Source organism: Rhizobium sp. PAMB 3182 (assembly GCF_052908355.1).
The window spans coordinates 2,288,015-2,343,178 of sequence record NZ_CM128607.1 but is presented as its reverse complement, the minus strand read 5'-3'; the positions used below and the strand labels follow the sequence as shown (position 1 = coordinate 2,343,178).

The following is a 55,164-nucleotide window of genomic DNA, read 5'->3' as shown; positions in this document are numbered from 1 at the left end:
GGTCGCAGCATCCCCGGGCCTCATGACTGTCTCCGTGTCACCCTCCAGCAGCACCACCTCGCCTTCCAGCATATAGACGAATTCATCTTCGCACTCATGCCAATGCTGGTGGGAGGATTTCGAACCCGGCGGCAGCACCTCGAGAAAGGCGCCGAACTGGGTGAGGCCCCCAGTGTCGCTGAAGAGCGCCGCCCAATAGGTGCCAAGCTCCGGATCGGAATTGGATGGGTCGGGACGCTCAACTATGGCGTCGGCCAGTCGGATGACGGGCATGGCAGCTCCTCTGTATTCTCGTGGGAACATGACTTCCCGTCGAGGCTCGCCTATCCAGCTCAGGTACGCAAGGGAGTGCGTGCCTTGGCGATCGATATTCACTCTCGCCACGCTCACCCCAAAGTGAATTCCTGTTGAAGCGCGCCTTCACTATGTTCAGGATAATCACTCGGATAGAAGAGGCGGCGCCATGCCCGCCTCACAGGGAATGAACATGAAAACGATCATGACTGCACTGACAGCGCTGCTGCTGTCGGGCGGACTGGCAAATGCCGACGGCACGCCGAAAGGCGTCGTGGAACTCTTCACCTCTCAAGGGTGCTCCTCCTGTCCGCCTGCCGACGCGGCGCTCGGCAAGCTGATCCAGCAGGGGGACATTGTCGGCCTGTCCTACCATGTCGACTACTGGAATTCGCTCGGCTGGCCCGACACGATGAGCGCACCGGCCTTTACGGCTCGCCAGTACGGCTACGCGAAGACGCTCGGCCGCAGCGGCGTCTACACGCCGCAGGCGGTCCTCAACGGACGCGACCACATCATCGGCTCCGACGTTGCCGGCATCAACGCGCGATTGACGAAGCAGCAAGCCGATGGCGACGGCATGACGGTTCCCGTCCGCGCGGCTATGAACGGCAACGAACTCGATATCGAGATCGGCAAGGGCACCGGCAAGGCCGACGTCGTGGTGGTCTACTTCAACGACAAGCGCACAGTCGACATCAAGGCCGGTGAAAACAACGGCCGGACGGTGACCTACTGGCACAGCGTGACGGACGTGCAGACCGTCGGCATGTGGAATGGCAGCGACCTGAAGATCAGCCTGCCCAAGAGCGTCTTCAAGAACGTCAAGGGCAATGGCTGCGCAGTGTTGCTGCAGGAATATGCCGAGGACGGCACGCCGAAAGCCATACGCGGCGCGACCACCGTGATGGCGAAGAACTGACCTGTCATGTCTTTGGAAAGGTTGCCACCGGTCTCCGGAAAGGAAGTGGTCCGGCCTTGGCTCATTTTGGGGCTGGGGTTGGGGGCAATGAACCAGGACCGGACCATGATTGGCGCTAGGGCGCCAGGCAACGATCACACTGTCACCCGGAAATGCGGCTGAGTTTTGACTGAAATGCGGCGCGTGCGGGATTAATGGCCCGCAACCGGCGCTACCCGGCGGAACCATCGCTCCCCTTGCATTTTGCGACATCTGGGGCAAACTGACATGACGTTGTCATGTTCATGCTGCGGGAGAGATATGACTGATTCGACAGAAAGGCCTTACCGCTCGGAGAACGTGTCGGGCACTTCGCCGATCGTTGTCGATCTCCAGGAGTACCGCAAGGCCAAGGATTCGCTGCCTGTCACGTTCCACCGCCGAGAACTCGATCTCATCCTCAGGATCTACGGCCGCATGGTCGGCGAGGGCGAATGGCGCGACTACGCGATCGATCACCTGAAGGATCGCGCGGTCTTCTCCATCTTCAAGCGATCCGGCGAAATGCCGCTTTACCGCGTCGAGAAGAACCCCAAGCTTGCAACAAAACAGGGCGCATATTCGGTGATCAACACCGACGGCCGCATCCTCAAACGCGGCCATGAATTGCAGCAGGTCCTCAAGGTGTTCGACAAGGTCCTGAAGCTCGTGGACAAGTAGCCGCCGTCTCCGGCAGATCAGAACGTCGCGGTCACCGGATCGGGCCCGATCCGCGCGGAAGCCGAATCGAGACCGTCCAGCGTCGCCATGTCGTCGGCATCCAGCGAGAAGTCGAAGACCCGGAAGTTTTCCGCGATTCGATCCGGATTGACCGACTTGGGGATGACGACCAGTCCGTTCTCGATATGCCAGCGGATGATGATCTGCGCCGGCGTACGGCCGTGCTTCTTGGCGATGCCGGCGATCGTGTCGTTCGACAGCAGCTTGCCCTGACCCAGCGGGCTCCAGGATTCGGTCGCTATACCGAGGGCGGAGTGCACATTGCGCAGCGCACGCTGCTGGAAATCCGGGTGCAGCTCGACCTGGTTCAGCACCGGGGTGACACCGGTTTCCGAAATGATCTGCTTCAGATGCTCGGCACCGAAATTGGAAACGCCGATCGAACGGACGCGGCCTTCCTCCTTCAGCTTGACGAAGGCCTTCCAGCTGTCACCGAAGAGACCGCGATGCGGCGACGGCCAGTGGATGAGATAAAGGTCGACATAGTCCGTCCCGAGCCGCTTCAGGCTTTCGTCGAAGGCCTTCATAGTCGAATCATAGCCCTGGCGGTCGTTCCAGAGCTTGGTCGTCAGGAAGATCTCGGAACGGTCAACGCCCGAAGTCCGGATGCCCTCGCCGACGCCGCGCTCGTTCTCATAGACCGCCGCCGTATCGACATGGCGATAACCCGCCCCTATCGCCGCACGAACCGCAGGCGCCGCGGTCTCGTCCGGTGTCTGCCAGACGCCGAGGCCCACCTGCGGAATGGAATTGCCATCGTTGAGCGCGATTGTTGGTTGACTGCTCATGCTGATCCTCCAGATTGTCTCTTGAGTTTTCCACCGGATCGGCGGCACCGGCAGTCGGAATGACGCCGGCAAGGAATTCAAGTCGACCCTATACCTAGGGCAAGACATGAATTTGATAACCCCTGCCGCACATCCTTCGGGCCGAGCCCAAGAGAGAGGTATGATATGCCACGTCTGATGCTGTTGCGACACGCCAAGTCCGCCTGGCCGGATGGGGTGGACGATCACGACCGGCCACTGGCCCCCCGTGGCCAAAAGGCGGCGCCCGCAATGGGCGCATATATGGCAAGGGAAGGCCTGGTACCGGACCGGGTTATCGTCTCGACGGCTCTGCGCACGCGCCAGACCTGGTCGCGGGTTCAGGCCCATGTGGCGAAAGATGCGGACGCCGGGTATCTCGGCGACATTTACGAAGCGCCGGCCGAACGCATTGCAGACGTCATCCGAAGCCAGACATCAAGGTGCACCACTCTTCTGGTGATCGGGCACAATCCGGGACTTCAGGATCTGGCGCTGGCGCTCCTTCGCGACGGCGAGGACACGGGTAACCTCGCTCGCAAGTTCCCGACCGCTGGCCTAGCCGTCATCGACTTCTCCGAGGCGGACTGGTCGGGCCTCACCCCGAAGAGCGGCCGGCTGGAGCGGTTCGTCACGCCCCGCAGCCTCTCCTAGGCGTCGCTCAAAGGACCTTCACGATGGTTCCATAGCGGGCAATGGACAATAGCTTACGCATGTCCGTGAGGCTGACCGCCACGCAACCCTCCGTCGGACGATATCCGGGGCGGGCGAGATGCAGGAAAATCGCCGATCCCCCGCCACGCCGGCGTGAGCGAACGTTCCAGTCCATCACCAGGCAGACGTCATAGAGGTGATCCTCCCGCATCAACGTTTCGTGGCTCGCCGGAAACGGAGCATTGACGAGACGGTTATAGGCGGGATGGTTCGGCGCATCGCACCACAGCATGCCCGGTTTCAGCGCAATCAGCGGGAGGCGCGTCGCGGGCCGCATGATCCGGTCGGCCCGGTAGAAGCCGTACAGAAGCCGCATCGCCGCCCGCGGCGTCTTGCCGTCGCCTTCCCGCTTGCCACTTCCGATCCCGGACCGCCCAAGCGCGGTCGGGATGGTCAAATGCTCCAGTCGCAGGAGGCCGCGCCGCTCGTCCAGCGGGCTCCGCCGAACGGCGATCACGCTGTTTTGTCTTGGCTTTATCATTCCGCCGGCTGTATTGACCCGTTTGTTCACAGACTTTCGCCCTTGCTGGCTCTCCAATCGGGACAGGCATTTTGCCTTATCCCGGAAAAACCGGTACACCATTCCCTGATTTGCCAGAACGATTTTTCGTCCGGCGGTCAGCCATTGCTCGAGAAAAGGCACACGCATGACAGCCCGTACCATCTTGCTGGTCGATGACGATGACGATCTCAGGGAGACGCTGACGGAACAGCTCTCGCTCTATGACGAATTCAACATTCTTCAGGAAGCGACGGCAACCAAGTGTATCCAGACCGCGCGCGCCAACCCGGTCGATCTTCTGGTCATGGATGTCGGCCTGCCGGACATGGACGGCCGCGAGGCGGTGAAGCTCCTGCGCAAGGGCGGCTTCAAGGCGCCGATCATCATGCTGACGGGCCACGACACCGATGCCGACACGATCCTGGGCCTGGAAGCTGGCGCCAACGACTACGTCACCAAGCCGTTCCGTTTCGCCGTGCTGCTTGCCCGCATCCGTGCGCAGCTTCGCCAGCACGAGCAGAGCGAGGACGCGACCTTCAACATCGGACCCTATCTGTTCAAGCCGAGCCAGAAGCTTTTGACGGACGAAGCCGGCAAGAAGATCCGGCTGACGGAAAAGGAAGCCGCGATCATCCGCTTCCTCTATAGGGCCGAGCAGAAGGTCGTCACCCGCGATGTGCTGCTGGAGGAGGTCTGGGGCTACAATTCCGGCGTGACAACCCACACTTTGGAAACCCACGTCTACCGCCTGCGCCAGAAGATCGAACGCGATCCGTCCAATGCGGAAATTCTCGTAACCGAAAACGGCGGTTACAAGATCGTACCGTAGGATCCCCGCTGAATGGCGCTCAACACCGATATCAACATTCTGTCGAAAGTGCCGCTGTTCAAGGGACTGAACGGCGATCAACTGCGGCTGATCGCATTCGGCGCCGAACATCTGCACTTGAGCGCCGGAGGCGTTCTCTTCCGCCAGAACGAACCAGCCGACTGCGCCTATGTGATCGTCCATGGCAGCCTGCAGATGCTTTCCGTCGACCGCGCCGGAACCCAGGAGGAACAGGCGATCGCCCTGCCGGGATCGCTGATTTCGGAACTGGCGCTGATTTCCGCCGTCAGCCGCAAGCTGACCGCCGTGGCACGTGAGGACTGCGAGCTCCTGAAGATATCCCGCGCGCTCTTCTATCGGCTGGTCGAGGAATATCCCGACATCGGCGGCATCGTCGAGGAACGCCTCCGGGAAAACTTCAGCGCCCTCATCAGCCGCATCGCCTCGATGCGGCATCGCTTCCAGTAACGGCTTATCTGCTCAGATATCGAAATGTGCCGTAACTGGAACGTGGTCCGAAGGCCGCTCCCAGCCGCGCGCTTCCTTCAGCACATCGACCCGCGTCAGCGCTGGCGCCAGATCCGCCGACGACCAGATATGGTCGAGGCGGCGACCACGATTGGCGGCTTCCCAGTCCTTGGCGCGGTAGCTCCACCAGGTGTAGAGCTTTTCCGTCATCGGCACGTGCTGGCGCATCAGATCGACCCAGGCGCCCTTCTGCATGACCTCCAAAAGCCCCTCGGTCTCCACCGGCGTGTGGCTGACGATCTTCAGAAGCTGCTTGTGCGACCAGACGTCTTCCTCATAAGGCGCGATGTTGAGATCGCCGACGAGAATAGACGACACGCCTGCATCGGCTTCGGCATGCAGCAGCTTCATCTCCTCGACGAAATCAAGCTTGTGGCCGAACTTGGGATTGATCGCCCGGTCCGGCTCGTCGCCGCCGGCCGGCACATAGAAATTGTGCAGCCGGATCTTGCGGTTGGCCTTCTCGAAGACGACCGAAACGTGCCGGGCGTCACCCACCTGGCAATAGTCGCGGCTGGCAATCTCCGTGATCGGGATGCGCGAGGCGATCGCCACGCCGTGATAGCCCTTCTGGCCATGGATCGCCAGATGCTCGTAGCCGAGCGCCTTCAGCGGCTTTGAAGGGAACTGGTCGTTGGAGCACTTCGTCTCCTGCAGGCAGATGATATCCGGCTGCTGGGCCTTCAGGAACTGCTCCACGATCGGCATGCGCAGCCGCACGGAATTGATGTTCCAGGTGGTGATCGAAAGTGTCATGGCGGGCCTCGTCGGATTGTCCCAACGGTTTAGGCAAATTTGCCGGCCTTGAACAGGAAAGGCGGTGCAGCCTTTCGGCGCACCGCCTCTTATCCACAGGGCGTCGACGAGACGCCTTGAAGTCAGCGTCCGCGACGGACCTCGTCATAGGGGATCTCGAACACCCGGCGACCGAAATCGACGCCGGTCTGGACGTTGAGGATCATCACCGTCGTGTCCTTGCCCTGCGCGTCGCGGATGGTCCACTGGCGCAGGTCGAAGGTCTTCGGATCGAACATCATGGTGATGGTGGAATCGCCAAAGATGGTCTTGTTGCCCATGACGATGGTGGTGAGATCCTGCTCCGTCTTGACGCCGCGGACCATGTCGTCGGACAGGTCGATGTGGTCGGCCAGCAGCAGGCTGAGCGGCGTCTTCGACAGCGGATAAAGCTCCCATGTTCCGAGCTTCATGTTGCCGATGACGACGGCCTTGCCGTCCGAAATGACTCGCATCGGCGACGGATCGGCATAATTGAACCTGAGCTTGCCGGGGCGTTCGATATAGAACTTGCCGCCGGTCTGATCGCCACGGGGGCCGAACTGCACAAATTCGCCCATCATGGTTTTGACCGAGGAGAAATGATCGGCGATCTTCTGGGCGGACGCGCCTTCAGCCGTCGCCGCAAAGGTCGGACGGACGGACGCAAAGAGGGCGGCAGCGGCCAGGCTTCCTGCGAACTGACGCCGTGTAAGACTATAAGCCGGAAGACTTTTTGTGTTTTTCATATCGTTTTCCTTGCACAGACCCACCGTTTGCCAATCAAACTAGGCTTCTTCGTGACATCGGCAAGGCGCTGACCTCACCTTTTCGTGTCCCCGATCAGTTGTGGCCTTCGATGATGTCCCGCTCCGTCGGCACCAGGATTTCACGCTTTCCGGCGTGGTTGGCCGGGCCGATGATACCCTCCTGCTCCATCCGCTCGATGAGCGAAGCGGCGCGGTTGTAGCCGATGCCCAACCGACGCTGGACGTAGGATGTCGAGGCCTTGCCGTCGCGAAGCACGATGGCGACCGCCTGGTCGTAGGGATCGTCCGAATCGGCAAGATTGGAGGTCCCGGACGGCCCGCCGCCCTGATCGTCATCCTCGTCGTCATCCGCTGTGATCGCGTCCAGATATTCCGGCGCGCCCTGCGTCTTCAAGTAGCTGACGATCTCCTCGACTTCATTGTCGGAGACGAAGGGACCGTGGACACGCTGGATGCGCCCGCCACCGGCCATGTAGAGCATGTCGCCCATGCCGAGCAGCTGTTCGGCGCCCTGCTCTCCGAGAATGGTGCGGCTGTCGATCTTCGACGTCACCTGGAAGGAGATGCGGGTCGGGAAGTTCGCCTTGATGGTACCGGTGATGACGTCGACCGACGGACGCTGCGTCGCCATGACGACGTGAATGCCGGCGGCACGCGCCATCTGCGCCAGACGCTGGACCGCGCCTTCGATGTCCTTGCCGGCGACCATCATCAGGTCGGCCATTTCGTCGATGATGACGACGATATAGGGCATGGCCTGCAGGTCGAATTCTTCTGTCTCGTAGATCGCCTCTCCCGTCTCGCGGTCGAATCCGGTCTGCACTGTGCGGGTGATCTGCTCGCCCTTGGCCAGCGCCTGCTCGACGCGGCTGTTGAAGCCGTCGATATTGCGCACGCCGATCTTGGACATCTTCTTGTAGCGGTCTTCCATCTCGCGCACGGTCCATTTCAGCGCGACAACGGCCTTCTTCGGATCGGTCACGACCGGCGACAGCAGATGCGGGATGCCGTCATAGACGGAGAGTTCCAGCATTTTCGGGTCGATCATGATCAGCCGGCATTGTTCCGGCGACATGCGGTAGAGCAGAGACAGGATCATGGTGTTGATGGCGACCGACTTACCGGAGCCGGTGGTACCGGCGACCAGCAGATGCGGCATCTTGGCCAGATCGGCGATGACGCTCTCGCCGCCGATCGTCTTGCCGAGCGCCATGGCGAGTTTCGCCTTGCTGGTCTCGAAGTCGCGGCTGGCGACCAGTTCGCGCAGATAGACCGTCTCGCGCTTCTGGTTCGGCAATTCGATGCCGATCGCGTTGCGGCCGGGAACGACGGCGACACGCGCCGAGATCGCGCTCATCGAGCGGGCGATATCGTCGGCGAGGCCGATGACGCGGGACGACTTGATGCCGGGTGCCGGTTCCAGCTCGTAAAGGGTGACGACCGGGCCGGGACGCACATGGATGATCTCGCCCTTGACGCCGAAGTCTTCCAGCACACCTTCCAGCATGCGGGCATTCTGCTCGAGCGCTTCGGGGGACAGAGTCACATCGCGCGCTATGCTCTTCGGCTCGGCCAGCAGGTGGACGCTCGGCAGTTGGAAGCCGTCCGGATCGATGAACGAGCGCTGCGCCTCGCGTACAAGCCGATTGCCGGGCTTGGGTGCTGCGGCCGGAGCGACGATGCGGGCGCCAGAAGGAGCAGCAGAGGAAGGAGCAGCAGCGGCAGGTGCCGCGGGGGCGATCCGGGCAGGCGAAGGGACCGGCTGCGGCTGGACACGCGGCGCGACCCGCTGCGGCTCCACATCGAACGGCGGATCGTCGTCGTATTCGTCCTCGTCACCGACCGAGATCGAGGGCGCGGAGACCACATGGCGCGTTGCGGGGGCGTAGCCCGCATCGAGTTCCGGTTCGCGGCGATCGAAACCGCCACGCACTTCCGGTTCCACGACCGGCGGTGCGTTCAGCGTCACGAATTCCTCGTCGTTGAAATCATAGGGTTCGCCCGGATCGAATGTCGACCTGCCACTGCTGAACTTCAGGCCCAGGCGTCGCGAGAACCAGGCACGGACGGTGTAAGCGTAGTGCGCCAGCGCGCCAAGTGCGAGTAGCCCCGTGCCTTCGCGCTCGTCGTCTTCATCCTCTTCGTCGTCGCGGCTGCTTTCGGCGATCGTGCGTGCCTGTGGCTTGGAACCCGGCATCTCGATACGCTCTTCGCGCACCGGCGCTTCCTTGCCGACGAAGCCCGCCGCGAATGCATAGAGCCAGAGCGCCGGCACCGCGAAGATGGTGGCAAGCACCATGGCGAAGGTACCGGTCGGATAGGCCCCGACGAAAAGCGCCGGAAACCGCAGGATCATGTCGCCGAGGAAACCGCCGGTCCCGTTCGGAATGGGCCAGGTCACCGGCGCCGGAAAGCAGCCGACGACGGCCGCAACAAGAATGGAGCCGACGATCCAGGCGATGATTCGGGCCGGAACGCGGTTGACAGGACGGCCGGCAATCAGCGCCAGCGACCAGGAGAGCACGGGCAGCAGCGCAAATACGCTGGCAAGGCCGAGGGACTGCATCACGAGATCGGCGAACACCGCCCCCGCGGAGCCAAGGATGTTCGTCGGCCGGTTGTCGGTCGCATAGGACAGGCTCGGATCGTCCACGTTCCAGGTCGCCAGCGCGGCGACCGCCAGAGCCAGGACGATGAAAATGCCGAGCCCCGAGAAGGTCTTCACCTGCCGTAGGGCGAACCCGGTCAGGGAAAACCGATCCGCGCGACTGTCCATTGCTGCCGAAGTGCTTCTGCCCATACCTACAATCCACTTTTACTCAAAGACGGTCGGGTGGGACGAGCATGCAGATGGCGATCCGCAACGGATGCGGCGACGGCGGCATGATCTCGAGACCCCAGCCCGGATTCCGGGATATGCTAGGGACCGTAAACCACGGCGGTTAATGCCACATTAACCATGCACGCCCGGGCAGCAGGCGGGCAAAAAAAGACCCGGACCTTTGTGAGGCCCGGGCAAGGAAGCTCCGGGTGAACCGGAACCGCTTATTGCAGATTGGCAGACGGCGCGGCCAAAGCCGCGCCATCCGGGCATTAGGAGTGATAGGCTGCTTCGCCGTGCGACGAGAGGTCGAGACCTTCCCGCTCGGCTTCCGGCGGAACGCGCAGGCCGATGACGATGTCGGTGATCTTGAACAGCACGGCAGAGCCGATACCCGTCCAAAGGATCGTGACGAGGACGGCCTTGGCCTGTACGACCACCTGGCTGGCGACGGAGAAATCCTCCGCACCCGTGCCACCGAAGGCGCTGGACGTCAGGACGCCGGTGGCGATGGCGCCGAAGATGCCGCCGATGCCGTGAACGCCGAAAACGTCCGCGGTGTCGTCATAGCCGAACTTGTTCTTCACGACCGATACGAAGAAGTAGCAGAGCGGAGAAACAAGCGCGCCGAGCACGATCGCACCCATCGGGCCGATGGTGCCGCAAGCCGGGGTAACGGCAACCAGGCCGGCGATCATGCCGGAAGCTGCACCCAGCATGGAGGCCTTGCCGCGGGTCATCTTTTCGACGAGCGACCAGGACAGCGTTGCAGTTGCGGTGGCAACGAAGGTGTTGACCGCGGCGAGCATTGCACCGCCCGTTGCTTCCAGGTTGGAACCGGCGTTGAAGCCGAACCAGCCGAACCACAGCATCGCAGCGCCGATGAAGGTCATCGTCAGCGAATGCGGAGCCATCATGTCGCGACCGAGGCCTTCACGCTTGCCGATCATCAGGGCGCCGATCAGACCGGCAACACCGGCGTTGATGTGAACGACGGTACCGCCGGCGAAGTCGAGAGCGCCCCAGCCGAAGATCAGGCCATTGGCATCCCAGACCATGTGGGCAACCGGGAAGTAGACGAAGGTGACCCACAGGCCGCAGAACAGAACGGCGGCGCCGAACTTGATGCGCTCAGCGAAGGCGCCGAGGATCAGGGCCGGGGTGATGGCTGCGAAGGTCATCTGGAACAGGATGAAGATGTATTCCGGAATGACGGCGTCGGAGAAGGTCGCGGCCGTGCTATCCGGCGTCACGCCAGACAGGAACATCTTGGCGGTGCCGCCCCAGAACGCGCTGGTGCCGCCGCCGAAGGCGAACGAGTAGCCGTAGAGTACCCAGATGATCATGACCGTGCAGGCGACAACCGTGCACTGCATGAGCATGGACAGCATGTTCTTGGTGCGCAGCAGGCCGCCATAGAACAGGGCGAGGCCCGGAATGATCATGAACAGCACGAGCAGGGTGCTCAGGAACATGAAGGCGGTGTCGCCCTTGTCCGGAACGGGAGCAGCGGCTGCGGCATCCTGGGCAACCGCTACGACGGGCGCAAGAAGGGCGGCGGAAGCAAGGCTTACACGGCCGAGAATGGAAGAAACTTTGGAAAACGACATAATGAGAAAACCCCCTTGTGGCCGTAACTTATAGCGCTTCGGAATCGGTTTCGCCGGTGCGGATCCGGACAGCCTGATCCAGCGTGTAGACGAAGATCTTGCCGTCGCCGATCTGGCCGGTCTTGGCGGAGGAGCCGATGGCTTCGATGGCCTTTTCGACCATGTCGGAGGAAACGGCGACTTCGATTTTCAACTTGGGCAGAAAGCTGACGGCATATTCGGTGCCGCGGTAGATTTCGGTATGCCCTTTCTGGCGGCCGTATCCCTTCACTTCGGTAACGGTCAGGCCCTGAATGCCGACAGCCGTGAGAGCTTCACGCACTTCGTCGAGCTTGAACGGCTTGATAATGGCCATAATGATTTTCATCTGACATCCCATCCTTTTCTTGCATCGCAATTGCGGTGCAGTCTGATCCAGCCGCGCAATCACATCTGCAGCCAGCCGGATATATCCATACAAGCGGCGTGCCAGTTTTCGCGTCGCAGGCCTGGGGATGGAAAAAAGATTCATGGAACGCGTCGTACGGGCCCGTGAATCAGGGATGTGACAGTAAGGAAAGCTTAAAAGAAGGTGAATCCGCCTGCCGGTAGCGGACGTTCAAAGTTGCCTCATGGATAGGCACCAAAAGGCAGATGTCGTAAATTTGCCATTTTATTGCCCGCAAAATAGGCAAATTGATTATTCGATACGCAAGATAGCCCGCCTCGGAGCATCACTTCGTACCGACGCGCCACTGAAGGCAGCCCTCATCATTCGAAAATTGGAAAGTGGCCCTTGGGTCGGACGTCAGGCAGGCGTGCGGCGGCGAATCAGGCCTTCCTGTGCCACCGAGGCAACCAATGTGCCGTCGCGGCTGTAGAGGCTACCTCGTGTCATGCCGCGTGCGCCGAAGGCCGACGGACTGTCCTCGACGTAGAGAAGCCAGTCATCGAGCGTGCACGGGCGGTGAAACCACATGGCATGATCGAGGCTAGCAGCCTGCACGGACGGATCGAAGACCGAAACGCCATAGGGAAACAGCGACGTATCGAGCAGCGTCATATCCGACAGGTAGGCCAGCACCGCCGCCTGGAAATGCCGCATGTTCGGCACCGGCCCGGTGGCACGAACCCAGACATCCTGGGAAGGCGAGAGCTTCTCCTTGGAAATATAGTGCTTCAGCGAAACCGGCCTGAGCTCGATAGGCCGCTCACGTGCCCAATAGCGCCGCACAGGCTCCGGCGCCTGTTCGAGATAAAGTTCCTTGAACTGCTGTTCGGGGATCAGCTCTTCCGGCGGCGTGACCTGAGGCATGTCGAACTGGTGATCGAAGCCGGGCTCATCGATGTGAAACGAAGCCGACATGGAGAAAATCGGCTTGCCGTGCTGGATCGCCAGCACCCGGCGATTGACGAAGCTTGCCCCGTCGAGCGGCCGCTCCACCTGGTAGACGATCGGCACCGACGGATCGCCGGGGCGCATGAAATAGGCGTGCAGCGAATGCACGAACCGGTCTTCCGGCACCGTGCGCTGCGCCGCCATCAGCGCCTGACCGATCACCTGCCCGCCGAACACCCGTTGCCAGCCGACCTTCGGACTGTTGCCGCGAAACAGGTTTTCCTCGAGCTTTTCGAGATCCAGCGTCGCGATCAGGGTTTCCATCGCCGTGGGCTTCTCGTCTTCTCGCGACATTTTGGACCGTCTCCATGCAATAGGAACTTTGTTGGGTTTCATCTATATAAGAGCGCAACACATTCTCAAGAGGAGCAGACCGATGCTGGATATCGTGATCGCAGGTGGTGGCTATGTAGGGCTTTCCGTGGCTGTGGCAATCAAGCAGGCGGCTCCCAACCTCGCGATCAAGGTGATCGAGGCGGCGCCGCCCGGCGTCTGGCAGAAGGAAGAGCGCGCCTCCGCCATCATCGCCGCGGCTTCGCACATGCTGGAAGTGTTCGGCGTGTGGGGAGATATCGAGCCGGAAGCGCAGCCGATCGAGAAGATGATCGTCACTGATTCGAAGACCGGCGATCCCGTGCGCCCGGTGTTCCTGACCTTTGACGGCGACGTGGAGAAAGGCCGGCCCTTCGCCCACATGATCCCCAACAAGGTCATGGTCGGCGCGCTGCTGAAAGCCTGCGACAGGCTGGACATCCCGGTGATCTACGGCACCACCGTCGCCTCCTTCCAGAACGGCGACGCCGACGTCACCGTTCAGCTGAGCGACGGGCAGGTGCTGAAAAGCCGGCTCCTGGTCGCCTGCGACGGCGCGCGCTCGAAGCTCCGCGACATGGCGGGCATCAAGATCGTGCGCTGGGATTACGGCCAGTCCGGCATCGTCACGACCGTCGAGCACGAGCGTCCGCATAACGGCTACGCCGAGGAACATTTCCTGCCCGCCGGCCCGTTTGCCATCCTGCCTTTGAAGAACAACCGCTCCTCGCTGGTCTGGACAGAGCGGACGGAAGACGCCAACCGGCTGGTAGCCTCCGACGATTTCATTTTCGAGGAAGAACTGGAGCGCCGCTTCGGCCACAAGCTCGGCGCCCTGAAGGTCGTTGGCGACAAGAAGGCCTTTCCGCTCGGCCTGACCCTGGCGCGCTCCTTCATTGCGCCGCGGCTGGCGCTTGCCGGCGACGCCGCCCACGGCATCCATCCGATTTCCGGCCAGGGCCTCAACCTCGGCTTCAAGGATGTCGCCGCGCTGGCGGAGACCATCGTCGAAGCCTCCCGGCTCGGCCTCGATATCGGATCTGTGAACGTGCTCGAGCGCTACCAGACCTGGCGCCGCTTCGACACGTTCCGCATGGGCGTGACGACCGACGTTCTCAACCGCCTGTTCTCCAACGACATAGCGCCGGTGCGCATCGCCCGCGACTTCGGCCTCGGCCTTGTGGAGCGGATGCCGATGGTCAAGAGCTACCTGATCGGCCAGGCGGCCGGCGTCAATGAAAAGGGCAATCCCCGCCTGCTGGTCGGCGAGCCGATCTGACGGCGCTCAGTCCTCGATCGTCCGGGCTTCGGACACCAGCATGATCGGAATCCCGTCGCGGACGGGATAGGCAAGCCTTGCCTTTTCGGAAATGAGCTCGTTGGCCTTGCGGTCGAACGTCAGCCGGCCCTTGGTCAGAGGACAGACCAGAAGCTCCAGCAGTTTCGGATCGACGTTTGAGAGCTTGTCGGCCATGTCGATCCTACTGCAGCAGGGGATCGCTGCCGCCGCAGCTGCGGGCAAGCAGGATTTCGGTGATGGCGATTAACGTCTCGGCCCGCGTCTTCAGGTCCGGCGCCTCGAGAAGCGCCTGCTTCTCCGCTGGCCCGAACGGCGACATCATCGACAGGGAATTGACGAGGCTGCGATTGCTCGCATGCGCGATGCTGTCCCAGTCGGCGTCGAGCTTGTTGGCGTCGAGATAGGCGCGGAAGGCGGCCAGAAGCCCCTTGCGGTCGACCAGCTTGTCCTCCTCATCGGACATCGAAAGGTCCGTGACGAACGGCATGCAGTGGACCCGGCGATACGGTCGCCCACCCTGGATTTCGTCCATCACCCGGAAACGGCAGATGCCGGTCAGCGATACGATGTAGCGCCCGTCGCCTGTCTCGGCAAACGAGGTGATACGACCGATGCAGCCGACCGAGCAGAGGTCCGGCTTGTCGCTGTACTTGTCCTTGATCTCTTCGCCGCAGAGCGCCGGCTGGACCATGCCGATCAGCCGGGAGCCGGCGAGCGCGTCGTCGAACATCGACAGATAGCGTGGCTCGAAGATGTTGAGCGGCATCTGTCCCATCGGCAACAGCAATGCGCCGGAAAGGGGGAAGACCGGAACCGTCTCGGGTAGATCTTCGCGCTTTATATACCGTGCGTTGCCCGCATGCATTGCATGACGTCCTGTACTGTTCCTCTTGTCGTCCAAACGCTGTTTTCGTCACAACGCGTATCTGCAAAGATGGCCCCTGCAGCAGAAAAAACAAGGGTCGTCAGATCAACGCCGGAGCTTCCTTTCTCAGGAGAAGAGAAGCGTCGAGAGCTTGCGCCGTGCGGCAATGGTGGCCGGATCCTTGAAGCCCCAGGCATCGAAGAATTCCAGGAGCTGGCGGCGTGCCGCATCGTCGCCGAAAGTGCGGTCCTTGCGCATGATCAACAGCAGATGATCGGCCGCCTCGTCGCGATTGCCCTGCACATTCAGGATCTTTGCAAGCTTCATGCGCGACTCGTGGTCGTCCGGGTCGAGTGCCAGCTTGTGCTCGAGTTCCGCCGGATTGCCAAGCTTGCGGGCCTCTTCGAACTGCTCGAGCTTCTTGATCACCGACTGGATATCCGCATCCGCCTTCAGCTCGTCGCCAATCTGGTCGAGCAGTTCCCTGGCGCGCTCCTGCTGGCCGGCCGCAATCATGCAGCGGGCAATGCCGGCGATTGCCTTGGCGTTCTCCGGATCGGCCTGCATGACCGCGCCGTAAAGCTGGCCGGCCGAGTTGAAGTCGCCATCCGCCAGAAGCTGGTCGGCTTCTTCCAGCACGCCGGCGATCTCGGCAGCCTGATCGGCGCCTTCCGGTCCGGAAATTTTCTCGATGAACTGGCGGACCTGGCTTTCCGGCACCGCCCCCATGAACCCGTCGACCGGCCGGCCGTCGACAAAGGCGATGACGGCCGGAATAGATTGCACGCCGAGCTGTCCGGGAATGGCAGGATGATCGTCGATGTTGAGCTTGACGAGCTTGACCCGGCCGCCAGCCTCGGCGACCACCTTCTCGATCACCGGCGCGAGCTGCTTGCAGGGGCCGCACCAGGGCGCCCAGAAATCGACCAGGACCGGCTGGTTGCGCGATTCCTCGATGACATCCTTCATGAAGCCGGCCGTCGTCGTGTCCTTGACATGACCGCCTGTCGGAGCCGCGCCGCTGTTGACCGATCCGCGCATCACGCCGTTGCCGTATCCACCGTAGGGATTGTCGAAGCCGCTCATTGGAATCTCCCGTACCGGCCCGCCGAGGACCGCTTTAAACTTGGCCTTTAGATGTTGAGCTCGCCGGTCACTTTCAAGACGAGCGGCTCATGTCCCGTCGCCCGCATGAAGGCCATGAGGTCATCGCGTCCGATCGACGTCGTCGCATCGTTCGAAAGCGGATGGCAGTTGATGATATCATGCTCCATCAACTCTTCGTCGAGAATGAAGGTGACATTCTTGCCGCCATCGTTGATCGCACCGAACGCCGTGACGGAGCCCGGCAGCACGCCGAGATATTCCATCAGCTTCTCCGGTTTGCCGAAGGACACGCGGCTCGAAGCCCCGATCACCTTGTGCACGGCTTTCAGGTCGACCACCGCATTCTCCTCGACGGTCAGAAGAAAATACTGATCCTTCTTGTCCTTGACGAAAAGGTTCTTCGTGTGGCCGCCGGGAATCTCGTCGCGCAGGGAGACGGACTCGGAGACCGTGAACACAGGTTCGTGCGTCTTGGTCGAATGCTTGATCCCCAGATCGTCGAGGAAACGGAAGAGGTCGTCGGCTGTTTTCGGCATGCGCTTGTTCGTCTGCATTGGTTCGCGCCGGTCATCCGGCTCATCGTCCTCTGATACGAGCCTCGCCGGTATTTGGCAATCGCACTTTGCGGCAAACCCCAGAACCCCTGCCGTTCAACGGCTTTCGCGGACCGCCGAAAATTTCTTCGCCGATTTGTCTTTTCCCTGTTGCATTTGGAAATTGGTTGAGCCATATAGCGCCCGTCGCCGCAAGCGACACACCTCGCAGCCAACTACTTACCCCGGCTGCGAACGATGAGCGGGTGTAGCTCAGGGGTAGAGCACAACCTTGCCAAGGTTGGGGTCGAGGGTTCGAATCCCTTCGCCCGCTCCAGTTTCTCCGAAAAATCGAGAATGACAGACGAGTGCGCTGACGCGCACGTTTCGTCATTTTGGCACGCCTTCTCCAGACGTCGCATGCAGATGGAGAGATTTTGCGCGGCCTCCTGACGGCCGCGCTCCAATTCAATTTCTCAGCGCTTGTCCTCGTCCGAAGCAAATCCCCATTCCCCCGCACCGAGAGCCGGAGCGGCCTTGTCGAGCGCCATGGGGCTGCGTGACAGCTGGATGGGTGTCCTGAGGCCGGGCAGGCCTTCGGGCTCGATCTTCAGGCCGCGGGCGGCGATCTGCTTGTCGCCGATCGCTTCGGCGACCGTGTTGATCGGGCCACCGGGAACGCCGGCAGCCTCGAGCGCGGCGATCAGCTCGTCCTTGGTGCGAGCCAATGTCTTTTCCGAGATCATGGCGGCAAGCGCCACCCGGTTTTCCACGCGCGCCGGATTGGTCGCATAGGCTGGGTCGGCGGCGAGGCCGTCGAGCCCCAGCATCCTGCACAGCGCAGCAAACTGCCGGTCATTGCCGCAGGCGATGATCAGATGTCCGTCGGCTGCCGGAAACACCTGGTATGGCACGATGTTGGGATGCGCATTACCCATGCGGTGCGGCACCTTGCCGCCGGCGAGGAAATTCATCGCCTGGTTGGCAAGAACGGCAACACCGACATCGAGCAGCGACAGGTCGACATGCTGACCAAGGCCGGAGCGTTCACGCTCCGCAAGGGCCGCCTGAATGCCGATCACGCCGTAAAGCCCGGTGAAGATATCGATCCAGGCAACGCCGACCTTCTGCGGCTCGCCCTGCGGCTCGCCGGTCAGGTCCATGATCCCGCACATGCCCTGGATGAGGAAGTCGTAGCCGGCGGTCGCGGCGCGCGGCCCGTCCTGGCCGAAGCCGGTGACGGAGGCGTAGACGAGGCGTGGATTGAGCTTCGACACGCTCTCGTAATCGAGCCCGAACTTCTTCAATCCGCCGACCTTGAAGTTCTCGATCAGCACGTCGGCGTCGGCGATCAACGCCTTGACCCGCGCGAGATCGTCCGGATTGGCGAAATCGCAGACGACGGAGGACTTGCCGCGATTGGCGGCGTGGAAATAGGCGGCCACCTTTTCGGTGCCGCCCTTGCCGTCAGGCCGCTCGATGAAGGGCGGCCCCCAGGTGCGGGTGTCGTCGCCGCCGGGGCTCTCCACCTTGATCACCTCGGCGCCGAGGTCGGCGAGCGTCTGGCCGGTCCACGGACCGGCAAGGATGCGGGCCAGTTCGACGACCTTCAGTCCCGCAAGCGGCGCTGCGCGCAAATCCGTCATCAGAAGAACGCCTGGATGCCGGTCTGGGCACGGCCGAGGATCAGCGCATGAACGTCGTGCGTGCCCTCATAGGTGTTGACCGTTTCCAGGTTCTGCGCGTGACGCATGACGTGGTATTCGATCTGGATGCCGTTGCCGCCGTGCATGTCGCGGGCCTGGCGGGCGATGTCGAGCGCCTTGCCGCAATTGTTGCGCTTGACGATCGAGATCATTTCCGGCGCGAAACGGCCATCGTCCATCAGGCGGCCGACGCGCAGCGATCCCTGCAGGCCGAGCGCGATCTCCGTCTGCATGTCGGCAAGCTTCTTCTGGAAGAGCTGCGTGCCGGCAAGCGGCTTGCCGAACTGGTGGCGGTCGAGGCCGTACTGGCGGGCGCGCAGCCAGCAGTCCTCGGCCGCACCCATGACACCCCAGGAAATGCCGTAGCGGGCGCGGTTGAGGCAGCCGAACGGACCACCCAAACCCTCGATGTTCGGCAGAAGCGCGTCCTCGCCGACCTCGACATTGTCGAGCACGATTTCGCCGGTGATCGAGGCGCGCAGCGACAGCTTGCCGCCGATCTTCGGCGCCGAAAGACCCTTCATGCCCTTCTCCAGCACGAAGCCGCGGATCTTGCCGCCATGCGCTTCCGATTTCGCCCAGACGACGAAGACGTCGGCGATCGGTGCGTTGGAAATCCACATCTTCGAGCCGATCAGGCGGTAGCCGCCATCGGTCTTGATCGCACGCGTCTTCATGCCGCCCGGATCGGAGCCGGCGTCAGGCTCGGTCAGGCCGAAGCAGCCGATGAATTCACCGGACGCAAGCTTCGGCAGATACTTCTTGCGCTGCTCTTCCGAGCCATAGGCGTAGATCGGAAACATGACCAGCGAAGACTGGACGCTCATCATCGAACGGTAGCCGGAATCGACACGCTCCACTTCTCGCGCCACGAGGCCGTAGGAGACATAGGAGGCGCCCGCCCCGCCGTATTCTTCCGGCACCGTGACGCCAAGCAGGCCGGCCTTGCCCATTTCCCGGAAGATCTCCGGATCGGTCGTCTCGTTGAGATAGGCGTCCTCGACCCGCGGCAGCAGCCGGTCGGTTGCAAACCCGGCGGCGGCATCGCGGATCATCCGCTCTTCGTCGGACAGCTGGTCGTCGAGGAGAAAGGGATCCTCCCAGGCGAATGCCCCGCCTTTGTGGGAGTGAGCGGAATTGGCTGCCATCGGAGTTCTCCTTCAGAAAATTGCGGTCATCAGCTTAGCGGCTCGATTGATGATGTACATAGCCATTGGACCGGCGATGCAACAACGCTGATTTGTCGTTGGATGATGCATGCCATGCATAGGCTGGAGGGGGTTCCCCAAATGAACTCGCGGAATTTCACATTGCCGTGAGGCGACCAAAAACAGGATATTCCTGCTCATATTATCTGCTATCGACCGCAGCAGGACATGGTTTCGTCCATTCACGCCACAAGCACATTGATGAGGATTTCATGAGCAGTTCGAATTTTGCCGCCGCACTTACCGCAAGGTCTCCCCTTGTCCTGTCGATCCTGAGGATCGTCACCGGCCTCACTTTCATGGAGCACGGCACGCAGAAGCTTTTCAACTTCCCGGCATCCGAACGCGGCGCGGTCGAGCTCTTCTCCTTCTTCGGCTTCGCGGGCACTCTGGAATTCGTTTTTGGTGCGGCCATCATTCTCGGCCTTTACACCCGCGTCTCCGCCTTCATTCTGTCCGGCATGATGGCCGTCGCCTATTTCATGGCCCACTTCCCGAAGAGCTTCTTCCCCATCCTCAACGGCGGCGACGCGGCGATCCTTTTCTGCTTCGTCTTCCTGTACCTCGTCTTCGCCGGCGGCGGCTCGCTGAGCCTCGACCGCAAGATCTTCAATCGCGATTGAAGCAAAAGAAAACGCCGCGACCAGAGGATGGTCGCGGCGTTTTCGGTTTCAGTGGCCCTTTGCGGCGGGCTATTCGAGCGCCCGGCCCTGGTCGAGATACCATTCAACGAAGGCCTTCACGCCCTCTTCGACCGTGGTCGACGGCGTATAGCCCGTCAGCGCCTGCAGGAGATCCGGAGCGGCGAAGGTGCGCGGCACGTCACCCTTCTGCATCGGCAGCATCTTGCGGATCGCCGGTTGCCCCATCGCCTTCTCGATCGTTTCCACGAATTCCATCAGACCGACCGGCTGGCCGCCGCCGAGGTTGACGACGCGGAACGGTGCCTGGTGCGACAGCGTATCGGTCACGCCCGGCTTGGTGACGCGGTTCGCCTCGGCCGGCGCAATGGCGGAGAGCCGCACGATCGCCTCGACCAGATCATCGATATAGGTGAAGTCGCGGCTCATCTTGCCTTCGCCGTAGATCTCGATCGGCTGGCCGTCGAGCATCGCCTTGGCGAACTTGAAGAGCGCCATGTCCGGCCGGCCCCAGGGACCGTAAACGGTGAAGAAGCGGAATGCCGTGATCGGGAACTTGTGGAGATGGGCATAGCTGTGCGCCATCAGTTCTGTCGCCTTCTTGGTGGCGGCGTAGAAGGTCAGGGGCTCGTCCGTCTTGTCGCTTTCACGGAAGGGAACCTCCGGATTGGCGCCATAGACGGATGAGGTGGACGCCAGCATCAGATGGCCGATCTGCAGCTCCTTCGCCAGCTCCAGGATGTTCCAGGTGCCGACAAGGTTGGAATCCAGATAGGCCTTGGGATTTTCGAGGCTGTATCGCACGCCAGCCTGGGCGGCGAGGTGGATCATCACATCCGGCTTGGCATCCATCACCGCCTCGCGCAGGAAGCCATTGTCCTCCAGCATGCCGATCCGCCCGGTAAAGGACGGGAACTGCGCCAGCGCCGCGTTGCGCGCTTCCTTGAGCTTGAGGTTGTAGTACCGGGTCATCCCGTCGATGCCGAACACCTCGTGTCCGTCTTCCAGGAGACGCCGTGCGAGGTGAAAGCCGATGAACCCGGCCGTACCGGTGATGAAATAACGCATGCCCGCTTCCTCATTCGCTTCAAAGGCCCTGCAATGCCGGGCCGCGAGCGCGGTCTAGCGCATTGCGGCACGGATGAAAACCCGCACCTGCGGTTCGCGGCGCCATGCCGCGCGAGGCAAGGAACTATTCCGAGACGATCTTGACGCGCTCGCCCGGCGAAAGGACCTTGCCGGACGGGAAGCCGTTGATGAGCTTGAAGAGCTCGAGCTTGCGCTCGGTGCCCATCATCCGGCCCGAGAGACTGCCGATCGTATCGCCCTGCGCGACCGTCACGACGCGGATGCGCAACGGTTTCAGGCTTTCGATTTCCGCCGGCGTCATCCGACGGAAGCTCGAGCGCACCGTTTCGGCGACCTGCGGCAAGCGCGGATCGCCCTTCGGCACGGCGGTGAGGATGCGGTAGATCTGCTTGCCGTCGCGAATGACGGTAACGTCGAAGTCCCACTTGTCGGCCGATGCCTTGGCGTTTGCCGCCTCCAGGCCGTTGATCTTCAGCGTCGTGATGCTGGCCGGGTCGAGACCGGCCACCCATCCGCTGGAAATGTAGTTCGACAGGCTCTGGCGGCGGTTGTCGGTGACACCGTCGAAACGGATCGCCACGTCGCCGGGGCCGGTCGCCAGCACCGCCTCGACCTTGTTGTCGATATGGAAGCCTTCCGGCACCGTGAAGCGGATCCCAAGCTTGCCGTGCATGAAGGTCTGGCCGCGGACATAGCCTTCCTGCGGGCTGTCGCCGAAAAGCAGTCCGTCGATGCCGTCAAGATAGTAACCCTGCCCGACATCGCCGACGCTGCCCTCAGGGCCGAAGGCGCGGGCATGGCGGCGGGCAAGCTCGATGCGCTGCGGCGCGCTCGGATGGCTCGAAAGGAAGTCGAGGCTCGGATCGGAGTCCGGATCGCTCGACTGGAAGCGGGCATAGGCCTCCATCGCATTGAGGAACCGGGCAGCGGCATAGGGGTCGTAGCCGGCTTCGCCGAGCGTACGCACGCCGATGAGGTCGGCCTGCAGCTCCTGGTTTCGCGAGAAGGCGGCAAGGCGCAGCTTGCCGCGGGCAAGCGCCTGCTTGCCGGCAAGATCGCTGGAGAGCACTTCGGCGACCACCTGGCTGGCGATCACCTCAGCCTCTTCGCGTTTCTGCCGCTCGATGCCGTGATTGGCGGTCACATGCGCCATTTCATGCGCCAGCACGGCCGCCACTTCCGACGCGTCATCGGCAAGCGCCAGCAGGCCGCGTGTGACATAGAGATAGCCGCCCGGCAGAGCGAAGGCGTTGATCGCGGGCGAATCGAGAATGGTGATGCGGTAGGACTGCTGCGGATTTTCGGAGACGGCGGTCAGCGATCCGGCGATCCGGGCGACAAGCCGTTCCGTTTTCTCGTCCTTGTATTCGCCGCCGTAGCTCGCGACGATGCGCGGATGCTCGCGCGCGCCCATCTGCGCACGCGGGTCGTCCTTCTGGACTTCCTCGACGATCTGCGGATTGGAGGAGGGCGCGACATTGGCTTCGTAGGTCTGGTCAAGAAGCGACTGGCAGCCCGAAAGGGCGAGCGTCACCACGAGCACGGACAGACGGCCCGCACGCTTGATGTCCACAAACGCAGGTTCCATCGCCCGAGCAGCGAAGGCCTTGAACCTCGGCTGACGTTCCCTCGTAAGCAGTTCCGCAGTCTCCCTGTTCACGCCGCGCGACAACGCATTGGCGAATCTCTCAAAACCCGTCAGCCTTCACAGGTCCGATCGCCCACCCTCTATCCGATTTCCCGGCGATTTGCCTAGAGGATCGCAATCATTCCGCTCAACCGTTGCAAAGCTGCAAGCGTCAGGGACCTGATCGGCTTGCCATCGGGTGGCGTCCAAATTGTGGCGATGCCGGTTTCAGCCGCAATTATACCGGTACGACGGGTTTCACGCGACCCAGCCGACCTTCAACAATAGGAACGATTGCGTGTGCGATCTGTTCCAGCTCGGCACGATCATGGCTGATCATCAGCACGGTCTTTCCGGTTTCCGCCTGCAGATCCTTAAGAAGATCCGCCATGGCGCGGCGCAGGTCCGGGTCGAGCGCGGCAAAGGGTTCGTCGAGGAGCAGGTAGGGCCTGTCGCGCACGAGCGCCCGGGCAAACGCGACGCGCTGGCGTTCCCCGCCCGAAAGCGAACCGGGCAATCTTTTCTGAAAACCCGACAATCCGACCCGCGCAAGCGCGTCGCCGACCCGTTCGCGGTCACCCTGCGTCAGCCGCATCGACGGGCTGATGCCGAGGCCGACATTGGTGAAAAGGTCGAGATGGGCGAACAGGTTGTTGTCCTGGAAGATCAACGAGACCGGGCGCTCGGCCGGTGCCAGTTCTGTCACGTCGCGACCGCCCAGCCAGATCTGGCCCGACTGCGGCGCCTCGAAGCCGGAAATCAGATTGAAGAGCGTCGACTTGCCGGCGCCGGAGGCCCCGGTGACCGCCGTGATCCGGCCGGCGGGAAACTCGCCGTCGAACAGGAAATCGCGGTTCCCCAGGGTAAGCCGCACATCCGCGAGACGGATATCGTTGACTTCAGTCCTATCCATCCCGGCTCTCCTTTTCCGCACCCTGGCCGACCGTACCGGCAACCGTCAATGCCAGGCAAACGATGCCGAGCAGCAGCGCCAGCCCGTCCGCATCGGCGGTGCGATAGCTGCCGAGCCGGCTGAACAGCAGCCAGGGCAGCGTCATGAAGCCGTCCGAGCCGAACAGCGCCACCGCGCCGAGGTCACCGAGCGACAGCGCCATTGCGAAGGACAGCGCCATGAGAAGCGCCTTGCGCAGCAGAGGCCAGTCGACCAGCCGCAGTTTCGACAGGCCGGACATGCCGAGGCTGGCGCTGAGCCGTGCCGTCCGCTGGCGGTGGACCTCGACCGCCGGATGGAGGATGCGCACCACGAACGGCAAGGCCATCACCGTGTTGATCAAGAGGACGAGATAGGGTGCCGCCGACGTGGTGATGCCTACCGACCGCAGGACGAGAAACCAGCCGGTGCCGAGCACGACCGGCGGCACCAGCAGGACGAGTGACGAGGAGGACCCGATCGCCGTTGAGAAGGCTCTGGCGACAAGCGTTCCGCCACCGTCGGTCTCCAGTTGTGCGCGCACGAGCGCCATGCCAATCAGCACCGCGAACAGACCGGAGAAGAAGGCGATCGTCAGGCTGGTCCCTGTTGCCTGCCAGAAGACGGGTTCGCTCAAAAGCCGGACGAGATCGGCACGCATTCCGGCAGCGGCGACCATGGCCAGCGGCGACAATACGAAAGCGGTCGCGACGGCAATGATCGCACCGTCGGCAGCTTTTGCAGCAAGCGGCCGGGCATCCGGCCGGCGGGCGGTTCGACCGGTCGTCGTTCCGTGGTCCTCCGGCACCGGCAGAAACGCCATCAGCGACAGGAGAATGGCAGTAATGACGATCTGGATGACGGCCAACGAAACGGCTCGGCCGGGATCGAAATCGAAACGCAGCGCCTGATAGATCGCCACCTCCACCGTCGTCGATGCCGGTCCGCCGCCAAGTACCAGCACCAGCGTAAAGGAGGTGGCGCACAGCATGAAGATCAGCCCCGCGACACCGGGCAGGTGCCGGCGCATGACCGGCCACTCGACGAAGCGGAAAATGCTCCCGGACCGCATGCCGAGCTGCGCCGACAGGAGCCAGTATTCGTTCGGCACGCGATCGAGACCGGCGACCAGATAGCGCACGGCGAGCGGCATGTTGAAGAAGACATGGGCGAGCAGGATGCCGGACAGTCCGTAGATGTTTACGGGACTGTCGAGGCCAAGACCAAGGAGAGCCTTGTTCAGCATACCCTGCCGGCCCCAGAGACCGAGCAGGCCAAGAGCGCCGATCAGCACGGGCAGACCCATCGGCACGGCCATCAGCCGCAGCACCCAGACACGGCCCGGAAACTGTCTTTGACGTGCGAGCGCGCGTGCCACGGGGATGGCGAACAGGATGGAAAGAGCCGTCGAGAGCCCGGCCTGCCACAGCGTGAAGACCAGCACGCGCCGGATATACGGATCGGCAAGCGGCGATATCGACAGACCCGATCCGCCATAGCTCAGGAGCGAGACGATCGCCACGCCGACGAACAGGCAGAGGCAGGCGAGGCCCATGGCCCCGCCGACAATCGCGCCTCGTCTGTCCCGGCCGGCAATCTGCATCGAAGCGTCAGTTGACCGCCATCGCCGCCAGCCACTCGTCGATCCATGCCTTGCGGTTCTTCTCGACCGTGTCCGGGTCCATCAGGAAGGTCTTGTCCGGATGGACGAGCGTGTCGAAGGCGGCCGGAAGCGGCGCGGAGGTCGGGGCTGCCGGCATCATCCAGTTGGTTTCCGGAATGATGTCCTGGAAGGTCGGGCTCACCATGAAGGTCAGGAACTGCCGAGCGAGATCCTTGTCGGCCGCCGTCTTGGTCACACCCGCGACCTCGATCTGGATGTAATGGCCTTCGGAGAAGCTTGCCGCCTGGTAGCGGTTCTCGTTCTCGGCGATCATGTGATAGGCCGGAGAAGTGGTGTAGGACAGCACCATCGGCGCCTCACCCTTGGTGAACAGGCTATAGGCTTCCGACCAGCCCGGCGTCACCGTCAGTACCCGATCCTTGAGCTTGCCCCATGCCTCCGGCGCCTTGTCGCCGTAGATCGACTTCACCCAGAGAAGCAGGCCGAGGCCCGGCGTCGACGTACGCGGATCCTCGATGACGATCTTCTGCGACGGATCGCCCTCGATCAGGTCCTTCATGCTTTTCGGCGGTTCGGCCATCGACTTGGTGTCGTAGACGACGGCGAAATGGCCGTAGTCATAGGGCACGAAGACATCGTCGGAGAAACCGCCCGGAACCGAAACCTTGGACGTGTCCACCTCCGCCGGCACGAAAAGCCCGGTCGACTTCGCTTCGGCAATGAGGTTCGTGTCGAGCCCGAGCACGACGTCGGCCTTGGTGCCTTCGCCTTCCAGCTTCAGCCGCGTCAGCAGCGCAACGCCGTCCTCGACGCCGACGAAATTGACCGTGCAGGCGCAGGTCTTTTCGAAGGCTTCCTTGACCTTGGGACCCGGGCCCCAGTCGGCAATGAAGCTTTCGTAGGTGTAGACGGTCAGCACCTTGTCCGCGGCAGATGCCGGCAGAACGAATGATAGGGCCGCAACGGCCATGATGAGCGAAATCGTCAGTCTGCGCATCAGGCGCCTCCTTATGTTTTACATGTTGGGATAGCGCGCTGATGAGATGCGTCTAATCCCTCCGCCGGTGTTAGCCGGATCAGGTTCTGCGGGTTGGCCTCAGGCCTCTCAGCGCCATTCCAGCATCGTGGAAGGTGCACCCCGTTAGATCTGCCGCGAGATTTACTGTGCCGGCGGCTTTATGACAAGGAAATTCGACGATTGTCGCCGCCGGTTTCCCTTTCCATTGCCGGCGATTTTGCGCTATTGCGCTTGTCCCATGACGCTCTTCACCATTCTTCTCGGCGGCGACCTGGCCGTAACCCCGCGGCTTGAGGCGGCCTCGGCCGGCGCGCGCTACATTGCCGCCGACGGCGGCATGCGACACGCCCGTGCGCTCGGCGTCACGCCCGAGCTCTGGGTTGGTGATTTCGATTCCTCCACCGAGAGCCTGAAGAAGAACTGGCCGGACGTTGAACGCCGCGATTTTCCGCCAGCGAAAGCGGCGACCGATGGCGAACTCGCGGTGCAGGTGGCGCTCGAACGCGGCGCGACCGCGCTCATTCTTGCCGGCGCGCTGGGCGGCGAGCGCTCGGATCATGCGCTGATGCATCTGCTGCATGCCAGCCACCTGGCCGAGAGCGGCCTCGACGTGCTGCTGACGTCAGGGATCGAAGAGGCCTATCCGCTGCTTCCGGGCGACCGGGAAATCGATCTGCCGCGCGGCAGCCTCTTCTCCGTGCTCGGACTGACGGCGCTCACCGGCCTGACGCTTGCCAATGTCCGCTATCCGCTGCAGGCCTTTGCCTTGCCGTTCGGATCGACGCGGACGATTTCCAATGTGGCGGAAGGCCCCGTGCGCCTGTCACTCAAATCGGGCCGGGGCATTTTCCTCGCCCGCCCCTATGACATGACAGGAGCCTGACCTTTGGCGCCCCCCATTCTCAAACTCGACGACATTCACTTGAGCTTCGGCGGCGCGCCGCTTCTCGATGGCGCCGGCCTGCAGGTCGAGCCCGGCGATCGCATCTGCCTTGTCGGCCGCAACGGCTCGGGCAAGTCGACGCTCCTGAAGATTGCCGCCGGTCTTGCCGAAGCGCAGTCGGGCGAAGTCTTCCGTCACCCGTCCGCCACCATCCGCTATCTGGAGCAGTCACCCGATTTCGGGGATTTCGCCACCGTTCAGGCCTATGCAGAGGCCGGCCTCGGCCCCGGTGACGACCCCTACCGCGTCACCTACCTTCTGTCGCATCTCGGATTGACCGGCGAGGAGCATCCCTCGACGCTGTCGGGCGGAGAAGCCCGCCGTGCGGCGCTCGCCCGCGTCATGGCGCCCGAGCCGGATATCCTGCTCTTGGACGAGCCGACCAACCATCTCGACCTCACCACCATCGAATGGCTGGAAGGCGAACTGAACGGGAGCCGCAGCGCGCTCGTCGTCATCTCGCACGACCGGCGCTTCCTCGAAAAGGTCTCCAACGCCACCGTCTGGCTCGACCGCGGCACTTCGCGCCGTCTCGACCGGGGCTTCGCCTTCTTCGAGGAATGGCGCGACAAGGTGCTGGAAGAGGAAGAGCTCGAGCAACACAAGCTCGGCCGCGCCATCGAGCGCGAGGAACACTGGCTGCGTTACGGCGTGACCGCACGGCGCAAGCGCAACGTCCGCCGGCTCGGCGAACTGCACGCCATGCGCGCCGAGCATCGTTCGCATCGCGGCCCGCAGGGCACGGTGCAGGCAACGGCGGTCGAGGCGCGTGAATCCGGCAAGCTCGTCGTCGAGGCGGAAAAGATCACCAAGAGCTTTGGCGACAGGACGATCGTCCAGCCGTTTTCGACCCGCGTCCATCGCGGCGACCGCATCGGCCTCGTCGGCCCCAACGGCGCCGGCAAGACGACGTTGCTGAAGATGCTGACCGGCCAACTGGCGCCCGACAGCGGCACAATCAAGCTCGGCACCAATCTGGAAATCGCCACGCTCGACCAGAAGCGCGAGGACCTGAACCTCGAGGACACGCTCGCCCACTACCTGACCGATGGCCGCGGCGAGAACCTGCTCGTCAACGGCGAGCAGAAGCATGTGACCGGTTACATGAAGGACTTCCTGTTCCAGCCGGAACAGGCGAGGACGCCTATCCGCAATCTCTCGGGTGGCGAACGGGCGCGGCTGATGCTCGCCCGCATTCTGGCACGGCCGTCCAACCTGCTGATCCTCGACGAGCCGACCAACGATCTCGACATCGAGACGCTCGACCTTTTGCAGGAGATCGTTTCCGGTTTCGCGGGAACTGTCATCCTTGTCAGCCACGATCGTGATTTCCTCGACCGCACCGTGACCTCGACCATCGTTCCCGCCAATATCGAGGCGCCGGATGGACGCTGGATCGAATATGCCGGCGGCTATTCCGACATGCTCGCCCAGCGCAGGGGCGCCGAGCAGGAACGGAAGAAGGCGGAAAAGGCAGCCGAGAAGCCGAAGAGCGATCAGCAGGCGAAGCCGGCCGCCGACAAGAACAAGGGCAAGCTCTCCTACAAGCAGAAGTTCGCACTCGAAAACCTGCCGAAACAGATGGAAGAGGCCGAAGCCAAGGCGGCGAAGATCGAGGAGAAGATGGCGGACCCGAACCTCTTTACCAAGGACCCCGCCGGCTTCAACAAGCTTGCCGCCGAACTCGAGGCCCTTCGCGCGAAGATCACCGCCATGGAGGAAGAGTGGCTGGAGCTGGAAATGCTGCGTGAGGAGATGGAAGGCTGAGCACGAGTTTCCGCCTCTACTTCGCCTACGGGTCGAACATGCTGCCGGCGCGGCTTTCCGCGCGCTGCCCGAGCGCCCGGGTCGTTGGCATCGGCTCGATAGCCGGCTATGCGCTGGACTATTCCAAGCGCGGCCGGGACGGGTCGGGCAAGGCGACGATCGTTCCGGCGGAACCGGCGGACCGGGTCCACGGCGTGCTTTACCGGCTTCTGGCCGATGATATCGTGCTGCTGGACGAATTCGAAGGACATCGGCGCGGCTATGACCGACTGGACGAAGTGCCGGTCGAGCAGGCAGGCGCCTCAGACGTGCGGACAGCCTGCACCTACATCGCCGAAGATGGCGCCCGCGATGCGGACCTTCTCCCCTTCGACTGGTACCGCGCCCTCGTCATCGCCGGCGCCGTCGAAAACGGCCTGCCTCGCCCTTACACCGAAAGCACCCTCGTCGTTACCGCCGTAGCCGACCTCAACGAGCGCCGGCAATCGCAGCTGGAAGCGCTTCGGCTGCTGAAGGACGGCGGCCATGCCGGCCTTCTGGAGCCACTGGCCGCAACCCGCTTCGCGGCGGCCCATCTGCGCGGCTAGGTCGACGCCGGTCGAACTTGGCGGCTATCCATCGCCTTCGCGAGGGGTTAAGCATCCGATCATGTCGACCAACATCATCATGATCCTCACCGCCGCAATCGCGGCGATCATCCTCTTCCGGCCGACGCTGCTCGCTTCGCCGACATGGCGGGCGACGGTGACACCGCTTGCCTCGATCATCGGCTCCGGTTTCCTCGTGGCCGGTCCCGTCCTTGCCCATGTCGCCGGCAACTGGGCCTGGGCGGCCATGCTGTTCCTCTGCGTTGCCGCCTACATGTTCGGGGCGGCGATCCGCTACAACATCGCGCATGTGGAAGAGATGGTCGAGGCCGGTGAGACGGGGCCGATCCTGTTTCTCGAACGCGCCTCCGATCTGGCGCTTGCCTTCGCCTATTTCATCTCGGTCTGCTACTACATCAATCTCTTCGCCTCCTTCGCGCTGAAGGCCGACGACATCGTCGATCAATGGACAGGCAGGATCATCGCGACCGTCGTCATCGGCGCACTTGGATTGATCGGCACGCTGCGCGGCTTGCGGGCGCTGGAGCATGTCGAGGTCGCCGCCGTCGCCATCAAGCTAGCGCTGATCGCCGGCCTCATCACCGCTCTCGCCTATGCCGCCTTCCTCGCGTTCAACGGCGGCACGTTTCATCTGGCGGAAATCAACCACGACACCGGCGGGGAAAGGCTGAGCGTCCTGCTCGGACTGATCATCCTCGTCCAGGGCTTCGAAACCTCCCGCTATCTCGGAAACACCTATGACCGCCGGACACGCATTCGCACGATGATCTACGCGCAGGGGATCGCAACGGCGATCTATCTCGCCTTCATCCTGCTGGTCACGCCGTTCTTTCCGACGGACCTGCCGGCCGTCGGCGGCGAGACTCAGATCATCGACATGGTCGCCTCGCTGGGCAGCGCGGCCGCCCCGCTGGTCATCCTGACGGCCCTCGCATCGCAACTTTCCGCCGCCATGGCCGATTTGAACGGCGCCGCCGGGCTCGTCAACGGTGCGACACGCGGACGCATTCCGGTCAGGGGTGGCTATCTCGCGACCGCGCTGGTGGCCATCGCGGTCACCTGGTCGGCCGACATCTTCGAGATCATCTCCTATGCTTCCAAGGCATTCGTTCTCTACTACGGAATCCAGTGCGTTCAGGCACTTCTGGCAACATTGGAAGTAAAGAAGCGCGATATATTGCCGCAGAGAATTGTGTTTATCGCGGGTATAGCGCTTGCCGTTCTGGTGCTTGTTTTCGGCACGCCGGCCGCTGCTTAAGGCTTTTCTGACATTACGAGCTTGTAATTTTCCTGCCCGACTTTGGTCACATTTCGGGCAAAGCGTTTCCTTGTTCGCGCCACGGTCCGACCGGCCGGGGAGCGGGCACGCCACCACAACGAAGTCGAAAACAAGCCTCTAAGAAATCAGATTCGGGAGTGATGCGATGAATCGCTTACGCCGCCTTTCATCGGTGACCATGGTTACCGGTGCCGCCTTGCTGTGCTCAATTCCTGCCATGGCCCAGCAGGCCGACATGAAACCCTCGGGCCTCTGGCTCACCACCGATTATCCGGCCATTACCGAACGCATCGGGGAGGATGCGACCCTTTCCCTCAGTCTTGCCAATTCCAACGAACCGCCCGCCCGCGTCGAATTCAACGTCAACGGCCTGCCGGACGGTTGGAAATGGGAGCTTGACGGCGGGGGCAAGCCGGTCAAGGCCGCCATGGTCACCCCGGACGAGAACCGCAGCCTGCAGCTGAAGGTCAGCGCGCCGAAGGACGTCAAGGCCGGCACCTACGACTTCACCGTCATCGGCCAGACCGCCGACGGCCAGTCGCTGAAGCTGCCGATCACCATGACGCTCGCCGCCGCCGACCCGGACAAGGTGACGATCGAGCCGAAGCTTCCCGCACTTCGCGGCACGCCCCGGTCCAATTTCGACTTCGACCTGACGATCAAGAACGACAGCGCCGAAGATCAGACCTTCAACCTGCTCGCCGACGCGCCGGCCGGCTTCCAGACCACCTTCAAGGAACAGTACGGCAGCCAGGAGCTGACCAGCCTGCCCTTCAAGCCCGGCGAGACCAAGACCGTGAAGCTCTCGGTCACCCCGCCACGTGACATTTCCGCCGGCCAGTACCCTGTCGCCGCCGGCGCTTCCAACGACAAGGTGAAGGCCGCGACCAAGCTGATGCTCGACATCACCGGCCAGCCGAAGGTGGCGCTCGCCGCGCCCGAAGGCCGCCTCTCCGGCCGCGCCGAAGCCGGCAAGGAAGAAACCTTCGACTTCACCGTCTCCAACTCCGGCTCGGCGCCTGCCGCGAACGTGTCGCTGAATGCCAGCGCGCCGCAGGGCTGGAAGATGGAAGTCGATCCGAAGACCATTCCGGAACTCGCTCCCGGCAGCGACCAGAAGTTCGCCGTCCACATGACGCCCTCCGACAAGGCAATTGCCGGCGACTACATGGTCACCGTCTCGGCCCGCGGCGACGGCGTGTCGGATAGCTCCGACTTCCGCGTCACCGTCACCACCTCCACCATGTGGGGCCTCGCCGGCCTCGGCGTCATCGGCTCCGCCGTGATCGTTCTTGCCTTCGCGGTTGCCCGGTATGGCCGCAGATGAGCACGCCGGTCATAGAGGCGAAAGGCCTCCGGAAAGCCTATGGCCACCACATTGCGGTGGATGGCCTTGATCTGACAGTCGAGCGGGGCGAGGTCTTCGGCCTGCTCGGACCGAACGGAGCGGGCAAGACGACGACCATCCTGCTCCTGCTCGGCCTCACCGAACCCTCCGGCGGCGAGGTTCGTGTCCTTGGGCACGACCCCTACCGCGATCCACTCGCCGTCAAGCGGCGGGTGGGCTACCTGCCCGATGCCGTCGGCTTCTATGATTCGATGACGGCGCGGGAGAACCTCGCCTACACCGCGCGGCTCGCCGGCATTCCCGGCGATGAGGCGGCAAGGCGGATCGTCGAGGCAATGGATCGCGTGCGTCTCGGCCATGTCATCGACCGGCGCGTCGCCACCTTCTCGCGCGGCATGCGCCAGAGGCTCGGCATTGCCGACCTCCTGGTGAAGGCCTGCGAAGTGGCGATCCTCGACGAGCCGACCTCGGGCCTCGACCCGCAGTCGACGCAGGAACTGCTCGACCTGATCGTCAAGCTGGCCGGCGAAGGCATGACGATCGTGCTCTCCTCGCACCTTCTGTCCATGGTGCAGTCGATCTGCTCGCGGGTCGCGCTGTTCAGGAAAGGCAAGGTCGGCCTGATCGGCAAGGTCAGCGATCTGGCAAGCCAGGTGCTCGGCGGCGCCTATGTCATCGAGATCGACGCCGAGAACTGCGATGTCGCGGCTGTCGGCGGCGCCATCGACGGAGTGAGCAACGTCACCACCACCGGAACCGGCCGCTACCGCATCGACGCGGCTCGCGACGTGCGCGACGAACTGGCCGAAAAGATTGTGCAGTCCGGCGGCAGGCTGAAGGGCATGTCGATGGACCGCTCGAGCCTCGACGAGGTCTATGTCCGCTATTTCGAGGAGGGCGACCGCGATGAAGCAGCGTGAAGGATCTCCTTTCAAGGGTCTCGCAACCGTCGCCATGAAGGAGGCGGCCGATCACATGGGCAGCCCGCGCATGCATCTCGTCATGCTGCTGGTCATCCTGACGGCGATCGGCTCCATCTACGGCGCCATCGGCCAGATCAAGAACACGGTCGGGGAGGATCCCTTCCTGTTCCTGCGCATCTTCACCACCGCGCAGGACCCGTTGCCGTCGTTCATCGCCTTCCTGGGCTTCCTCCTGCCGCTGGTCGGCATCTCGCTCGGCTTCGACGCGATCAACGGCGAATACAATCGCCGCACGATGAGCCGCATCCTGTCGCAGCCGATCTACCGCGACGCGCTGCTTGCCGGAAAATTCCTCGGCGGGCTGATGGTGATCGGCATCTGCCTGATCACCCTCTGGCTGCTTGTCACCGGCATGGGCATCATCATGCTCGGCCTGCCGCCTTCCGGCGAGGAAATCCTCAGGGGCCTGACGTTCCTGCTGATCTCGCTCGCCTATGCCGGTGTCTGGCTGGCGATCTCGCTCCTGTTCTCCACGCTCTTCCGCTCGCCGGCGACCTCGGCGCTGGCAGGCCTGACGCTGTGGCTGATCTTCACGATCTTCTGGAGCATGATCGCGCCGCTGATCGCCAGCGCCATTGCGCCGGCCGATCCCTTCAACCCGGTCACCATCGTTCACCAGGCGGAAATCGGTCAGGCGCTGTCGCGCATCTCCCCGAACACGCTCTTCGGTGAGGCGACGATGGCGATCCTCAACCCCGCTACCCGCTCGCTCGGCCTCGTCTTCATGAGCCAGTTGCAGGGGGCGATCATGGGCATGCCGCTGCCCTTCGATCAAAGCGCACTTCTGATCTGGCCGCAGCTTTCCGGCCTGATCGCAGCAATGGTCGTGGTCTACACGATCGCATATGTCTCCTTCCAGCGTCAGGAGATCAGAGCGTAGGGCGTGCCGCCTGAAAGGCGGGGACCGGTTTTGGAGTAGCGGTGTTCTCCTTAGGCAGGCCGGTCTCCGCTTTCGCTCTGCAGAACCCGGCGGAAGTCAATTCCGCCGGGTTTTCTGTTGCCCGCGTCCCTCTCAGGCAATAGGTCTAGGTGGTTGAACAGCGGGAATGAACGAACGATGCGTTTTGAAGGAACGGAAGAATACGTCGCCGGCAAGGACCTGATGACGGCGGTGAATGCCGCGATCCGGCTGGAGCGACCGCTGCTGGTCAAGGGCGAGCCCGGCACCGGCAAGACGGAGCTTGCCCGCCAGGTGGCGAGCGCGCTCGGCCTCGACCTCCTCGAATGGAACATCAAGTCGACCACCAAGGCACAGCAGGGCCTTTATGAATATGACGCGGTCTCCCGCCTGCGCGACAGCCAGCTCGGCGACGAACGCGTCCATGACGTGAAGAACTACATCCGCAAGGGCAAGCTCTGGCAGGCCTTCGAGGCCGACCGAAAGGTCGTGCTGCTGATCGACGAGATCGACAAGGCCGACATCGAATTCCCGAACGATCTCCTGCAGGAACTCGATCGCATGGAGTTCCACGTCTACGAAACCGGCGAAACGATCGCCGCCGCCAACCGGCCGATCGTCATCATCACCTCCAACAACGAGAAGGAACTGCCAGACGCCTTCCTGCGCCGCTGCTTCTTCCACTATATCCGCTTCCCCGACGCAGAGACGCTGGAGCGCATCGTCGAGGTTCACTACCCAGGCATCAAGCAGTCGCTGGTTCGCGCCGCCCTCACGCAGTTCTACGAGATTCGCGAGACGCCGGGCCTGAAGAAGCGCCCGTCAACCTCCGAGGCGCTCGACTGGATCCGCCTCCTCGTCGCCGACGACGTCGATCCGATGAGCCTGCGCGGCGATGCGAAGAACGCCCTGCCGAAACTGCACGGCGCGCTGTTGAAGAACGAACAGGACGTCCACCTGTTCGAACGCCTGGCTTTCATGGCAAGGCGAGACGGCTGAAGCTTTCGCTCACCAACACAAAGTCCCCTCCCCAACCCCTCCCCACAAGGGGGAGGGGCTATCTCCCGCGGCACTCTTCACCCAGCCCGCTATCCTGATCATCAGGATGCTTATGGAAGCAGAGGCAGATTCGGCGGCAAAGCCCCTCCCCCTTGTGGGGAGGGGTTGGGGAGGGGCATGGCGCATGTCCATATTCCCCTGAGTGCGCTTTTTCTTGATTCTCATTCAAGTTGGCGCTATTTCATAGGCGTTCCGTGGTGATTTGGCCGGCCGGCTTGCAGCCACGTTAAAGAAGTCGCTAAAAAGGGCCGCGGACAAACGAATGTTCCAAGGACCGGTTGCGATTTCGCCGCCGGTTTTTTTGTCTTTGGGCTCGCGCCCGACCGCATGAAGGATGACTACGATGCCGATCAGAATTCCAGACGAACTCCCCGCCCGCGACATTCTCGTGCGTGAAGGCGTTAAGGTCATGGATGAGAAGACGGCGCTCCGGCAGGACATCCGGCCGCTGCAGATCGGCCTCCTGAACCTCATGCCGAACAAGATCAAGACGGAGACGCAGATCGCCCGCCTCGTCGGCGCCTCGCCGCTGCAGGTCGAGCTGACGCTGGTGCGCATCGGCGGGCACAAGGCGAAGAACACGCCCGAGGACCATCTGATCTCCTTCTACAACACCTGGGACGAGGTGAAGGATCGCAAGTTCGACGGCTTCATCATCACCGGCGCACCGATCGAGACGCTGCCCTTCGAAGACGTCACCTATTGGGATGAGTTGAAGCAGATCCTCGACTGGACCGAGACCAACGTCCATTCGAGCTTCTTCATCTGCTGGGGCGCGATGGCGGCGATCTGGCACTTCCACAAGGTGCCGAAGTACAATCTGCCGGCAAAGGCCTTCGGCGTTTACCGCCACAAGAACCTGAAGCCGGCATCGCCCTATCTGACCGGCTTTTCCGACGACTTCCAGATTTCCGTCTCGCGCTGGACCGAGGTGCGCAAGGAAGACCTGCGCGCAGGCTCGGGCCTGGAACTGCTGATGGAATCGAACGACACCGGCGTCTGCCTGATCTCCGAGGAAAAGTGCAACCGGCTCTACATCTTCAACCACGTCGAATATGACTCGACGACGTTGGCGGAAGAGTATTTCCGCGATGTCGAGGCCGGCACGCCGATCAAGCCACCGCACAACTACTTCCCGGATGATGACCCGACCAAGCAGCCGCTCAACCGTTGGCGCAGCCACGCCTTCCTGCTGTTCGGCAACTGGATCAACCAGGTCTACCAGACGACACCCTACGATCTCGCCGAGATCGGCCTCGACCGGATGGATCAGCGGCTGACAGGCTGACCGCGCCGGCCTATAGTCGCCTGCATGTTCATCCCGTTCTTCCTGAGCCTGAAGCAAGCCGGCGTCCCCGTGACGCTGAAGGAGTTTCTGACGCTGCTGGCAGGCATGGAGGACGGACTGGCCGACTATGATGTCGAGGCCTTCTACTACCTCGCCCGCACGGCGCTGGTGAAGGACGAGCGCTTCATCGACCGTTTCGACCGGACCTTCGCCGAATATTTCCGCGGGGTTGAAGCCGTTTCGGGATCGGCAGCCGGTCCGTCGGACGCCGCCATACCCGAAGAGTGGCTTCGCCGGCTCGCCGAAAGGCACCTGACGGAGGAAGAAAAGAAGCTCGTCGAGAGCCTCGGTGGCTTCGAAAAGCTGATGGAAACGCTAAAGGAGCGGCTCGCCGAGCAGAAGGAGCGCCACCAGGGCGGCAACAAGTGGATCGGCACCGCCGGCACCTCGCCCTTCGGTGCCTATGGCTACAATCCGGAAGGCGTGCGCATCGGCCAGGAAACCTCGCGCCACCGCCGGGCGGTCAAGGTCTGGGATCGGCGCGACTTCGCCAATCTCGACGACACGGTCGAACTCGGCACGCGCAACATCAAGGTCGCGCTGAAACGGCTGCGGCAATGGGTGCGGCAGGGAGCGCCTGACGAGCTGGACCTCAACGGCACCATCCGCGCCACCGCAGAACATGGCTATCTCGACGTCCAGACGCGGCCGGAGCGGCGCAACGCCGTCAAACTTTTGATGTTCTTCGACATCGGCGGCTCAATGGACGATCATGTCCGTGCCGTCGAAGAACTGTTTTCCGCGGCCAAGGCGGAATTTCGCCACATGGAATATTTCTACTTCCACAATTGCATCTACGAGGACGTCTGGAAGGATAACAATCGCCGCTACGGCGAGCGCACCCCGACGATGGAACTCCTCAATACCTACGGACCCGACTACAAGGCGATCTTCGTCGGAGATGCCTCCATGGCGCCCTACGAGATCACCCATCCTGGCGGTTCTGTCGAACATTGGAATGCCGAAGCGGGGGCAGTCTGGCTGAGACGGATCACCGACCACTTCCGGAAATCGGTATGGCTCAATCCCGTCAAGGAATCCTATTGGCACTACACCACGTCGATCGGCCTGCTGAGCGGCCTCATGGCAGGCCGGATGTTTCCCCTGACGCTCGGCGGACTGGAAAAGGCCACGCGGGAATTGTCTTGAAGTCTGCCCTGCGCCATGTATGCAATTGCCTGCCTCCGGCAGGCGGCACGAGAGTCAATCAACCGAAATGACGAAGAGGAATGGGAGATGACGGTCAAACCGTTGGAGCGTGAAATTTTCGGCCATACGGATGCCGGCGAGCCGGTCTATCGCGTGACGATCCGCGGTGGCGGCCTGACTGCCAACGTCATGACCTGGGGATCCGTCATCCAGGATCTTCGCCTCGAAGGCCACCAGCCGCCTCTCGTGCTCGGGTTCGAAGACTTCGACAGCTATCCGAAATATTCCTCCAACTTCGGCGCCACGCCGGGCCGCTGCGCCAACCGCATCGCCGGCGGCAAGTTCACGCTCGACGGCAAGGCCTATCAGCTGGATCTCAACGAAAAGGGCGTCAATCACCTGCATGGCGGCGCCAACAACATCGGCAAGCAGAACTGGGTGATTGCCGATCTGAAGGAAGACAGCGTTCGCCTTGAGATCGTCGATCCGGACGGCCGTTGCGGTTACGCCGGCAACTGCTCGATTTCGGCGACCTACACGGTTCACGGCGACGGTGTGCTGTCGGTCGTATACGAGGCGACGACCGACCAGCCGACGCTCGCCAACCTCTGCCAGCACAGCTACTTCAATCTGGACGGCAAGGCCGACATCCTCGACCACGACATGCTGATCGCCGCCGATTACTATCTGCCGACCGATGCGAACCTGATCCCGACGGGAGAACTTCGGCCGGTCGGCGGGACGCCGTTTGACTTCCGCCAGATGCGGCCGATCCGCATGCTCGAGGACGGCAAGCAGGTCGGCTACGACCACAATTTCTGCCTGTCGACGGAACGTGGCGCCAAGCGCGCCGTGGCGCTGACCAAGAGCAGCAGTTCGGGGGTCGCCATGGAAGTGCGCACCACCGAACCGGGCGTGCAGTTCTACGCCGCCGTCAAGCTCGCCACGCCGGTCCCGGGCCTTGAAGGCCGTACCTACGGCGCGTTTTCGGGATTGTGCATGGAGACCCAGGTCTGGCCGGACGCCATCAACCATGAGAGCTTTCCCAGCCCCGTGCTGCGTCCAGGCGAAGTGCTGCGCCAGGAAACCGACTACGTCTTCACGAAGGGTTGAAAACCTGGGCCAAAATAAAAGCGGCCCCGAACGGGGCCGTTTTTACAGGGATGATGCGACCCGCGTCTAAAGCATGGCGAGCATCGGATCGGCCGACATCAGAGCGGCCTTGAGCTTTTCCATCGCCCGGTTTTCGATCTGCCGGACACGCTCCTTGGAAATCCCGAGTTCGGAACCCAGTTCTTCCAACGTCACGCCGTCTTCGGCGAGCCGGCGGGCGCGGATGATCTTCATTTCCCGGTCGTTGAGCGAGTCGAGCGCATGGGTGAGCCATTCGCGACGGCGTTCGCTGTCGATCATGTCGGAGACCTGCTCGTCCGGCAGCGGCTCATCGCTCGCCATCATGTCGATGCGCTCGCTGCTGTCGTTGTCGCCGGCAATCGCCGGCGCCTGCAGGGAGGCGTCCGGGCCGGAAAGACGGGCATCCATGGTCTGCACGTCGGACACGCTGACGCCGAGCGCGGAGGCAATTTCCTGGTGGATCGCCTGGGCCGTCAGGTGCGTGTCACCCTGCGCAAGCTTGGCGCGCAGCCGCCTGAGGTTGAAGAACAGGGCCTTCTGCGCCGAGCTGGTGCCGCCGCGGACGATCGACCAGTTGCGCAGGATATAATCCTGCATCGACGCCCGGATCCACCAGCTTGCATAGGTGGAGAAACGCACTTCACGTTCAGGATCGAAGCGAGCGGCAGCCTCCAGGAGACCCACATGGCCTTCCTGAATGAGGTCGCTTAACGGCAATCCGAAATTACGAAATTTGTTGGCCATCGAAATAACCAGGCGCATGTGCGACATGGCGATGCGGTTGCGCGCACCCTGGTCGTGGCTTTCCTTCCAGCGCACAGCAAGATCGTGTTCCTCCTCGCGGGCGAGGTACGGAGCGCTTCTGGCTACCCTGCTGAGCTGACGGTCTATGGCAATGCTATTCATCAGACTTCTCCTGGGGCAATTAAAGTCTTAAATCTATGAAAAGCGCCAAACCCCAATGGGTTCAGGTCGCTTCATCCTTATCCATCCGCGCAACCTACGTCGGTACAACGATCCAACCGCGAAATTGTTCACTACCCGCCAGCAAGAAAACAATTAATAAGTCAGGCGAACAATTATTATGTGAACCCAGTTTCGCGGCAATGCAATGGCAGAGGAAAAAAATCACACGAATGTGAGAGTTTGGGAGGTCTCTTCAAAAAAATAAAACCCGGCGCTGAGGCCGGGTTTTGGGAGATCGCAGGTGATGCAATCAGCGCTTACGCGGCTTCTTCTTCTTCCTGGGCAGCATCGTCTTCGACAGACTTGCCGCGCTTCGGACCCTTGGCAAGATTGACCTCGATCAGGCGGACGGCCTCGGTCTCGGACATCTTGTTGACGGCGGCGATTTCGCGCGCCATGCGATCCAGGGCAGCTTCATAGAGCTGACGCTCCGAATAGGACTGCTCCGGCTGGTTCTCAGCGCGATAAAGGTCGCGAACGACTTCGGAAATCGAGATCAGATCGCCGGAATTGATCTTGGCATCATATTCCTGCGCGCGGCGCGACCACATGGTGCGCTTGATGCGGGCCTTGCCCTGGACGACCTTGAGGGCGCGATCGACGAAATCCGTCTCGGACAGCTTGCGCATGCCGATGCTCACGGCCTTTGCCACCGGAACCTTGAGGCGCATCTTGTCCTTCTCGAAATCAATCACGAAAAGTTCGAGCGTCATGCCCGCCACTTCCTGCTCTTCAATGGCGGAGATCATGCCGACGCCATGAGCCGGATACACGATGGATTCGCCGGTCTTGAAGCCGTGGCGCGTCGAAGATTTTTTCTGCTGGGTCGTCATTCGATTCAAAAACTCCCTGTTACACTGCCGGCCCAACAAGGCCGGAGTCGGGTCAGTGAGGCCCGGATAAATGAAATGCACGGACGGGTACATTTCCTCTGCTCTGGTCGAATGCATGCAGAGAACAAAACGCTCCGAAGCTCGAAATCTGTAGACAGCATCAACGACGATGCCGATTTCGCGTGCGAATTGTTTTGTAGCTTTCGTGATTATTGAGGCACATAGCTGCCGCGTGGTGGACCAGATAGAGAATGTCTACCACAAAAATATGATAAAATCAATCAATACATGCCCGTCGGGCATCCCCGACGGTTGACCGCCGGCGTGCGGCGGAATCCTTCAATCGCAACCTTCCGTAACGGAAGGAAATACTCTCCGCTCAATCGCCAGAACCGGGCTTCTCGGAGAAGAACTTTTCAAACTTGCCTTCCACGCCGTCCATTTCGGTGGCTTCGGGAAGCGGGTCACGTTTGGTCGTGATATTTGGCCAGATTGAGGCGTATTCCGTATTTATTTTCAGCCACTTGTCGAGACCCGGCTCGGTATCCGGCTTGATCGCCTCGGCGGGACATTCCGGTTCGCAGACGCCGCAATCGATGCATTCATCGGGATGGATGACCAGGAAATTCTCGCCTTCGTAGAAGCAGTCCACGGGGCAGACTTCGACGCAATCTGTGTATTTGCAGCGAATGCAGTTATCCGTCACGATATATGTCACGAGACACTCCAGCTATGCTAATTTGGACGATCAGCCCTGACGTCCAGAAATACCGGGTAGCGCGGTTATCCGGGGCTCGACCGGAGAATCCAATGCGCTCATTTCATTTGTGAGGTAACGGCTTTGATCCCTTATGGCAAGGGCATTCCGTTTCCGATTTCGGCCTTCTGGAGGCAGAGTTTTCTAATCGTCTTCCGACTTCAACCGATCCACCGCCCGCCGTTCTTTCTTGGTCGGACGACCCGTTCCCGGCGTGCGAAGGGCCTGTTCGAGAGGCCTGAGGCGTTTTGTCTCACCAGGCGGTGGCGAGAAGTCCTCGTAGAGGCGCCGCGCCTCCTCGGACGGCCCGCGACGAACGCCTCCATCCCGCATGACCACGACGATGTCGCGGCTGGCAAGCGTCGCCTCGATCCGGTCGCCGATCTTGACCTGCGCGCTTGAGGAGGTGACACGCTCGCCATTCACCCGGATCTGGCCCGAGCGAATGTAATCCTGCGCCAGCGTGCGTGATTTGACGAGGCGGGTGAAGAACAGCCACTTGTCGAGGCGCTGTCGCGCCGCTGCAACCGGATGGCCTTCCTCCGCCATCGCTTACTTCTTCATCTGTTCCTTCAGCGCGGCGAGCTTTGCGAAAGGCGAATCCGGATCGATCGGCTTTTCCTTGCGCGGCGGCTTGGCCTGCTGCTGATGGCGGTCGTTGCGCTGGCCCTTGTCCGGACGCGGACCGTCATGCCGTTGATTGCGGTTCGGCTTGCCGCCCTTGCCGCGATTGTCACGGTTTTCCCGATTTTCGCGCGGCTGGTCCTTGCGGCCATCTTCGCCGCGATTGGAGCGTGCCTGCTTCTGCTGGCCATGCGGACGGCGCTGCTGGTGGTCGGAACGACCGCCCATGCGCCAGAGCAGAACCGGCTTCGGCTCTTCTGCAACGGCCTCCTCGGCGGCAGACGCATCCGTCTCGGACTTTTCGGCGACCGTCGCATCGGCTGCCTCGGCCACTGCCGCGGGAGCCTCCTCGGCTACGGCAGCGCTTTCGGCGGGAGCAGCACTCTCCTCGCCATCGGCATCGTCACCGGCGTCTTCGTGTTCGGCGCTCTCGGCCTCTGCGCTGGCCTTGTCGGCCTCGCCCTCGGCGGCAGGCGTCTCGCCACCCTGGCTTGCCAGGAATGCCGCGGCTTCTTCAGCGGAAACCTGGTCGGCACGGTAACCGAGACCCTTGAGGATTTCCTCGATGTCGTCCGGCGTAGCCCCAAGGATCGACAGCATGCCGGTCGTCGACGTGAACCGGCGGCCGTCATAGGCGCCGTCGGGCCGAGCGCCCGAACCCGGCTTCCACTGCAGGAGCGGACGGATCAGGTCCGCCAGGCGCTCGAGAATGTCGATGCGAACAGCGCGCTTGCCGAGGAAGCGGAAGCCGGCGAGCTTGTAGAAGGCGCGTTCATAGGTGTTGTCGGTGACGATCGACGTGCGGCCGGCGGCCAGAACCGGGATCAGGTCGCCGTAGCCGGGCTTGTCCAGCCCGTCATTGGCCAGCGCCCAGAGAAGCGTGATCAGTTCCGCCGGCGCCGGCTTCAGGAGAAGCGGCATGAAGACATGGTATGCGCCGAAACGCACGCCATATTTGCGCATGGAGCTGCGCGCATCCTGGTCCAGCGACTTCACGTCGTCGGCGACGTCGCGGCGGAAGAGAACGCCGAGGTTCTCGACCAGCTGGAATGCCAGGCCCTTGGCGAGACCCTGCAGGTCTTCGGCACGCGACAGGTCGTCAAGCGGCTTCAGGACGGTCGCGATATGGTGATTGACGAAGCGCTCGACGCGCGCCGTTGCATGCTCGCGCGCATTGCTGCTCAGCTGGTCGTCGGCGAGCAGGATGACGCGCGGATGCAGAATGTGATCGCCGGACGAAAGCCGTGCCACGGGTTCGCCCCGCCAGCGGACGTAACCATCCGAACCGATGACGAGGTCGCTGTTGCCGGACGCGTAGAGACGCGCGGCGCGCGCTTCGTATTCCAGCGACAACGCCTTCTGGGCCGCAGCCTCAACCGCCTTCTGGTCAGGCCCGTTCCCCCCGGTGACCGGCGAAAACCGGAAACCGGCCAACTGGCCGACGTGATGTCCTTCGACGAAGACATCGCCATTCACACTGATTTCTGCTTCCAGCATCGCATTCTCTCTAAGCCGCTTCATGAGCACAGAAGTCCTGCGATCAACAAAGCGTTTCGTCAACCTCTCATGTAACGCGTCGGACAGCCGGTCCTCGATTTCACGCGTCTTTTCTTGCCAGTGTGTCGGATCGGTTAGCCACCCTGGGCGATTGGACACATAAGTCCAAGTTCGAATTTGCGCAATGCGCGCCGACAAAGTATCGATTTCCCCGTCCGTCCGGTCCGACCGCCTGACCTGTTCTGCCATGAAAGTCTCGTTGACCACACCATGGCGAACGAGATCCGAATAGAGCGTCGAAATCAGGTCGGCGTGTTGTGCGTGGGTGATGCGGCGATAATCGGGCAGCGCACAGGCTTCCCAAAGCTTCTCGACCCGCTCCGGCGTGGTGGCGAGATCGATGATCTCGGGATAGCGCGCCAGCAGTTCGAGCGCTTCGTGGTCGATTGCCGGCAGCGCCTTGGTCAGGCCCGGCACCTGTGGCGGCGTTTCCAGGCTGCGGCGCAGGGCGTTGAGCGAAGAATAATCGAGCGCCTTGGTCCGCCACTGCAGCACCTTGACCGGATCGAATTCGTGATTCTGCAGGCGCTCGACCAGTTCCTCGTCGAATGGTTCGGCGCGGCCCGTAACCCCGAATGTGCCGTCGCGGACGTGGCGGCCGGCGCGGCCGGCAATCTGGCCGAGTTCGCCCGGATTGAGATTGCGGTACTGGAACCCGTCGAACTTGCGGTCCTGGGCAAAGGCGACGTGATCGACGTCGAGGTTCAGCCCCATGCCGATCGCATCGGTGGCCACCAGATATTCGACGTCACCTGCCTGATAGAGGCCAACCTGGGCGTTTCGGGTTCGCGGAGACAACGCGCCGAGCACCACTGCCGCGCCGCCGCGCTGGCGGCGGATGAGTTCGGCGATCGCATAGACCTCTTCCGCCGAGAAGGCGACGATCGCGCTTCGCTGCGGCAGGCGCGTGATCTTCTTCTGGCCGGCATAAAAGAGCTGCGACATGCGCGGCCGGTCCACAAGCGTAATGCCGGGAAGCATCTGTCGCAGGATCGGCCGCATCGTGTCGGCGCCGAGCAGAAGCGTCTCCTCACGGCCTCTCAGATGCAGGATGCGGTCGGTGAAGATGTGCCCACGCTCCAGGTCGCCGGCCAGCTGCACCTCGTCGATCGCCACGAATGCGGCATTGGTTTCCCGCGGCATCGCCTCGACCGTGCAGACGGAATAGCGCGCACCGGGCGGCGAGATCTTTTCCTCTCCCGTCACCAGCGCGACATTGGCGGCCCCGGCGCGCTCAACCAGCCTGTTGTAGACTTCGCGCGCGAGCAGGCGCAGCGGCAGGCCGATGACCCCCGTACCGTAGGCCAGCATTCGCTCGATGGCATAGTGGGTCTTGCCGGTATTGGTCGGACCGAGCATGGCGGTGACACCGCGGCCGCTCAGGATCATGGGTTGGATCGTCACTATCACACCACGCAAAAACGAGAGGGTGACCGCCCCCGGCGAGGAAGGCTGGAACACCGCCAGACACATGGCGACTAAGGGCGGGCAAGGCAAGCCCCAACTTCGAGGGTGACCGAAATTCGAGAGTCAAACCAAACGGTTAAGATTCGGAACAGCAAAGGAACGAATCAGCGACGAATCGCTGACTCGCACGGATTCAGGCTTTGTTCACCGCTACATCTTCCACCCGAACGACGCCGTGACACCAGATAGTGAATCAGGAATTCCTTGCAGACGCAAGATGGACGGTCCGGCGTTAATAGATCCTACCGGTTTGCTAATGTCGGCCGACGGCGCCCCCCCTTCGGAAAGAACCGGCCAAGGCAGCGAAAAACAACCTCCCGATTAACCTTCGGTCCAAAGCTGGAACGAATCAGCGACGAATCGCTGACATCAATGTCTTCCCGATCTGTTCACCGCTAAATATGGTGTATTTACAATATTTTAACCATAATTTTGGAACACATGAAGCATTGCGGGACAGCATTGCAGCGCCTGTTGTTAACCTTTGGGCCCCACTTCAGGCGTTCAGCCCGGAGGCACGCGCCTCTGCCATGAAGGACCGGCTGATTGGAAGATGATCACCGGCCACCGTCTCGACCATCACCTTGCCGCCGCTGCGATAGACATGCTTCACGCCGTCAAGTGCAATCCAATGCGAGCGGTGGATCTGCAGACCCTTTTCCGGGGGGCATTCGGCCACCGCATCCCGCAGACGCATTAGCAGCAATTCCCGCCCTTTCAGCGTCGTCACCTCGACATAGTGATCACTGACGGAGATCGAAACGAGCCGCCCGCGTTTGGTCAGCGGCAGGCGGCGCAGGATGGCCGGCAGACCGTCCTCCGCACCCGTATCGATGCCAACCGGCGCCTCAGCCGCCGACCGGCTGTAGAGCGCGAACAATCCGGCGACCAGAACGCTGATGAAGACGCTGTAGGCGGCAAGCTCCACGATCTGTGCCGGCGCAAGCATTTGCCATCCGAAGGCGGCAACATTGATAGCTGTGACCGCTATGGCCGCTGGAATGCCGGCGCTGACCCCGACCGTCATGAACCGCCAGGGCTGCCGCCATCCGCGCTCCAGCACGACATAATTCCACCATGTGCCGACAAAGTTTCCGGCGACGAATGTGGCAACAACCAGGGCGCTCCAGTAAAGGCTGCGCTGCGGCAGGGAAAGCGTCGTCATCGTCTGGAAAGGACCGGAAACGACCAGCAACACCGCGACCAGCGCCAGTGCGCCCCAGGTTCGCCAGCTCGAAAATTCGTCCTGCATCTCACGAAGCGCGAGCTGCAGCGGCGTGCCGCCCACGTAGCCCTCACGCATTATACGAACCCGTCATTGCCCTCATTCTCCGGCGGCGACATGCCAGACCTCCGTTCGCCGCACCTTTCATCCTGAGTAATGGAGCACATGACATCATGCAAATGCCGATCGACATCCTCACCCACACGCCCAGCTGGGTATGGCTCGTTCTCGCCCTTCTTGTCTTTCGCGGGCTGAAGAGGACAAAGACACGCGAAGTATCGCAGAACTCACTGATCCTGCTGCCGGCGATCCTCACTCTCCTTGCGCTCCGCCGGCTGGTCATGGCCGGTTTCGATGCGGATGTACTGTCGGGAACCGCAGCCGGCATCATCCTGGCATTCGTCATCCTTCTGTCGATCAAGCCGGCTCGGCAGACCAGGCGCCTGCCGAACGGCAAGCTGCTCCTGCAGGGAGAGTGGCTTTCACTGGGGCTGCTGCTGGTCATCTTCGCGGTCAACTACGTCGATGGGGTCCTCACCGCGATCGGTCCTGCCGCAGCAGCAAGCCAGCCAATGCAAATCACCTGGAGCTTCGTCAACGGTCTCTCGGTCACCTTCATGGTGGGTCGCTCGATCATGCATCTGCTGGCGGGAAACAACAGTCCGGCGACGTCCTCGTGAATAGGGAAAAGCAGGCGCCAAAAGCGAGGACTTTAACCTTCAGGTCAAAGCCGGAACGAATCGGCGACGAATCATTGACACCGCAAGTTTCCTGCTTTGTTCATCGCCAAATATTGTATACTTACAATATATTAACCATATTTCCAGCCGCAAGTCGCGCCAGATTGGACCACTTTCCACTTGAGCGTTAACCTTTGCCGGAAACGGAAATGGCGCCTGCAGGCGCCATTTCGAAGAGCATGAAATCCGACAATCGTCAGACGAAGAACTGTCCGCCGTTCGCAGAAATGGTGGACCCGGTGATGAAGCCGGAATCGTCGGAGGCGAGGAACAGCACGCAGCGGGCGATCTCCTCCGGTTCACCAAGCCGGCCGACCGGGATCAGCGGCAGGATGCGCTCGTTGAGCACCTTTTCGGGAATGGCGCGCACCATCTCTGTGCCGATGTAGCCCGGGCAGATCGCATTGACGGTGATGCCCTTCATCGCGCCTTCCTGGGCAAGCGCCTTGGTGAAGCCGAGATCGCCGGCTTTCGCGGCGGAATAGTTGGCCTGTCCGGCCTGGCCCTTCTGGCCGTTGATCGAGGAAATATTGATGACCCGGCCGAAGCCGCGGTCGCGCATGCCGCTCCAGACCGGATGTGTCATGTTGAACAGGCCCGTCAGGTTGGTGTTGATGACGGCGTTCCACTGGTCCGGCGTCATCTTGTGGAACATCGCGTCGCGCGTGATGCCGGCATTGTTGACCAGGATATCGACCGGCCCGAGCTCCGCTTCCACCTTGGCCACGCCCTCGACGCAGCTCTCGTAGGACGACACGTCCCACTTGAACACCGGAATGCCGGTTTCGTCCTTGAACTTCGCTGCCGCCTCGTCATTGCCGGCATAATTTGCGGCAACCTTGTAGCCTGCATCCCTCAATGCGATCGAGATCGCCGCGCCGATACCACGCGACCCACCCGTAACGATGGCCACCCTGCTCATGATGTATTCCTCCCGAGATGCCTGTAACTGAAACTCTCGCCGGTATTTTATGTGGTTGTCGAGGCCTGCCGCCCGGCATGATACGGCAGGCCATCTCCCCTAGTGACAATCAGCGCTGATCACATCGCCTCGACGCACATGGCAACGCCCATACCGCCGCCGATGCAGAGTGTCGCAAGGCCCTTCTTGGCGCCGCGGCGCTTCATTTCGAACAGCAGCGTGTTGAGCACGCGCGCACCGGACGCGCCGACCGGATGGCCGATGGCGATCGCGCCGCCATTGACGTTGACGATCGACGGATCCCAGCCGAGGTCCTTGTTGACGGCGCAGGCCTGGGCGGCAAATGCCTCGTTGGCTTCCACGAGATCGAGGTCGCCGACGCTCCAGCCGGCCTTCTGCAGGGCCTTGCGCGATGCCGGGATCGGGCCGGTGCCCATGATGCTCGGATCGACGCCGGCGGTTGCCCAGGAGACGATGCGGGCCATCGGCTGAATCCCGCGCTTGGCGGCTTCCGCCTCGCTCATCAGAAGCGTCGCGGCCGCGCCGTCATTGATCCCCGATGCGTTGGCCGCCGTCACCGTGCCATCCTTCTCGAACACCGGCTTCAGCTTGGCGATGCTCTCCAGCGTCGCGCCATGGCGGATATACTCGTCGGTGTCGACCACGACGTCGCCCTTGCGGGTCGAAATCACGTGGGCGACGATCTCGTCCTTGAACTTGCCCGCCTTCTGGGCGGCTTCGGCCTTGTTCTGCGAGGCGACCGCGAACTCGTCCTGAATTTCGCGCGACAGCTGCCACTGCTTGGCGACGTTTTCCGCCGTGTTGCCCATGTGGTAGCCGTTGAAGGCGTCCGTCAGGCCGTCCTTGATCATGGTGTCAATCATCTTGTAGTCGCCCATCTTCACGCCGGCGCGCAGGTGCTGGCAGTGCGGGGCCATCGACATGGATTCCATGCCGCCGGCAATCACGATGGATGCATCTCCGGTTGCGATCTGCTGGGCGCCGAGCGCGACGGCGCGCAGGCCCGAGCCACAGAGCTGGTTGAGGCCGAAGGCGGTCGCCTCAATCGGGATGCCGGCATTGATCGCCGCCTGGCGCGCCGGGTTCTGGCCCTGGCCGGCGGTCAGGATCTGCCCGAGGATCACCTCGTTGACGTCGCTGGCGTCGACGCCGGCCCGTTCCAGAACGGCCTTGATGACGGTCACGCCGAGATCGTGCGCCGGGACATTGGCGAAGGCGCCATTGAATGAGCCGACCGCTGTGCGGGCCGCGCTGGCGATGACGATGCTTGGTTCACTCATGGGTGCCTCCTCATTGGCGCTATTGTCCATTTTCTCGAAACTGACAAAGCTTGAATGCGAAGTCAAATGACTTCAATGAGATGAAACAGGTCCTCGCGCCAGCTTCCCGTGAAGCTCGAAGTTGAATTCATGCATTGCACAAATCGATTGTAACGACCGGCAATTTGCGCTTACAGTTCCTATCTAAGAGGAAACGCTGGACGTTTTGGGAGCAGGAGTTTGCAATGGCCAAGAATGGCGATCAGATCATCATAAAAAAATATGCCAATCGTCGTCTCTACAATACCGGCACCAGCACATATGTGACCCTCGAAGACTTGGCCGAGATGGTCAAGAAGGGGGAAGAGTTCACCGTTCAGGACGCCAAGTCAGGGGAAGATCTGACTCATTCCGTTCTCACCCAGATCATCTTCGAGCAGGAATCCAAGACCGGGAACACCCTCCTGCCGATTTCCTTCCTGCGCCAGCTGATCACCTATTACGGTGACCAGATGCAGATGGTCGTGCCGAGCTTTCTCGAACATTCGATGAAGGCGTTCGGCCAGCAGCAGACGGAAATGCGCGAGCAGATCGGCAGAGCCTTCGGCGAAGCACCGCTTGCCAAGAACCTGCAGATGCCGATGCAACTGATGGAAGAACAGGTCAAGCGGAACACCGAAATGGTCCACCAGGCGATGCAGATGTTCTCGCCCTTCATGACCCCGCCGGCGGCGACGGAGGAAAAGAAGGCGGAGAGCAAGGACATCGACGAACTGAAGGCGCAGCTGAAGGCGCTTCAGACCAAGCTCGACAATCTCTGAGAGACCGAAATGCGAATGACGTCGATCGTGGCTCCTGATCAGAGCCCGATCGATACGTCGCGACCGGCCGAGCGAATGGAGATGGTGAAGCCCGCCACGACATCGATCAGCGACATTGCCATCAGGATGAAGAAGATCTGTGTCGCAGCATCGCGCACGAGCAGGAACTCGACCAGAAACGCGATGAAGATCAGCATCGACAGCATGTGATTGAGCAGCGAAGCGGAATTGTGCATCGTCGCCTTGAGGATCTCGAAGAACAGCGCCACCAGCGAGACGACGATCAGGATATCGCCGAGGCTGAGCGTCCAGTCAGCGCCCGAGAGCATCTGCACCGACGTGAGGACGCTTCCGAGCGCACTGACGCCATCCGCGCCGACAAGTCCCAGCATTACCGCATTGTAGAGCAGGAACGGCACGATCATCAGTGGCAACGCAGCAAGCATTACATAAACCTCATCCGGAGTGTCATTTCAGGCGGATCGGATGGAAAAGCTCTGCAAATGCAGCCGCTCGCGAATCTCGCCGCAACGCACAATACTTTATGCGGGTAGCGAGACAAATACAAAAAGGCCGGCGCGAACGGCCGACCTCTTTTAAAATCGCAGTGAAGCGGAACCGCTAGGGGTTATGCGCTTTCCTTCGGCGTCAGAACCTGGCGGCCGCGATACATACCGGTCTTCAGATCGATATGGTGCGGACGGCGCAGTTCGCCGGAGTTCTTGTCTTCAACATATGCCGATGCCTTGATGGCGTCGGCCGAACGGCGCATGCCGCGCTTGGACGGGGTCGTTTTCTTCTTCGGTACAGCCATTTGACTTACTCCACTGGACGGACGGCATATGCCATCAGCCGCCTTGTTGGCCGAAATGGACATGCCCCTATTTCGGAAATTGGGCCGGCTTATACATGCGCAAGCGGCGTTTGGCCATACCCCACAGGGATTTTTTTAGTGCCGCCGGGCACTCTCCTTCAGACTTCGTCCTCAGGTACCACCCATGTCTCCCTGGCGGCATCCGCCGCCCATGCCTGAAAGGCCGGGTGGCCAGTGACGGCGGCCATGTAGGCAGCCGAGACGTCGTCGACCGGCAGCATGTAGCTTCGGAACCGGCTGACGACCGGCGCATACATGGCGTCGGCGGCCGAGAATGCGCCGAAAAGGAACGGCCCACCGGAATCCGAGAGGCATTCGTTCCAGATCGTCGTGATGCGGCCAACGTTGGCCAGGACATCGCTTCCGACGTCCAGCCTCTGCGGCGTATAGCGCAGGTTCATCGGGCAGGCGTTGCGCAGCGCCTGGAAGCCTGTGGCCATTTCCATCGACACCGAGCGCGCCCGGCCCCGCGCCTTGCGGTCCTGAGGCCAGACGCCGGCATCCGGAAAAAGCTCTGCGGCATATTCGATGATCGCCAGAGATTCCCAGACCTTGAAGCCGTCATCCACGAGAAGCGGCACCTTGCCGGTCTCGGACACCGCCTTGATGGCCGGGTTGCCACCCGGAAAATCGAACGGGATCACCTCGTCACGGAAGGGAATTCCGGCCGCCTTCAGCGCCAGCCAAGGGCGCATGGACCATGAGGAATAGTTCTTGTTGCCGACATACAGAAGAAGTTCGCTCACGGCTGTCTCCAAAAATCCTGATGGACCAGACGTTAGCCCAGGCGGCGGCTCCACGACAAATGAATAGGTTTGCCGTCAATCATAAATGCATTTGATGTATTCGCCGGAAGCGCGCGCCCGCCGCTCGACGATCGAGGCCAGCCGCTTCATGCCGGAGCTCGGCTTGCCGGCGTTGCGCTCCAGCGGATTGGGGAGAGAAACCGCCAGGTAGGCGGCCTGCCGGCGCGTGAGCTTGGAGGCCGGCACATTGAAATGATACTGGCTCGCCGCCTCTATGCCGTAGATGCCCGGGCCCCATTCGGCGACGTTCAGGTAGAGCTCCATGATCCGCCGCTTTGACCAGACCGCGTCCGCCGCCAGCGCCAGCGGCAGTTCGAGCGCCTTGCGCAGGAAGGAGCGACCGTTCCAGAGAAACAGGTTCTTGACCGTCTGCATGGGAATGGTGCTGGCGCCGCGGGTCGCCTCGCCGTCCAGCGCGTCGTCCACAACGCCCCGCATCTGCTCCCAGTCGACCCCGTCATGGAAACAGAACTGGCCGTCTTCCGACATCATCACCGACTGGACCAGCACCGGCGCGACGTCATCGAGCTTGACCCATTGGCGGGAATAGCCCTGGAAGGTGACGAGATCGGCGATCATCAGCGTCGAGACGGGATGCACCGGCAGCAGGTAGACGAAAATCAGAAGGTAGGGCAGGACCAGAAGAAAAAGGGCGATACGGACAATCCGCCGAAAAATGGGACGCACACGGTTGCCCGATAAAAAACGCCAACTGGCCGCCACTGATCTTTCCCCCTGCCGGTTTCTTGTGGTGGTCCCGGTCAAAAATGCATTCCGGACGTCACTTAAAACATGGCCCGCAGCCGATGACCAGCCCCGCCGGCCATGTTTGAAATCCATTGCCAGTTTGCCGCCGCCATGCCAAAGAGCGGGCATGATGACGAACGCCACCACCCTTGCAAACCGCCTTGCCGACAACGCCCGCAGCGTGGAGATGTTCCTTGCCGAAGTGCTCGGGGCGGGCTTGCTGGACGACGAAATCTGCCGGCCGGCAACCTTGCTGGATGCCATGCGGCACGCGGTGTTGAACGGCGGAAAACGCCTGCGACCGTTTCTGGTCCTCGAAGGCGCCCGGCTGTTCAGCGGCAACCCGGACGCAGCGCTGAGGGTCGGCGCGGCGCTGGAACTCGTCCACTGCTACTCGCTCGTCCATGACGATCTGCCGGCCATGGACGACGACGACATGCGTCGCGGCAAGCCGACGGTCCACATCGCCTTTGACGAAGCCACTGCCATTCTTGCCGGCGACAGCCTGCTGACCTACGCCTTCGACATCATCGCCGCGGAGGAAACGCCGCTGTCAGCCGAGGCTCGTGTAGAGCTCCTGCGCATGCTGGCGCGTTCCTCCGGCATCGGCGGCATGGCCGGCGGCCAGGCCCTGGATCTCGCCGCCGAGAAGCAGGCGCCCGACGAAGACGGCATCGTCATGCTGCAGGCGATGAAGACCGGCGCGCTGATCCGCTTCGCCTGTGAAGCCGGTGCGGTGATTGCCGGTGCCTCGCCGGACGACCGGCAGCGAATGCGCCGGTATGGCGAAACGCTCGGCCTCGCCTTCCAGCTTGCCGACGATCTTCTCGACCTGACGTCGGATGCCGCCACCATGGGCAAGGCGACCGGCAAGGATGCCGCGCGCGGCAAGGGCACGCTGGTCTCACTGCACGGCACGGATTGGGCCGAGGGGCGGCTCTCGCATCTCGTCGCGCAGGCCGAGGAACTGATGGCCCCCTTTGGCGCCGCGGGTGGCATTCTGATCGAGACGGCGCACTTCGTCGCCAACCGCAAGAGCTAGAAAGGCAAGTATCGTGAGCAAGTTCTGGTCGCAGATCGTCCATGATCTCCAGCCCTATGTGCCGGGCGAGCAGCCGCGCATTGCCGATCTCGTCAAGCTCAACACCAACGAGAACCCCTTCGGTCCCTCGCCAAAGGTGCTGGCCGCCATTCGCGCGGCGGCCGAAGACGGCTTGCGCCTGTATCCGGACCCCTCGGCGCTGGACCTGCGCCAGGCGATCGCCCGCCATTATGGCGTCTCGGCGGAGGAAGTCTTCGTCGGCAACGGGTCCGACGAGGTGCTGGCGCACGCCTTCCAGGCCCTGCTGAGGCACGACCTGCCGCTCCTCTATCCGGATATCAGCTACAGTTTCTATCCGACCTATAGCCGACTATATGGGATCACCGTCGAGACCGTTCCGCTGGATACAGACTACGGCATCTCCATAGCCGGCTATGATCGCCCATGCGGCGCGATCATCCTGCCCAATCCGAATGCGCCGACCGGCATGGCCTTGCCCTTGTCAGCCATCGAGACGCTGGTGCGCAATCACCCGGACCAGCCGGTCGTCATAGACGAAGCCTATGTCGATTTCGGCGCCGAGAGCGCCGTTCCGTTGACGAAGACCTATCCCAATCTCTTGGTCGTGCAGACCTTTTCCAAGTCCCGCTCGCTTGCCGGCCTTCGCGTCGGCTTCACCATCGGCCAGCGTCCGCTGATCGAGGCGCTGGAACGCGTCAAGGACAGCTTCAATTCCTATCCGCTGGACCGGTTGGCCCAACTTGGCGCGATTGCGGCGATCGAGGACGAGGACTGGTTCGAGACCTGCCGGGCGCAGATCATCGCCAACCGGGAAGCGGTGACGAAAGCGCTTGTCGAACGCGGCTTCGACGTGCTGCCATCAGCGGCAAACTTCGTCTTTGCCCGCCACGCCTCGAAGTCAGGCGCCGAGATCGCCGCCGGCCTGCGCGAAAAGGCGGTGCTCGTCCGCCATTTCAACAAGCCGCGGATTTCCGACCACCTGCGCATCACCATCGGCACAGCGGATGAATGCGAGCGCCTAATCGCGGCGCTCGATGCCATCCTCTAGCCGATCCTGAAATTCGTCGCATGGTCGGGCGTTTCGACGCCCGGCAGGTTCAGCGGGTCGGAGATCGGCGCTCCGACCGAGAACGTGATCGGAACGACGCCTGCCCAGATCGGCAGCGCATAATCCTCCTCGTCGTCCTTGGGTCCACCGGTCCGCACCTTCGCGGAGGCTTCGTCGATCGGCAGCGACAGGACCATGGTCGCCTTTGTCTCCTGCGCCGAAACCGGGCGCAGCAGATCCCAGCGGCCGG

The 55,164-nt window shown here is 62.2% G+C and carries 55 protein-coding genes, 1 tRNA gene and 2 riboswitches (2 of these 58 only partly in view); of the genes, 23 read left to right on the top strand and 33 right to left on the bottom strand.

Going from position 1 to position 55,164, the window contains the following annotated elements; genetic code table 11:
• Positions 1-273 carry the 5' portion of a cupin domain-containing protein gene (locus tag ACU5AZ_RS11400; RefSeq protein ID WP_446822491.1) on the bottom strand. It extends 186 nt beyond the left edge of the window, so 273 of the gene's 459 nt are visible here — the first part of the coding sequence; the start codon lies at positions 271-273; its stop codon lies off the left edge, out of view.
• A gap of 208 nt (positions 274-481) precedes the next feature.
• On the opposite strand from ACU5AZ_RS11400, the gene ACU5AZ_RS11395 reads away from it, so the two are divergent.
• Both ACU5AZ_RS11395 and ACU5AZ_RS11390 read left to right on the top strand, forming a co-directional pair.
• Positions 482-1,216, top strand: a complete 735-nt coding sequence (locus ACU5AZ_RS11395; protein WP_446825994.1) for a DUF1223 domain-containing protein — start codon at positions 482-484, stop codon at positions 1,214-1,216.
• Between the two features lie 300 nt (positions 1,217-1,516).
• The gene (locus tag ACU5AZ_RS11390; RefSeq protein ID WP_446822490.1) at positions 1,517-1,915 is read left to right on the top strand and encodes a DUF2794 domain-containing protein; all 399 of its coding nucleotides are present in this window, start codon (positions 1,517-1,519) and stop codon (positions 1,913-1,915) included.
• Positions 1,916-1,932: 17 nt separating this feature from the next.
• Here the strand turns inward: ACU5AZ_RS11390 and ACU5AZ_RS11385 are convergent, their stop codons facing one another.
• The gene (locus tag ACU5AZ_RS11385; protein WP_446822489.1) at positions 1,933-2,763 is read right to left on the bottom strand and encodes an aldo/keto reductase; all 831 of its coding nucleotides are present in this window, start codon (positions 2,761-2,763) and stop codon (positions 1,933-1,935) included.
• A 165-nt stretch (positions 2,764-2,928) separates the two neighbouring features.
• Here ACU5AZ_RS11385 and ACU5AZ_RS11380 point away from each other — a divergent pair, with 165 nt between their 5' ends.
• On the top strand, positions 2,929-3,435 hold the full coding sequence (locus ACU5AZ_RS11380) for a SixA phosphatase family protein (RefSeq protein WP_446822488.1): 507 nt from the start codon (positions 2,929-2,931) through the stop codon (positions 3,433-3,435).
• A gap of 7 nt (positions 3,436-3,442) precedes the next feature.
• Here ACU5AZ_RS11380 and ACU5AZ_RS11375 read toward each other — a convergent pair whose 3' ends face one another.
• Positions 3,443-4,006 carry a L,D-transpeptidase family protein gene (locus ACU5AZ_RS11375; RefSeq protein WP_446825993.1) on the bottom strand — a complete coding sequence of 188 codons (564 nt, stop codon included), beginning with the start codon at positions 4,004-4,006 and terminating at the stop codon, positions 3,443-3,445.
• 136 nt (positions 4,007-4,142) lie between these two features.
• On the opposite strand from ACU5AZ_RS11375, the gene ACU5AZ_RS11370 reads away from it, so the two are divergent.
• Positions 4,143-4,826, top strand: a complete 684-nt coding sequence (locus ACU5AZ_RS11370) for a response regulator transcription factor (protein WP_261928461.1) — start codon at positions 4,143-4,145, stop codon at positions 4,824-4,826.
• Positions 4,827-4,838: 12 nt separating this feature from the next.
• On the top strand, positions 4,839-5,294 hold the full coding sequence (locus ACU5AZ_RS11365; RefSeq protein WP_446822487.1) for a cyclic nucleotide-binding domain-containing protein: 456 nt from the start codon (positions 4,839-4,841) through the stop codon (positions 5,292-5,294).
• A gap of 12 nt (positions 5,295-5,306) precedes the next feature.
• Here the strand turns inward: ACU5AZ_RS11365 and xth are convergent, their stop codons facing one another.
• The 6 genes from xth to tesB all read right to left on the bottom strand — a co-directional run bounded on the left by xth (position 5,307) and on the right by tesB (position 13,001).
• Positions 5,307-6,110, bottom strand: coding sequence for an exodeoxyribonuclease III (gene xth, locus ACU5AZ_RS11360; RefSeq protein WP_446822486.1), 804 nt, complete (start codon positions 6,108-6,110; stop codon positions 5,307-5,309).
• A 122-nt stretch (positions 6,111-6,232) separates the two neighbouring features.
• A complete protein-coding gene (locus ACU5AZ_RS11355) occupies positions 6,233-6,877 on the bottom strand; it encodes an outer membrane lipoprotein carrier protein LolA (protein ID WP_446822485.1) in 645 nt (214 codons plus the stop codon).
• Positions 6,878-6,971: 94 nt separating this feature from the next.
• Positions 6,972-9,698: a DNA translocase FtsK 4TM domain-containing protein gene (locus ACU5AZ_RS11350; RefSeq protein WP_446822484.1), complete on the bottom strand. Its 2,727-nt coding sequence runs from the start codon at positions 9,696-9,698 to the stop codon at positions 6,972-6,974.
• A 293-nt stretch (positions 9,699-9,991) separates the two neighbouring features.
• Positions 9,992-11,329 (bottom strand): ammonium transporter, encoded by a 1,338-nt coding sequence (locus ACU5AZ_RS11345; RefSeq protein WP_446822483.1) that lies wholly within the window; start codon positions 11,327-11,329, stop codon positions 9,992-9,994.
• 28 nt (positions 11,330-11,357) lie between these two features.
• On the bottom strand, positions 11,358-11,708 hold the full coding sequence (locus ACU5AZ_RS11340) for a P-II family nitrogen regulator (RefSeq protein ID WP_315972606.1): 351 nt from the start codon (positions 11,706-11,708) through the stop codon (positions 11,358-11,360).
• Between the two features lie 408 nt (positions 11,709-12,116).
• Positions 12,117-13,001, bottom strand: a complete 885-nt coding sequence (tesB, locus tag ACU5AZ_RS11335) for an acyl-CoA thioesterase II (RefSeq protein WP_446822482.1) — start codon at positions 12,999-13,001, stop codon at positions 12,117-12,119.
• A gap of 82 nt (positions 13,002-13,083) precedes the next feature.
• Here tesB and ACU5AZ_RS11330 point away from each other — a divergent pair, with 82 nt between their 5' ends.
• Positions 13,084-14,298 carry a ubiquinone biosynthesis hydroxylase gene (locus ACU5AZ_RS11330; protein WP_446822481.1) on the top strand — a complete coding sequence of 405 codons (1,215 nt, stop codon included), beginning with the start codon at positions 13,084-13,086 and terminating at the stop codon, positions 14,296-14,298.
• 6 nt (positions 14,299-14,304) lie between these two features.
• Here ACU5AZ_RS11330 and ACU5AZ_RS11325 read toward each other — a convergent pair whose 3' ends face one another.
• From ACU5AZ_RS11325 to ACU5AZ_RS11310, 4 genes are all read right to left on the bottom strand, one after another.
• The gene (locus ACU5AZ_RS11325) at positions 14,305-14,493 is read right to left on the bottom strand and encodes a Trm112 family protein (RefSeq protein ID WP_446822480.1); all 189 of its coding nucleotides are present in this window, start codon (positions 14,491-14,493) and stop codon (positions 14,305-14,307) included.
• Positions 14,494-14,500: 7 nt separating this feature from the next.
• Positions 14,501-15,184: an LON peptidase substrate-binding domain-containing protein gene (locus ACU5AZ_RS11320; RefSeq protein ID WP_446822479.1), complete on the bottom strand. Its 684-nt coding sequence runs from the start codon at positions 15,182-15,184 to the stop codon at positions 14,501-14,503.
• A 126-nt stretch (positions 15,185-15,310) separates the two neighbouring features.
• Positions 15,311-16,225, bottom strand: a complete 915-nt coding sequence (gene trxA / locus ACU5AZ_RS11315) for a thioredoxin (RefSeq protein ID WP_446825992.1) — start codon at positions 16,223-16,225, stop codon at positions 15,311-15,313.
• Between the two features lie 92 nt (positions 16,226-16,317).
• Positions 16,318-16,827, bottom strand: a complete 510-nt coding sequence (locus tag ACU5AZ_RS11310) for a prolyl-tRNA synthetase associated domain-containing protein (protein ID WP_446822478.1) — start codon at positions 16,825-16,827, stop codon at positions 16,318-16,320.
• A gap of 259 nt (positions 16,828-17,086) precedes the next feature.
• Between ACU5AZ_RS11310 and ACU5AZ_RS11305 the strand changes: the two genes are divergently transcribed.
• A tRNA-Gly gene (locus ACU5AZ_RS11305) sits at positions 17,087-17,161 on the top strand.
• A 139-nt stretch (positions 17,162-17,300) separates the two neighbouring features.
• Here the strand turns inward: ACU5AZ_RS11305 and ACU5AZ_RS11300 are convergent.
• Together ACU5AZ_RS11300 and ACU5AZ_RS11295 are read right to left on the bottom strand one after the other, a co-directional pair.
• The gene (locus ACU5AZ_RS11300) at positions 17,301-18,470 is read right to left on the bottom strand and encodes a CaiB/BaiF CoA transferase family protein (RefSeq protein ID WP_446822477.1); all 1,170 of its coding nucleotides are present in this window, start codon (positions 18,468-18,470) and stop codon (positions 17,301-17,303) included.
• Positions 18,470-19,678, bottom strand: a complete 1,209-nt coding sequence (locus tag ACU5AZ_RS11295) for an acyl-CoA dehydrogenase (protein WP_446822476.1) — start codon at positions 19,676-19,678, stop codon at positions 18,470-18,472. The genes ACU5AZ_RS11300 and ACU5AZ_RS11295 overlap by 1 nt, the downstream gene beginning before the upstream one ends.
• Before the next feature lie 272 nt (positions 19,679-19,950).
• Between ACU5AZ_RS11295 and ACU5AZ_RS11290 the strand changes: the two genes are divergently transcribed.
• Positions 19,951-20,361 carry a DoxX family protein gene (locus ACU5AZ_RS11290; protein WP_446822475.1) on the top strand — a complete coding sequence of 137 codons (411 nt, stop codon included), beginning with the start codon at positions 19,951-19,953 and terminating at the stop codon, positions 20,359-20,361.
• Between the two features lie 69 nt (positions 20,362-20,430).
• Here ACU5AZ_RS11290 and ACU5AZ_RS11285 read toward each other — a convergent pair whose 3' ends face one another.
• The 5 genes from ACU5AZ_RS11285 to thiB all read right to left on the bottom strand — a co-directional run bounded on the left by ACU5AZ_RS11285 (position 20,431) and on the right by thiB (position 26,620).
• The gene (locus ACU5AZ_RS11285) at positions 20,431-21,447 is read right to left on the bottom strand and encodes an NAD-dependent epimerase/dehydratase family protein (RefSeq protein WP_446822474.1); all 1,017 of its coding nucleotides are present in this window, start codon (positions 21,445-21,447) and stop codon (positions 20,431-20,433) included.
• Positions 21,448-21,571: 124 nt separating this feature from the next.
• Positions 21,572-23,041: a M48 family metalloprotease gene (locus ACU5AZ_RS11280; RefSeq protein WP_446822473.1), complete on the bottom strand. Its 1,470-nt coding sequence runs from the start codon at positions 23,039-23,041 to the stop codon at positions 21,572-21,574.
• 292 nt (positions 23,042-23,333) lie between these two features.
• A complete protein-coding gene (locus ACU5AZ_RS11275; protein WP_446822472.1) occupies positions 23,334-24,008 on the bottom strand; it encodes a thiamine ABC transporter ATP-binding protein in 675 nt (224 codons plus the stop codon).
• Positions 24,001-25,629, bottom strand: a complete 1,629-nt coding sequence (gene thiP, locus ACU5AZ_RS11270; protein ID WP_446822471.1) for a thiamine/thiamine pyrophosphate ABC transporter permease — start codon at positions 25,627-25,629, stop codon at positions 24,001-24,003. The genes ACU5AZ_RS11275 and thiP overlap by 8 nt, the downstream gene beginning before the upstream one ends.
• 7 nt (positions 25,630-25,636) lie before the next feature.
• Positions 25,637-26,620, bottom strand: coding sequence for a thiamine ABC transporter substrate binding subunit (gene thiB, locus ACU5AZ_RS11265; protein ID WP_446825991.1), 984 nt, complete (start codon positions 26,618-26,620; stop codon positions 25,637-25,639).
• Between the two features lie 66 nt (positions 26,621-26,686).
• A riboswitch (TPP riboswitch) is annotated at positions 26,687-26,801 on the bottom strand.
• 105 nt (positions 26,802-26,906) lie between these two features.
• Here thiB and ACU5AZ_RS11260 point away from each other — a divergent pair.
• The 11 genes from ACU5AZ_RS11260 (at position 26,907) to ACU5AZ_RS11210 (ending at position 39,163) form a co-directional block, all read left to right on the top strand.
• Complete coding sequence (locus ACU5AZ_RS11260; RefSeq protein WP_446822470.1) at positions 26,907-27,551, top strand: thiamine diphosphokinase; 645 nt, start codon at positions 26,907-26,909, stop codon at positions 27,549-27,551.
• A gap of 3 nt (positions 27,552-27,554) precedes the next feature.
• Positions 27,555-29,378 (top strand): ABC-F family ATP-binding cassette domain-containing protein, encoded by a 1,824-nt coding sequence (locus ACU5AZ_RS11255; RefSeq protein WP_446822469.1) that lies wholly within the window; start codon positions 27,555-27,557, stop codon positions 29,376-29,378.
• On the top strand, positions 29,375-29,965 hold the full coding sequence (locus ACU5AZ_RS11250; protein ID WP_446825990.1) for a gamma-glutamylcyclotransferase family protein: 591 nt from the start codon (positions 29,375-29,377) through the stop codon (positions 29,963-29,965). Before ACU5AZ_RS11255 ends, ACU5AZ_RS11250 begins: the two co-directional genes overlap by 4 nt.
• A gap of 61 nt (positions 29,966-30,026) precedes the next feature.
• Complete coding sequence (locus ACU5AZ_RS11245; protein WP_446822468.1) at positions 30,027-31,244, top strand: hypothetical protein; 1,218 nt, start codon at positions 30,027-30,029, stop codon at positions 31,242-31,244.
• 166 nt (positions 31,245-31,410) lie between these two features.
• Positions 31,411-32,592 carry a COG1470 family protein gene (locus tag ACU5AZ_RS11240; protein WP_446822467.1) on the top strand — a complete coding sequence of 394 codons (1,182 nt, stop codon included), beginning with the start codon at positions 31,411-31,413 and terminating at the stop codon, positions 32,590-32,592.
• Positions 32,589-33,533 carry an ABC transporter ATP-binding protein gene (locus ACU5AZ_RS11235; RefSeq protein ID WP_446822466.1) on the top strand — a complete coding sequence of 315 codons (945 nt, stop codon included), beginning with the start codon at positions 32,589-32,591 and terminating at the stop codon, positions 33,531-33,533. Before ACU5AZ_RS11240 ends, ACU5AZ_RS11235 begins: the two co-directional genes overlap by 4 nt.
• Positions 33,520-34,476: an ABC transporter permease gene (locus ACU5AZ_RS11230; RefSeq protein ID WP_446822465.1), complete on the top strand. Its 957-nt coding sequence runs from the start codon at positions 33,520-33,522 to the stop codon at positions 34,474-34,476. Before ACU5AZ_RS11235 ends, ACU5AZ_RS11230 begins: the two co-directional genes overlap by 14 nt.
• Positions 34,477-34,653: 177 nt before the next feature.
• Positions 34,654-35,493 carry an AAA family ATPase gene (locus ACU5AZ_RS11225; protein WP_446822464.1) on the top strand — a complete coding sequence of 280 codons (840 nt, stop codon included), beginning with the start codon at positions 34,654-34,656 and terminating at the stop codon, positions 35,491-35,493.
• 244 nt (positions 35,494-35,737) lie between these two features.
• A riboswitch (SAM riboswitch) is annotated at positions 35,738-35,817 on the top strand.
• Positions 35,818-35,896: 79 nt separating this feature from the next.
• On the top strand, positions 35,897-36,841 hold the full coding sequence (gene metA, locus ACU5AZ_RS11220; protein WP_446822463.1) for a homoserine O-acetyltransferase MetA: 945 nt from the start codon (positions 35,897-35,899) through the stop codon (positions 36,839-36,841).
• A gap of 24 nt (positions 36,842-36,865) precedes the next feature.
• Positions 36,866-38,050 (top strand): vWA domain-containing protein, encoded by a 1,185-nt coding sequence (locus ACU5AZ_RS11215; RefSeq protein ID WP_446822462.1) that lies wholly within the window; start codon positions 36,866-36,868, stop codon positions 38,048-38,050.
• 87 nt (positions 38,051-38,137) lie between these two features.
• The gene (locus ACU5AZ_RS11210; RefSeq protein WP_446822461.1) at positions 38,138-39,163 is read left to right on the top strand and encodes an aldose epimerase family protein; all 1,026 of its coding nucleotides are present in this window, start codon (positions 38,138-38,140) and stop codon (positions 39,161-39,163) included.
• Between the two features lie 66 nt (positions 39,164-39,229).
• On the opposite strand, the gene ACU5AZ_RS11205 is transcribed toward ACU5AZ_RS11210, so the two are convergent.
• The 6 genes from ACU5AZ_RS11205 to ACU5AZ_RS11180 all read right to left on the bottom strand — a co-directional run bounded on the left by ACU5AZ_RS11205 (position 39,230) and on the right by ACU5AZ_RS11180 (position 46,691).
• The gene (locus ACU5AZ_RS11205) at positions 39,230-40,090 is read right to left on the bottom strand and encodes an RNA polymerase factor sigma-32 (RefSeq protein ID WP_446822460.1); all 861 of its coding nucleotides are present in this window, start codon (positions 40,088-40,090) and stop codon (positions 39,230-39,232) included.
• A gap of 317 nt (positions 40,091-40,407) precedes the next feature.
• Entirely contained in the window at positions 40,408-40,983 is a 576-nt protein-coding gene (locus ACU5AZ_RS11200; protein ID WP_261928430.1) for a CarD family transcriptional regulator, read from the bottom strand.
• Between the two features lie 379 nt (positions 40,984-41,362).
• On the bottom strand, positions 41,363-41,701 hold the full coding sequence (fdxA, locus tag ACU5AZ_RS11195; RefSeq protein WP_446822459.1) for a ferredoxin FdxA: 339 nt from the start codon (positions 41,699-41,701) through the stop codon (positions 41,363-41,365).
• A 183-nt stretch (positions 41,702-41,884) separates the two neighbouring features.
• Positions 41,885-42,289 (bottom strand): RNA-binding S4 domain-containing protein, encoded by a 405-nt coding sequence (locus tag ACU5AZ_RS11190; RefSeq protein WP_446822458.1) that lies wholly within the window; start codon positions 42,287-42,289, stop codon positions 41,885-41,887.
• A 3-nt stretch (positions 42,290-42,292) separates the two neighbouring features.
• Positions 42,293-45,331 (bottom strand): helicase-related protein, encoded by a 3,039-nt coding sequence (locus tag ACU5AZ_RS11185; protein WP_446825989.1) that lies wholly within the window; start codon positions 45,329-45,331, stop codon positions 42,293-42,295.
• A 553-nt stretch (positions 45,332-45,884) separates the two neighbouring features.
• The gene (locus ACU5AZ_RS11180) at positions 45,885-46,691 is read right to left on the bottom strand and encodes a LytTR family DNA-binding domain-containing protein (RefSeq protein WP_446822457.1); all 807 of its coding nucleotides are present in this window, start codon (positions 46,689-46,691) and stop codon (positions 45,885-45,887) included.
• Between the two features lie 95 nt (positions 46,692-46,786).
• Between ACU5AZ_RS11180 and ACU5AZ_RS11175 the strand changes: the two genes are divergently transcribed.
• Positions 46,787-47,293 carry a DUF6622 family protein gene (locus ACU5AZ_RS11175; protein ID WP_446822456.1) on the top strand — a complete coding sequence of 169 codons (507 nt, stop codon included), beginning with the start codon at positions 46,787-46,789 and terminating at the stop codon, positions 47,291-47,293.
• 256 nt (positions 47,294-47,549) lie between these two features.
• On the opposite strand, the gene phbB is transcribed toward ACU5AZ_RS11175, so the two are convergent.
• Both phbB and ACU5AZ_RS11165 read right to left on the bottom strand, forming a co-directional pair.
• On the bottom strand, positions 47,550-48,275 hold the full coding sequence (gene phbB, locus ACU5AZ_RS11170) for an acetoacetyl-CoA reductase (protein WP_446822455.1): 726 nt from the start codon (positions 48,273-48,275) through the stop codon (positions 47,550-47,552).
• A 119-nt stretch (positions 48,276-48,394) separates the two neighbouring features.
• Positions 48,395-49,576: an acetyl-CoA C-acetyltransferase gene (locus ACU5AZ_RS11165; RefSeq protein ID WP_446822454.1), complete on the bottom strand. Its 1,182-nt coding sequence runs from the start codon at positions 49,574-49,576 to the stop codon at positions 48,395-48,397.
• Between the two features lie 224 nt (positions 49,577-49,800).
• On the opposite strand from ACU5AZ_RS11165, the gene phaR reads away from it, so the two are divergent.
• A complete protein-coding gene (gene phaR, locus ACU5AZ_RS11160) occupies positions 49,801-50,376 on the top strand; it encodes a polyhydroxyalkanoate synthesis repressor PhaR (RefSeq protein WP_446822453.1) in 576 nt (191 codons plus the stop codon).
• 38 nt (positions 50,377-50,414) lie between these two features.
• On the opposite strand, the gene ACU5AZ_RS11155 is transcribed toward phaR, so the two are convergent.
• The 4 genes from ACU5AZ_RS11155 to mtgA form a co-directional block, all read right to left on the bottom strand.
• Positions 50,415-50,822, bottom strand: coding sequence for a hypothetical protein (locus tag ACU5AZ_RS11155; protein WP_446822452.1), 408 nt, complete (start codon positions 50,820-50,822; stop codon positions 50,415-50,417).
• 182 nt (positions 50,823-51,004) lie between these two features.
• Positions 51,005-51,190 (bottom strand): 50S ribosomal protein L32, encoded by a 186-nt coding sequence (gene rpmF, locus ACU5AZ_RS11150; protein WP_446822451.1) that lies wholly within the window; start codon positions 51,188-51,190, stop codon positions 51,005-51,007.
• 158 nt (positions 51,191-51,348) lie between these two features.
• On the bottom strand, positions 51,349-51,996 hold the full coding sequence (locus tag ACU5AZ_RS11145) for a glutathione S-transferase family protein (RefSeq protein ID WP_446822450.1): 648 nt from the start codon (positions 51,994-51,996) through the stop codon (positions 51,349-51,351).
• A gap of 75 nt (positions 51,997-52,071) precedes the next feature.
• Positions 52,072-52,734 (bottom strand): monofunctional biosynthetic peptidoglycan transglycosylase, encoded by a 663-nt coding sequence (gene mtgA, locus ACU5AZ_RS11140; protein WP_446825988.1) that lies wholly within the window; start codon positions 52,732-52,734, stop codon positions 52,072-52,074.
• 196 nt (positions 52,735-52,930) lie between these two features.
• Here mtgA and ACU5AZ_RS11135 point away from each other — a divergent pair, with 196 nt between their 5' ends.
• Together ACU5AZ_RS11135 and hisC are read left to right on the top strand one after the other, a co-directional pair.
• Positions 52,931-53,845, top strand: coding sequence for a polyprenyl synthetase family protein (locus ACU5AZ_RS11135; protein ID WP_446822449.1), 915 nt, complete (start codon positions 52,931-52,933; stop codon positions 53,843-53,845).
• 13 nt (positions 53,846-53,858) lie between these two features.
• Complete coding sequence (gene hisC, locus ACU5AZ_RS11130; protein WP_446822448.1) at positions 53,859-54,914, top strand: histidinol-phosphate transaminase; 1,056 nt, start codon at positions 53,859-53,861, stop codon at positions 54,912-54,914.
• Here hisC and ACU5AZ_RS11125 read toward each other — a convergent pair.
• On the bottom strand, positions 54,911-55,164 hold the 3' end of the coding sequence (locus ACU5AZ_RS11125; protein WP_446822447.1) for a pyridoxamine 5'-phosphate oxidase family protein. It continues 400 nt past the right edge of the window; 254 of the gene's 654 nt are visible here — the last part of the coding sequence; its start codon lies off the right edge, out of view; the stop codon is at positions 54,911-54,913. The genes hisC and ACU5AZ_RS11125 overlap by 4 nt on opposite strands.

What these genes read in the sequence shown, in the direction of transcription:
- ACU5AZ_RS11395 (WP_446825994.1), top strand. Translation starts at nt 482, where the DNA reads ATGAACATGAAAACGATCATGACTGCACTGACAGCGCTGCTGCTGTCG.
- ACU5AZ_RS11390 (WP_446822490.1), top strand. Translation starts at nt 1,517, where the DNA reads ATGACTGATTCGACAGAAAGGCCTTACCGCTCGGAGAACGTGTCGGGC.
- ACU5AZ_RS11385 (WP_446822489.1), bottom strand. Translation starts at nt 2,763, where the DNA reads ATGAGCAGTCAACCAACAATCGCGCTCAACGATGGCAATTCCATTCCG.
- ACU5AZ_RS11380 (WP_446822488.1), top strand. Translation starts at nt 2,929, where the DNA reads ATGCCACGTCTGATGCTGTTGCGACACGCCAAGTCCGCCTGGCCGGAT.
- ACU5AZ_RS11370 (WP_261928461.1), top strand. Translation starts at nt 4,143, where the DNA reads ATGACAGCCCGTACCATCTTGCTGGTCGATGACGATGACGATCTCAGG.
- ACU5AZ_RS11365 (WP_446822487.1), top strand. Translation starts at nt 4,839, where the DNA reads ATGGCGCTCAACACCGATATCAACATTCTGTCGAAAGTGCCGCTGTTC.
- xth (WP_446822486.1), bottom strand. Translation starts at nt 6,110, where the DNA reads ATGACACTTTCGATCACCACCTGGAACATCAATTCCGTGCGGCTGCGC.
- ACU5AZ_RS11355 (WP_446822485.1), bottom strand. Translation starts at nt 6,877, where the DNA reads ATGAAAAACACAAAAAGTCTTCCGGCTTATAGTCTTACACGGCGTCAG.
- ACU5AZ_RS11350 (WP_446822484.1), bottom strand. Translation starts at nt 9,698, where the DNA reads ATGGGCAGAAGCACTTCGGCAGCAATGGACAGTCGCGCGGATCGGTTT.
- ACU5AZ_RS11345 (WP_446822483.1), bottom strand. Translation starts at nt 11,329, where the DNA reads ATGTCGTTTTCCAAAGTTTCTTCCATTCTCGGCCGTGTAAGCCTTGCT.
- ACU5AZ_RS11340 (WP_315972606.1), bottom strand. Translation starts at nt 11,708, where the DNA reads ATGGGATGTCAGATGAAAATCATTATGGCCATTATCAAGCCGTTCAAG.
- tesB (WP_446822482.1), bottom strand. Translation starts at nt 13,001, where the DNA reads ATGTCGCGAGAAGACGAGAAGCCCACGGCGATGGAAACCCTGATCGCG.
- ACU5AZ_RS11330 (WP_446822481.1), top strand. Translation starts at nt 13,084, where the DNA reads ATGCTGGATATCGTGATCGCAGGTGGTGGCTATGTAGGGCTTTCCGTG.
- ACU5AZ_RS11325 (WP_446822480.1), bottom strand. Translation starts at nt 14,493, where the DNA reads ATGGCCGACAAGCTCTCAAACGTCGATCCGAAACTGCTGGAGCTTCTG.
- ACU5AZ_RS11320 (WP_446822479.1), bottom strand. Translation starts at nt 15,184, where the DNA reads ATGCATGCGGGCAACGCACGGTATATAAAGCGCGAAGATCTACCCGAG.
- trxA (WP_446825992.1), bottom strand. Translation starts at nt 16,225, where the DNA reads ATGCGCGGATCGGTCAACAGCGGCGCGGCTCCGACAGGCGGTCATGTC.
- ACU5AZ_RS11310 (WP_446822478.1), bottom strand. Translation starts at nt 16,827, where the DNA reads ATGCCGAAAACAGCCGACGACCTCTTCCGTTTCCTCGACGATCTGGGG.
- ACU5AZ_RS11300 (WP_446822477.1), bottom strand. Translation starts at nt 18,470, where the DNA reads ATGACGGATTTGCGCGCAGCGCCGCTTGCGGGACTGAAGGTCGTCGAA.
- ACU5AZ_RS11295 (WP_446822476.1), bottom strand. Translation starts at nt 19,678, where the DNA reads ATGGCAGCCAATTCCGCTCACTCCCACAAAGGCGGGGCATTCGCCTGG.
- ACU5AZ_RS11290 (WP_446822475.1), top strand. Translation starts at nt 19,951, where the DNA reads ATGAGCAGTTCGAATTTTGCCGCCGCACTTACCGCAAGGTCTCCCCTT.
- ACU5AZ_RS11285 (WP_446822474.1), bottom strand. Translation starts at nt 21,447, where the DNA reads ATGCGTTATTTCATCACCGGTACGGCCGGGTTCATCGGCTTTCACCTC.
- ACU5AZ_RS11275 (WP_446822472.1), bottom strand. Translation starts at nt 24,008, where the DNA reads ATGGATAGGACTGAAGTCAACGATATCCGTCTCGCGGATGTGCGGCTT.
- thiP (WP_446822471.1), bottom strand. Translation starts at nt 25,629, where the DNA reads ATGCAGATTGCCGGCCGGGACAGACGAGGCGCGATTGTCGGCGGGGCC.
- thiB (WP_446825991.1), bottom strand. Translation starts at nt 26,620, where the DNA reads ATGGCCGTTGCGGCCCTATCATTCGTTCTGCCGGCATCTGCCGCGGAC.
- ACU5AZ_RS11260 (WP_446822470.1), top strand. Translation starts at nt 26,907, where the DNA reads ATGACGCTCTTCACCATTCTTCTCGGCGGCGACCTGGCCGTAACCCCG.
- ACU5AZ_RS11245 (WP_446822468.1), top strand. Translation starts at nt 30,027, where the DNA reads ATGTCGACCAACATCATCATGATCCTCACCGCCGCAATCGCGGCGATC.
- ACU5AZ_RS11240 (WP_446822467.1), top strand. Translation starts at nt 31,411, where the DNA reads ATGAATCGCTTACGCCGCCTTTCATCGGTGACCATGGTTACCGGTGCC.
- ACU5AZ_RS11235 (WP_446822466.1), top strand. Translation starts at nt 32,589, where the DNA reads ATGAGCACGCCGGTCATAGAGGCGAAAGGCCTCCGGAAAGCCTATGGC.
- ACU5AZ_RS11230 (WP_446822465.1), top strand. Translation starts at nt 33,520, where the DNA reads ATGAAGCAGCGTGAAGGATCTCCTTTCAAGGGTCTCGCAACCGTCGCC.
- ACU5AZ_RS11225 (WP_446822464.1), top strand. Translation starts at nt 34,654, where the DNA reads ATGCGTTTTGAAGGAACGGAAGAATACGTCGCCGGCAAGGACCTGATG.
- metA (WP_446822463.1), top strand. Translation starts at nt 35,897, where the DNA reads ATGCCGATCAGAATTCCAGACGAACTCCCCGCCCGCGACATTCTCGTG.
- ACU5AZ_RS11215 (WP_446822462.1), top strand. Translation starts at nt 36,866, where the DNA reads ATGTTCATCCCGTTCTTCCTGAGCCTGAAGCAAGCCGGCGTCCCCGTG.
- ACU5AZ_RS11210 (WP_446822461.1), top strand. Translation starts at nt 38,138, where the DNA reads ATGACGGTCAAACCGTTGGAGCGTGAAATTTTCGGCCATACGGATGCC.
- ACU5AZ_RS11205 (WP_446822460.1), bottom strand. Translation starts at nt 40,090, where the DNA reads ATGAATAGCATTGCCATAGACCGTCAGCTCAGCAGGGTAGCCAGAAGC.
- ACU5AZ_RS11200 (WP_261928430.1), bottom strand. Translation starts at nt 40,983, where the DNA reads ATGACGACCCAGCAGAAAAAATCTTCGACGCGCCACGGCTTCAAGACC.
- ACU5AZ_RS11190 (WP_446822458.1), bottom strand. Translation starts at nt 42,289, where the DNA reads ATGGCGGAGGAAGGCCATCCGGTTGCAGCGGCGCGACAGCGCCTCGAC.
- ACU5AZ_RS11180 (WP_446822457.1), bottom strand. Translation starts at nt 46,691, where the DNA reads ATGCGTGAGGGCTACGTGGGCGGCACGCCGCTGCAGCTCGCGCTTCGT.
- ACU5AZ_RS11175 (WP_446822456.1), top strand. Translation starts at nt 46,787, where the DNA reads ATGCAAATGCCGATCGACATCCTCACCCACACGCCCAGCTGGGTATGG.
- phbB (WP_446822455.1), bottom strand. Translation starts at nt 48,275, where the DNA reads ATGAGCAGGGTGGCCATCGTTACGGGTGGGTCGCGTGGTATCGGCGCG.
- ACU5AZ_RS11165 (WP_446822454.1), bottom strand. Translation starts at nt 49,576, where the DNA reads ATGAGTGAACCAAGCATCGTCATCGCCAGCGCGGCCCGCACAGCGGTC.
- phaR (WP_446822453.1), top strand. Translation starts at nt 49,801, where the DNA reads ATGGCCAAGAATGGCGATCAGATCATCATAAAAAAATATGCCAATCGT.
- ACU5AZ_RS11155 (WP_446822452.1), bottom strand. Translation starts at nt 50,822, where the DNA reads ATGCTTGCTGCGTTGCCACTGATGATCGTGCCGTTCCTGCTCTACAAT.
- rpmF (WP_446822451.1), bottom strand. Translation starts at nt 51,190, where the DNA reads ATGGCTGTACCGAAGAAGAAAACGACCCCGTCCAAGCGCGGCATGCGC.
- ACU5AZ_RS11135 (WP_446822449.1), top strand. Translation starts at nt 52,931, where the DNA reads ATGATGACGAACGCCACCACCCTTGCAAACCGCCTTGCCGACAACGCC.